46 protein-coding genes and 1 pseudogene (1 of these 47 running past the window's edge) are annotated in these 56,592 nt (G+C 68.5%); 24 read left to right on the top strand and 23 right to left on the bottom strand.

The window, feature by feature from the left end; all coding sequences use genetic code 11:
• Window positions 1–9: 9 nt before the first annotated feature.
• From MJ605_RS15400 to MJ605_RS15385, 3 genes are read left to right on the top strand one after another with little or no spacing between them, the layout of a single operon-like run.
• Complete coding sequence (locus MJ605_RS15400; RefSeq protein ID WP_243042427.1) at window positions 10–3,774, top strand: pilus assembly protein; 3,765 nt, start codon at window positions 10–12, stop codon at window positions 3,772–3,774.
• A 13-nt stretch (window positions 3,775–3,787) separates the two neighbouring features.
• The gene (locus MJ605_RS15390) at window positions 3,788–4,207 is read left to right on the top strand and encodes a type IV pilin protein (protein WP_279237599.1); all 420 of its coding nucleotides are present in this window, start codon (window positions 3,788–3,790) and stop codon (window positions 4,205–4,207) included.
• Between the two features lie 5 nt (window positions 4,208–4,212).
• Window positions 4,213–4,800 (top strand): GspH/FimT family pseudopilin, encoded by a 588-nt coding sequence (locus MJ605_RS15385; RefSeq protein ID WP_243042426.1) that lies wholly within the window; start codon window positions 4,213–4,215, stop codon window positions 4,798–4,800.
• Window positions 4,801–5,062: 262 nt separating this feature from the next.
• Here MJ605_RS15385 and recD read toward each other — a convergent pair whose 3' ends face one another.
• The 4 genes from recD to MJ605_RS15365 form a co-directional block, all read right to left on the bottom strand.
• Window positions 5,063–7,054 (bottom strand): exodeoxyribonuclease V subunit alpha, encoded by a 1,992-nt coding sequence (recD, locus tag MJ605_RS15380; RefSeq protein WP_243042425.1) that lies wholly within the window; start codon window positions 7,052–7,054, stop codon window positions 5,063–5,065.
• Window positions 7,044–10,709: an exodeoxyribonuclease V subunit beta gene (gene recB, locus MJ605_RS15375; RefSeq protein ID WP_243042424.1), complete on the bottom strand. Its 3,666-nt coding sequence runs from the start codon at window positions 10,707–10,709 to the stop codon at window positions 7,044–7,046. Before recB ends, recD begins: the two co-directional genes overlap by 11 nt.
• Entirely contained in the window at window positions 10,706–14,182 is a 3,477-nt protein-coding gene (gene recC / locus MJ605_RS15370; RefSeq protein WP_243042423.1) for an exodeoxyribonuclease V subunit gamma, read from the bottom strand. Before recC ends, recB begins: the two co-directional genes overlap by 4 nt.
• Before the next feature lie 167 nt (window positions 14,183–14,349).
• Window positions 14,350–16,803, bottom strand: coding sequence for a TonB-dependent receptor plug domain-containing protein (locus MJ605_RS15365; RefSeq protein WP_425601024.1), 2,454 nt, complete (start codon window positions 16,801–16,803; stop codon window positions 14,350–14,352).
• Between the two features lie 337 nt (window positions 16,804–17,140).
• Between MJ605_RS15365 and MJ605_RS15360 the strand changes: the two genes are divergently transcribed.
• The 3 genes from MJ605_RS15360 to MJ605_RS15350 all read left to right on the top strand — a co-directional run bounded on the left by MJ605_RS15360 (window position 17,141) and on the right by MJ605_RS15350 (window position 20,341).
• Window positions 17,141–17,590: a DUF3574 domain-containing protein gene (locus MJ605_RS15360; RefSeq protein WP_243042422.1), complete on the top strand. Its 450-nt coding sequence runs from the start codon at window positions 17,141–17,143 to the stop codon at window positions 17,588–17,590.
• A 2-nt stretch (window positions 17,591–17,592) separates the two neighbouring features.
• A complete protein-coding gene (locus MJ605_RS15355; protein WP_243042421.1) occupies window positions 17,593–19,182 on the top strand; it encodes a SulP family inorganic anion transporter in 1,590 nt (529 codons plus the stop codon).
• A 400-nt stretch (window positions 19,183–19,582) separates the two neighbouring features.
• Entirely contained in the window at window positions 19,583–20,341 is a 759-nt protein-coding gene (locus tag MJ605_RS15350) for a hypothetical protein (protein WP_243042420.1), read from the top strand.
• A gap of 128 nt (window positions 20,342–20,469) precedes the next feature.
• On the opposite strand, the gene MJ605_RS15345 is transcribed toward MJ605_RS15350, so the two are convergent.
• Entirely contained in the window at window positions 20,470–20,925 is a 456-nt protein-coding gene (locus MJ605_RS15345) for a hypothetical protein (RefSeq protein WP_243042419.1), read from the bottom strand.
• 104 nt (window positions 20,926–21,029) lie between these two features.
• Window positions 21,030–21,236 (bottom strand): hypothetical protein, encoded by a 207-nt coding sequence (locus MJ605_RS15340; RefSeq protein WP_243042418.1) that lies wholly within the window; start codon window positions 21,234–21,236, stop codon window positions 21,030–21,032.
• Between the two features lie 349 nt (window positions 21,237–21,585).
• Here MJ605_RS15340 and MJ605_RS15335 point away from each other — a divergent pair, with 349 nt between their 5' ends.
• Entirely contained in the window at window positions 21,586–21,738 is a 153-nt protein-coding gene (locus MJ605_RS15335) for a DUF3309 family protein (protein WP_243042417.1), read from the top strand.
• A gap of 15 nt (window positions 21,739–21,753) precedes the next feature.
• On the opposite strand, the gene MJ605_RS15330 is transcribed toward MJ605_RS15335, so the two are convergent.
• Window positions 21,754–22,200 (bottom strand): hypothetical protein, encoded by a 447-nt coding sequence (locus MJ605_RS15330; protein WP_243042416.1) that lies wholly within the window; start codon window positions 22,198–22,200, stop codon window positions 21,754–21,756.
• A gap of 184 nt (window positions 22,201–22,384) precedes the next feature.
• Between MJ605_RS15330 and ku the strand changes: the two genes are divergently transcribed.
• The 7 genes from ku (at window position 22,385) to MJ605_RS15295 (ending at window position 30,122) form a co-directional block, all read left to right on the top strand.
• On the top strand, window positions 22,385–23,296 hold the full coding sequence (gene ku, locus MJ605_RS15325; RefSeq protein ID WP_243042415.1) for a non-homologous end joining protein Ku: 912 nt from the start codon (window positions 22,385–22,387) through the stop codon (window positions 23,294–23,296).
• A 36-nt stretch (window positions 23,297–23,332) separates the two neighbouring features.
• On the top strand, window positions 23,333–25,861 hold the full coding sequence (ligD, locus tag MJ605_RS15320; protein ID WP_243042414.1) for a DNA ligase D: 2,529 nt from the start codon (window positions 23,333–23,335) through the stop codon (window positions 25,859–25,861).
• Between the two features lie 133 nt (window positions 25,862–25,994).
• Window positions 25,995–26,540: a type 1 glutamine amidotransferase domain-containing protein gene (locus tag MJ605_RS15315; RefSeq protein ID WP_243042413.1), complete on the top strand. Its 546-nt coding sequence runs from the start codon at window positions 25,995–25,997 to the stop codon at window positions 26,538–26,540.
• A 446-nt stretch (window positions 26,541–26,986) separates the two neighbouring features.
• Window positions 26,987–27,280, top strand: coding sequence for a hypothetical protein (locus MJ605_RS15310; protein ID WP_243042412.1), 294 nt, complete (start codon window positions 26,987–26,989; stop codon window positions 27,278–27,280).
• Complete coding sequence (locus MJ605_RS15305; RefSeq protein WP_243042411.1) at window positions 27,277–28,257, top strand: SDR family oxidoreductase; 981 nt, start codon at window positions 27,277–27,279, stop codon at window positions 28,255–28,257. The genes MJ605_RS15310 and MJ605_RS15305 overlap by 4 nt, the downstream gene beginning before the upstream one ends.
• A 57-nt stretch (window positions 28,258–28,314) precedes the next feature.
• Window positions 28,315–29,376, top strand: coding sequence for a DUF3182 family protein (locus MJ605_RS15300; protein ID WP_243042410.1), 1,062 nt, complete (start codon window positions 28,315–28,317; stop codon window positions 29,374–29,376).
• A complete protein-coding gene (locus tag MJ605_RS15295) occupies window positions 29,373–30,122 on the top strand; it encodes an alpha/beta hydrolase family protein (RefSeq protein WP_243042409.1) in 750 nt (249 codons plus the stop codon). Before MJ605_RS15300 ends, MJ605_RS15295 begins: the two co-directional genes overlap by 4 nt.
• Before the next feature lie 170 nt (window positions 30,123–30,292).
• Here the strand turns inward: MJ605_RS15295 and MJ605_RS19375 are convergent, their stop codons facing one another.
• Window positions 30,293–30,496 (bottom strand): KGG domain-containing protein, encoded by a 204-nt coding sequence (locus MJ605_RS19375; RefSeq protein ID WP_345779541.1) that lies wholly within the window; start codon window positions 30,494–30,496, stop codon window positions 30,293–30,295.
• A 216-nt stretch (window positions 30,497–30,712) separates the two neighbouring features.
• Here MJ605_RS19375 and MJ605_RS15285 point away from each other — a divergent pair.
• Together MJ605_RS15285 and MJ605_RS15280 are read left to right on the top strand one after the other, a co-directional pair.
• Window positions 30,713–31,684, top strand: a pseudogene (locus tag MJ605_RS15285) (SDR family oxidoreductase); the annotation flags it as partial.
• A 138-nt stretch (window positions 31,685–31,822) separates the two neighbouring features.
• Window positions 31,823–32,473: a UdgX family uracil-DNA binding protein gene (locus MJ605_RS15280; RefSeq protein ID WP_243042407.1), complete on the top strand. Its 651-nt coding sequence runs from the start codon at window positions 31,823–31,825 to the stop codon at window positions 32,471–32,473.
• Here the strand turns inward: MJ605_RS15280 and MJ605_RS15275 are convergent.
• Window positions 32,466–34,385, bottom strand: coding sequence for a hybrid sensor histidine kinase/response regulator (locus MJ605_RS15275; protein ID WP_243042406.1), 1,920 nt, complete (start codon window positions 34,383–34,385; stop codon window positions 32,466–32,468). The two genes, MJ605_RS15280 and MJ605_RS15275, sit on opposite strands and share 8 nt — an antisense overlap.
• 45 nt (window positions 34,386–34,430) lie before the next feature.
• On the bottom strand, window positions 34,431–34,814 hold the full coding sequence (locus MJ605_RS15270) for a response regulator (protein WP_243042405.1): 384 nt from the start codon (window positions 34,812–34,814) through the stop codon (window positions 34,431–34,433).
• 318 nt (window positions 34,815–35,132) lie between these two features.
• Between MJ605_RS15270 and MJ605_RS15265 the strand changes: the two genes are divergently transcribed.
• The 4 genes from MJ605_RS15265 (at window position 35,133) to MJ605_RS15250 (ending at window position 37,939) form a co-directional block, all read left to right on the top strand.
• Window positions 35,133–35,501: a response regulator gene (locus MJ605_RS15265; RefSeq protein WP_243042404.1), complete on the top strand. Its 369-nt coding sequence runs from the start codon at window positions 35,133–35,135 to the stop codon at window positions 35,499–35,501.
• 11 nt (window positions 35,502–35,512) lie between these two features.
• The gene (locus MJ605_RS15260) at window positions 35,513–37,075 is read left to right on the top strand and encodes a PAS domain S-box protein (protein ID WP_243042403.1); all 1,563 of its coding nucleotides are present in this window, start codon (window positions 35,513–35,515) and stop codon (window positions 37,073–37,075) included.
• A 190-nt stretch (window positions 37,076–37,265) separates the two neighbouring features.
• The gene (locus MJ605_RS15255) at window positions 37,266–37,457 is read left to right on the top strand and encodes a KGG domain-containing protein (protein WP_425601023.1); all 192 of its coding nucleotides are present in this window, start codon (window positions 37,266–37,268) and stop codon (window positions 37,455–37,457) included.
• A 290-nt stretch (window positions 37,458–37,747) separates the two neighbouring features.
• A complete protein-coding gene (locus MJ605_RS15250; protein ID WP_243042401.1) occupies window positions 37,748–37,939 on the top strand; it encodes a hypothetical protein in 192 nt (63 codons plus the stop codon).
• Between the two features lie 93 nt (window positions 37,940–38,032).
• Here the strand turns inward: MJ605_RS15250 and MJ605_RS15245 are convergent, their stop codons facing one another.
• The 5 genes from MJ605_RS15245 to MJ605_RS15225 form a co-directional block, all read right to left on the bottom strand.
• A complete protein-coding gene (locus tag MJ605_RS15245; RefSeq protein ID WP_243042400.1) occupies window positions 38,033–39,388 on the bottom strand; it encodes a sigma-54-dependent transcriptional regulator in 1,356 nt (451 codons plus the stop codon).
• Between the two features lie 148 nt (window positions 39,389–39,536).
• Entirely contained in the window at window positions 39,537–40,115 is a 579-nt protein-coding gene (locus tag MJ605_RS15240) for a DUF4142 domain-containing protein (protein WP_243042399.1), read from the bottom strand.
• 5 nt (window positions 40,116–40,120) lie between these two features.
• Window positions 40,121–40,387, bottom strand: coding sequence for a stress-induced protein (locus MJ605_RS15235; RefSeq protein WP_243042398.1), 267 nt, complete (start codon window positions 40,385–40,387; stop codon window positions 40,121–40,123).
• A 232-nt stretch (window positions 40,388–40,619) separates the two neighbouring features.
• Complete coding sequence (locus MJ605_RS15230; RefSeq protein WP_243042397.1) at window positions 40,620–40,955, bottom strand: hypothetical protein; 336 nt, start codon at window positions 40,953–40,955, stop codon at window positions 40,620–40,622.
• 305 nt (window positions 40,956–41,260) lie between these two features.
• Window positions 41,261–42,613: a cation:proton antiporter domain-containing protein gene (locus MJ605_RS15225; protein WP_243042396.1), complete on the bottom strand. Its 1,353-nt coding sequence runs from the start codon at window positions 42,611–42,613 to the stop codon at window positions 41,261–41,263.
• Window positions 42,614–42,822: 209 nt separating this feature from the next.
• Between MJ605_RS15225 and MJ605_RS15220 the strand changes: the two genes are divergently transcribed.
• Both MJ605_RS15220 and MJ605_RS15215 read left to right on the top strand, forming a co-directional pair.
• Window positions 42,823–43,320 (top strand): hypothetical protein, encoded by a 498-nt coding sequence (locus tag MJ605_RS15220; protein WP_243042395.1) that lies wholly within the window; start codon window positions 42,823–42,825, stop codon window positions 43,318–43,320.
• Window positions 43,321–43,388: 68 nt separating this feature from the next.
• Complete coding sequence (locus tag MJ605_RS15215) at window positions 43,389–43,856, top strand: hypothetical protein (RefSeq protein WP_243042394.1); 468 nt, start codon at window positions 43,389–43,391, stop codon at window positions 43,854–43,856.
• 7 nt (window positions 43,857–43,863) lie between these two features.
• Here MJ605_RS15215 and MJ605_RS15210 read toward each other — a convergent pair whose 3' ends face one another.
• Both MJ605_RS15210 and MJ605_RS15205 read right to left on the bottom strand, forming a co-directional pair.
• Window positions 43,864–44,721 carry a DUF72 domain-containing protein gene (locus tag MJ605_RS15210; RefSeq protein WP_243042393.1) on the bottom strand — a complete coding sequence of 286 codons (858 nt, stop codon included), beginning with the start codon at window positions 44,719–44,721 and terminating at the stop codon, window positions 43,864–43,866.
• Between the two features lie 449 nt (window positions 44,722–45,170).
• Window positions 45,171–45,689, bottom strand: coding sequence for a YciE/YciF ferroxidase family protein (locus MJ605_RS15205; protein ID WP_243042392.1), 519 nt, complete (start codon window positions 45,687–45,689; stop codon window positions 45,171–45,173).
• 628 nt (window positions 45,690–46,317) lie between these two features.
• Between MJ605_RS15205 and MJ605_RS15200 the strand changes: the two genes are divergently transcribed.
• A complete protein-coding gene (locus MJ605_RS15200; protein ID WP_243042391.1) occupies window positions 46,318–48,084 on the top strand; it encodes a thiamine pyrophosphate-requiring protein in 1,767 nt (588 codons plus the stop codon).
• A 53-nt stretch (window positions 48,085–48,137) separates the two neighbouring features.
• Here the strand turns inward: MJ605_RS15200 and MJ605_RS15195 are convergent, their stop codons facing one another.
• Window positions 48,138–48,332 (bottom strand): hypothetical protein, encoded by a 195-nt coding sequence (locus tag MJ605_RS15195; protein ID WP_243042390.1) that lies wholly within the window; start codon window positions 48,330–48,332, stop codon window positions 48,138–48,140.
• 272 nt (window positions 48,333–48,604) lie between these two features.
• Between MJ605_RS15195 and MJ605_RS15190 the strand changes: the two genes are divergently transcribed.
• Window positions 48,605–49,060, top strand: coding sequence for a PA2169 family four-helix-bundle protein (locus MJ605_RS15190; protein ID WP_243042389.1), 456 nt, complete (start codon window positions 48,605–48,607; stop codon window positions 49,058–49,060).
• Between the two features lie 347 nt (window positions 49,061–49,407).
• Here MJ605_RS15190 and glgX read toward each other — a convergent pair whose 3' ends face one another.
• The 5 genes in view from glgX to treZ are tightly spaced (at most 3 nt apart) and all read right to left on the bottom strand, a layout consistent with a single transcriptional unit that may run on beyond the window.
• The gene (gene glgX / locus MJ605_RS15185) at window positions 49,408–51,567 is read right to left on the bottom strand and encodes a glycogen debranching protein GlgX (RefSeq protein ID WP_243042388.1); all 2,160 of its coding nucleotides are present in this window, start codon (window positions 51,565–51,567) and stop codon (window positions 49,408–49,410) included.
• 3 nt (window positions 51,568–51,570) lie between these two features.
• Complete coding sequence (locus tag MJ605_RS15180) at window positions 51,571–51,750, bottom strand: DUF2934 domain-containing protein (protein ID WP_243042387.1); 180 nt, start codon at window positions 51,748–51,750, stop codon at window positions 51,571–51,573.
• Complete coding sequence (gene treY, locus MJ605_RS15175; RefSeq protein WP_243042386.1) at window positions 51,747–54,308, bottom strand: malto-oligosyltrehalose synthase; 2,562 nt, start codon at window positions 54,306–54,308, stop codon at window positions 51,747–51,749. The genes MJ605_RS15180 and treY overlap by 4 nt, the downstream gene beginning before the upstream one ends.
• On the bottom strand, window positions 54,301–56,256 hold the full coding sequence (malQ, locus tag MJ605_RS15170) for a 4-alpha-glucanotransferase (RefSeq protein ID WP_243042385.1): 1,956 nt from the start codon (window positions 56,254–56,256) through the stop codon (window positions 54,301–54,303). Before malQ ends, treY begins: the two co-directional genes overlap by 8 nt.
• Window positions 56,253–56,592, bottom strand: the 3' end of a protein-coding gene (gene treZ / locus MJ605_RS15165; protein WP_243042384.1) for a malto-oligosyltrehalose trehalohydrolase. 1,403 nt of this gene lie beyond the right edge of the window; 340 of the gene's 1,743 nt are visible here — the last part of the coding sequence; the start codon falls outside the window, past its right edge; the stop codon is at window positions 56,253–56,255. The genes malQ and treZ overlap by 4 nt, the downstream gene beginning before the upstream one ends.

The following is a 56,592-nucleotide window of genomic DNA, read 5'->3' as shown; positions in this document are numbered from 1 at the left end:
GAGAACGGAATGTCCACCATATCCATGGCCACGCTTGTCGGATCTCGCCTGCGTCACACCTTGCTCGGCATTGCCATGACGGCCTCGGCCGGCGCCGCCGGCGTATCGATGGCCGGCACGGTGGAGTTGAGCCCCGGGCCGCCGTCGGCCACGACCACGGTGGCGCCGAACCTGGTGCTGACGTTCGATGATTCCGGTTCGATGACCTGGCATCACATGCCGGATGCGCGGCCCTACGATAATAGCAAGGCATGGGTAAACACCAATACTGATCAGCAACAGGGGGACAACTACAACAGGACCTACAACAGTGCCGCGCCTTATCTGTGCGCTGGCGTCATCAATCCGGGTGTCACGGATACTGCCGACCCGCTCTCATGGAGCATGAACGGGGTGTACTTCAACCCCAACAATACCTATGAGCCGCCGATCAAGGCCGACGGCAGCACCATGCCCAATGCGAGCTACGCCGCCGCATGGGAGAACGGCATTGTGGCTAATCGCCCCAATAACCCTGTGACATCCACCAAATTCAACCTGGGCAACTACACTGGCGGAAACTTCTGTGGAAAGACGAGTGGCGGCTACTACAAGTACACAGGCCCGGCCTTGCAGGTGAATGCCAGTACGGGACAGCTCGCCAGCACTACGAGTCTCTACGTCACCGGCAACTGGACCTGGGTATCCGTTACCACCGACGCACAGAAGCAGAACTTCGCCAATTGGTATTCGTACTACCGCACTCGCACCATGGCTGCCGTGTCGTCGGTGTCACGGGCCTTCAGTCCGTTCAATGAGAACGTCCGGCTGGCTTGGCAGAACATCAATGCAAATACCACGGCCAATCCGTGGCTGGCAACGTCGACCCCCGTCTACAAATTCGTCGATGGTGCGGCGACCAACAATGTGCGAACGAGGTTCTACAACTGGCTGTTCGCCATGCCGGCCACTGGAGGTACGCAAAATCGCACTGCGGCGATGCGGGTCGGTAGCTATTTCACTAACCGCACCGGCGCCGCTGACAACAATCCCTACTGGGATCGTGACGTCGGCAAGGAACTGGTCTGCCGACAGAACTTCCATATCCAGATGACGGACGGCATGTGGAATGGCGATACCCCCGCCGCGCAGACGCCGACCGACCGCACGGCCATTGGCGCCATGCCCGACGGGATCGGCAGATTCTCGCTGACGGATCGCGAAAGCCGCATCGTATGGGGTGAGGACAACAACACCGTCGTCACCATGGCCGATATCGCCTTCAAGTACTGGGCGACCGACCTGCAGGCAGGCGTCACCGGCAGCAGCCTGTTCGCCACGGTGGCCAATCGCCGCAAGGTGCCGCCCAGCTTGCCAGACCAGTCGACCAGCCTGTTCGGCACGCCGCTGCCGGCGGATGCCGACCCGCGCAGCAACCGGGAAATCTACTGGAATCCCGCCAACGATCCCGCAACGTGGCCGCATTTGGTGCAGTACATGATCGGCTTCGGCGCCTCCGGCACGCTGACCAACAACGCCACCACCTACCAAAGCCTCCGGTTGGGCACGGGAGGCTTGACCTGGCCGGTTCCCGCTGTTGCTACCGACGACGGCAAGAAGATCGACGACATGTGGCATGCCGCGCTCAACAGCCGTGGCGCCTTCTTCGCCGCCAGCAACCCCGCCGCGCTGACCGATGCGCTCAAGAGCATCATCAACAGCATCGTCTCGCGCAGCACGACGTCGGTGGCGGGCAGTATCAGTGCGGCCGTGCTGACTGATGGCTCGGTGACCTACCAGGCCGGCTATGACACCAACGACTGGAAAGGCAGCCTTACCGCCAACAAGGTGAACACGGACGGCACGATCTCCACCGCCGTGCTGTGGAACGGACGCACCCTGCTGGATACGCGCGCCGCCAAGGGCGACAGCCGCGTGATCCTTACCAGTACGAAGCCTGGCGCCGGCTTCGGCGCGGCATTTACCGGCAGCACGGTGGTCGATGCCATTCGCGCGGTGGACCCGGCTTTCGGCGCGGGTTCCGTGGGCGCCGACCAACTGGCCTGGCTGCGTGGCGACAGGTCCAAGGAGGGCACCAGCTTCCGCCAGCGCAATTCGGTGTTCGGCGCGGTCATCAATGCCCAGACGCTGTACGTGGCCGAGCCGAACAACGGCTATCGCGACGTCTGGCCCGCTGGTTCGGACGAAGCCAAGGGCGTGGCGGCGGGCAAGAGCTACGAGCAGTTCCGCGCCGACCACGCCAAGCGTGCGCCGACCCTCTACGTGGCGGCCAACGACGGCATGCTGCACGCCTTCGACGCCACCACCGAGGCGACGACGGCGGACAGCGTGGACGTCAAGCCCGACCCGGGTGCCGAGCGCTGGGCCTACGTGCCTTATTCGGTGTATGGACGGTTGGCGGGCTGGTCGGCGCTCAAGGATTTCAGCTTCATGCCCTCCGTGGACGGCACGCCGGTCAGCCGCGACGTGTATTTCGGCGAGGGAGCCGGCAAGGGCTGGCACACCCTGCTGGTAGGCGGGCTGCGGCTGGGCGGTCGCGGCGTGTATGCGCTGGATATCACCGAGCCCACGGCCAGCCAGGGTGGCACCTCCGGCAAGGTGATGGGGCCGGCCGACAAGGTGCTGTGGGAGTTCAGCAGCGCCACCGCCACCACGGGCGACGGCGACCCGGCCAACCTGGGCTATACGTATGGACGTCCGAACATCGGGCGCCTCGCCACCGGCAAATGGGTGGTGCTGGTGCCGGGCGGCTATTTCCCCAGCGGCAGCACCGAGCCGGCGGCCCGCAACACCTTCAGCTCGCTGTTCGTGCTCGATGCGCAGACCGGCAAGCTGATCCGCGAGCTGAAGACGCCCACCTCCGTTACCGGCATCAGCGGGGACATCGAGAGCTACGGCCTGACCACGCCGGTGATGGGCGACTACAACAGCGACCAGATCGACGACGTGGCCTTCGCCGGCGACCTGCTGGGCCATATGTGGCGCTTCGACTTCACCAGCAGCGATCCGGCCGGTTGGCGGGTGGACCTGCTCTATCGGCCGCAGAACCCCGGCTATCAGCCGGTGACGGTGATGCCGCGCCTGTTCCCCGACCCGACCACGGGCGGTTTCATCGTGCTGTTCGGCACCGGCAAATACCTGGGCGGCAAGGACAACGTCATCGACGACAACACCCGCGTGCAGTCGATCTACGGCCTGCGCGACACTGGCGTGGCGGGGCAGGCCACGGTGTTTGGTGGCAGTGCGGCCACGCCGCTGGTGAAGCAGACCATGGTGGAAATGCTGGGCGTGCGCGGCCTGACCATGAATCCGGTGCCGGCCAGGACCGAGGCCGGCGTGGCGATACGCGGCTGGTACATCGACCTGAACCTTGCCGGCGCCAAGGGCGAGCGCGTGGTGGTGGACGCCTCGGCCGTCTTCAGCACCAACCAGGCAGTGCTGACCACGCTGATTCCGCAGAACAACGATCCCTGCGATCCCGAGCCACGCGGCGCCCTGATGGTGCTCGACGCGGCCACGGGACAGGCCAGCCTGGGCGGCAATATCGGCGCCATCACCGGCTGGCCGGACGGCTACGCGCAGGCCGGCCTGCGCGTGAAGAACCCACCCACCGGCGGTTCCCTGCCGATCGCCTCGGCGATGGGCGGCGGCATCGCCTATATCCCGGGCATCACCTCCGACGCCAGCGTCGAGGGCGGCAACGGCGGCACGCCTTCCTTCGGCATACCGCTGTGGCGTCGTCGCTCGTGGCGATCCTTGAACGATGCGCAATAAGAGGTCCGATGACATGTCCAGGACACGAGGCTTCACCCTGGTCGAGCTGATGGTGGTGGTGGCGATCATCGCCATCCTGGCGGCGGTGGCGATTCCCGCCTACGGCCGCTATGCCTTCCGCGCGCGCCGCGCGGAGGGCCAGCAACTGCTGCTGCACATCGCCAATGCGCAGGAGCGCTACTACGCCACCTACAACCGCTATGGCGACCTGGCCGCCATCGGCTACGGCGCCGGCAATACGGCGACCTCCGAGCATCGGTACTACCAGGCGGCAGTGGACGTGGTGGACGACGGACAGGGTTATACCGCCACCGCCACGCCGCAGGGCCCGCAGCAGGGCGACACGTGCGGCAACCTTGCGTTGACCAGTACCGGCGCCAAGTCGCCCACGGCGGCGGATGCCGCCGCCAACAGCAACGGCAGTTGCTGGTGAATGCGATGAACGGACAAGGCAAGCGGGCACGCGGCGTCACCCTGCTCGAACTGATGGTGACCCTGGCGGTACTGGCGGTACTGGCGATGATCGCGGTGCCGAACCTGAGCGATGTGATGCGGCGCCACCGGGTTGGCAGCGTGACGGGACAGCTGCGAGCCGACCTGGCCTATGCCCGCGCGGAAGCGGTGACACGCGGCAGCTTCGTATCGATCTGCGCCAGCAGCACGGGCGAGGCATGCAACGGCTCGGCGGACTACGCCACCGGCTGGATCGTCTACAGCCACCCGGCGGGCGCCGCGGGCGCGGACCAGGCCTACGACGCCGGCAAGGACGGCTTCGCCCTGCTGCGCGCGATGGACGCGCCCACCGGCATCGCCATCCAGGCAACCGATGGCGACGTCATCAGCTATGGCCAGCAAGGCCAACTCAAGCGTAACCTGCCGGGCGACACCTACGACTTCCGCATCTGCTCCCGGCCGTCGGGCGGCCAGCCCGAGAACACCACCAGCGTGCCGGGCAGCGTGGTGCGCATCACCGGTGCGGGCATGGTGATGTCGCAGGCGATGGCATTGGGGGACGCTTGCCTGTGATGAGGGATGGGTGTCGGGGGGATATGTGCGGATGGCGGAAGCATTCCTCCCAGCACAGGGCGCCAATCGCCCCCCTGTAGGAGCGCACCCTGTGCGCGACTGCTTTCCGCCTCATGGCTCGTCATCCCGGCGCACCCCACAAAAGGGGGCAAGGGCCGGGATCCAGTAGCGCCGGTTTCCGGTGGCGACCGGCTCGACTGCTATCTGTCAGGCGCGCTGGTGCATGGCACCTCGCGAGGTTCGCAAGCATATCGAGCAATGGTTAGCCGACTACAACCGCGAGATTCCGCGAGCCGCCATGCAGTCGCTCCCACAAGCCCGAATGACGCCGCATGGATTGCCCGGTGGCGGCCGCCAGCGTGTCTTTCGGGCCGACCAGGCTGAACCAGCGGCGGGCGCGGGTGATGCCGGTGTAGAGCAGTTCGCGTGTGAGCACGGCGCTGGCCGTTTCGGGCAGCACCAGGGCGGCGTGGTCGAACTCCGAGCCCTGCGACTTGTGCACGGTCATGGCGTAGACCGTCTCGCGCTCGCCCAGGCGCGCGGGCTGCACGAAGCGGATGCGCGTGGTTGCGCCACCCGCGTCACCGGGCACCTCGAAGGCCACGCGCAGCCGTAGCGCGCCGTGCTCGTCGGGCACGCGCAGGGCGATGCCGACGTCGCCGTTCATCAGGCCCAGGCTGTAGTCGTTGCGCGTCACCAGCACGGGGCGGCCTTCGTACCATTCATGGCCGCCTTCGATCAGGCCGGCCTGCTGCAGGATGCCGGCGATCTGGCGGTTGAGTCCTTCCGCGCCGTAGGGGCCCTGGCGCAGCGCGCATAGCAACTGGAACCCGGCGAAGGCGTGCAGCACGCCGCGCGCCCAGGTCTCGAAGGCCTCGCTGCCCGCCAAGGGTTGCGGGCGCTCGCGCCGCAGCCATGCCAGGTAATGCCGGTAGCCTTGCGGTGTGTCGCCATCGGCGCGCGCGGCGAAGTTGCCCGCGCCGCCATGCAGTACCAGCTCGGCCAGGCGTCCGGCGCTGTCCAGCCAGGCGACGTCGGTGTGCGGCTGGCCGAGCCATGTCGTCACCGCGTCGGCATCGCCACGGTTCACCCGCTGCGCCAGCGTGCCGATGCCGCTGTCCGCACCGAAGCGGTGGCTGTGCCGCAGCATGGCCACGTGCTGGTCCAGCGGCTGTGCGTCGTCGCTCACCCAGGCGGCGAGGTCGTCGCCGGTGGTGGCGCGCAGCCAGTCGGCGGTGGCCTGGCTGTAGTGCGCCGCCTCGGCACGACGGCACAGGTCGCCGAGCACGGCGCCGGCTTCCACCGAGGAAAGCTGGTCCTTGTCGCCAAGCAGGATCAAGCGAGCGTTGCCGGGCAGGGCATCCAGCACGGCGGACATCATCTCCAGGTCGATCATCGAGGCTTCGTCGATGACCAGCACGTCCAGGTGCAGCGGGTTGCCAGCGTCATGGCGGAAGCGGCGCGTGTCCGGCCGTGCGCCGAGCAGGCGGTGCAGGGTATCGACCTGGCTGGGAATGGTGAGGCGGACGGCTTCGTCCACGTCGAGCCGGGCGACCTGGGTGCCAATGGCGGCCTGCAGGCGCGCGGCGGCCTTGCCGGTGGGCGCGGCGAGGCGGATGCGCAGCGGGCGTGGCGCGTCCTGCCGATGCAAGGTTTGCAGCAGGCCGAGCAGGCGTACCACGGTGGTGGTCTTGCCGGTGCCGGGGCCGCCGGTGATGACGGTGAAGCGGCCACGCGCGGCGAGGGCACAGGCTACGCGCTGCCAGTCCGTGCCGCTCGTGGCGTCGGGAAACAGCCGCGCCAGCGGTTGCGCGAGCGACGGCGGCACGTCCATGGGCTGCGCCAGGCGGCGGGTGATGGCCTGTGCCACGCGCCACTCGTGATTCCAGTAGCGGCGCAGGTAGAGGCGGCTGCCGTCGAGCACCAGCGGCGAGCCTTCGTTGGCCGCGTCGCCGGGCACGGCGAGCAGGGCAGTGCGGAGAAGCCGCGAATGGTCGCCGGCGGCTTCGCCGATCGCCTTGCGCCAGGCGGCGGGCCATGCGGCCTCGTCGGCGAGCGCGGACCAGTCCGACAGGTCCAGGCACAGGTGGCCGTCCGCGTGCTGGCGGCTCACCACTGCGCCGAGCAGCGGCAGCACCGCTGGCGCGGAGGCGTCCTGCTCCGCGAGAAAACGGGCGAAGGCCCGGTCGAGCGGGCGCAGCCAGCCGTGCGCCTCGGCCGCGTCGAGCAGGGGTAGCCCGGTATCATGCGGCATGGGCGTGGCCTCCCTCGGCGAACAGGCGGTCGAGCGCGTCGATCAGCGCCAGCGGAAGTCGCTCGCGGTGCACGCCGTGGCCCGCGCCGTCGATGCCGCGCAGGTACAGGTAGGCCACGCCGCCCATGTGGCGGTGGTAGTCGTAGCCGGGCAGGCGCGCGCGCAACTGGCGGTGCAGGGCCAGCGTGTAGAGCGCGTATTGCAGGTCGTAGCGCTCGCGCAGGATCGAGTCGCGCATGGCCGCCGGCGTATAGGCGCCGGCATCGTTGCCCAGCCGGTTGGACTTGTAGTCGATCACGTAATAGCGGCCCTGATGCTCGACCACCAGGTCGATGAAACCCTTGAGCAGGCCGTTGATGCGCTCGGGCTGCAGCGGCGTGCGCGCCACGCCGCCGAGCGTGTGCGCGGTGACCAGCCGGTCCAGCGCCAGCGTGTCGACGCGATGCGCCTCGAACCAGAATTCCATCTCGGCGTAATAGCCGTCCATTTGGGCGAGGCTTGCCGAGACGCCGTCGGCCAGCGGCAGCGGCGCGCGCAGCAGGGCGGGCAGCCAATCCATCAGCATGCGTATCTCGGCCTGCCAGCCACGCCGCTGGCAGCGGCGCGCGATTTCCTTCTCCATACCGGCGGTGTCGGCCAGCACGGCGGCGAAGCCCTCGTCCGCCGCCCATTCGAGCAGGTCGTGCAGGAAGGTGCCGGCCTGCGCGCCGGCATGGAAGGCATGCATGCCGCGCGCGGGCAGCGGCGTGTCGGCGAGGGGGGCGGGCTGCGCGGCGTCTTGCTCGATCAGCACGTCCTGCGCGGGCGTTTCCGGCGCGGGCAGGCGCACGTCGTCCGCCTCGGCGTACTTGAGCGAGCTGTAGCTGGCCACCCACCAGGATTCCTGCGCGGGGCCGCCATAGCGGCGAGCCTCGCCGAGCGGCGCGATGTCCTCCTCCGTGGCATGCAGGGTATGTTCGCCCGCCGGCGCCAGGGTATGGATGGCGATGCCGGGATGGCCGCCGCGCAGTGCTTCCAGCCGGTCCATCAGGTCGCCGGGCTGGATCGTCTCTCCGCCGGACAGCACGTAGCCGAACGCCGACTTGTGCAGCGCCAGGCTGCGGCTGGCGCCGGCGCGGATGGTCGCGACGCCCAGCCAGCAGGCATGGCGGGCGCGGGTAAGCGCGACGTAGAGCAGGCGCAGGTCTTCCTGCAGGCGTTCGCGCTCGGCCTGTGCCCAGGTGGCATCGTCGGCGCACAGGTCCATGCGCGCCTCGCCCTGCGCGTCGTGCCAGAGGAAGCTGCCGCGCGGATCGACCTCGCGCACGGTGCACACGAAGGGCAGCAGCACCAGCGGGTACTCCAGGCCCTTGGACTTGTGCACGGTCACCACCTTGACCAGGGCAGCCTCGCTTTCCAGGCGCACGATCGGGTCTTCCGCCGTGGCCGGCGAGGCATCGGAAGCCGCCGCCATCTGCGCGGCGAGGTGGCGGATCAGTGCGTGCTCGCCGTCGAGGCTGGTGGCGGCATGCTGCAGCAGCTCGGCCAGATGGAGCAGGTTGGTGAGCGCGCGCTCGCCATCGATGCGGCCGAGCAGGCGCGCGGGCAGATCGAAGGCATGCAGCAGGTCGTGCAGCATCGCCAGCACGCCGTGGCGGCGCCAGGTTTCGTGCAACTGGCGGAATCGCTCGCCGCAGGCTTCCCAGTAGTGCTCGTCGCCGTTGAGCCGGTCCAGCTCGGCGTCGCCCTGGCCCAGCGTGGGCGTGGCCAGCGCCGCGCGCATCGCGCGGTCCGAGCCCGGCGCCGCGCAGGCCTGCAGCCAGCGCAGCAGGTCGGCGGCCTCGGGGGAGGCATACACCGAGTCGCGGTCGGAGAGGTAGACGCTCTTCAGGCCACGGCACTGCATGGCCTGGCGTACCCTGGCGGCCTCGTTGCCGTTGCGCACCAGGATGGCGATGTCGCCGGGCGCCAGTGGCGTGAGCGTGCCATCCGCGCCCAGGAAGCCGCAGCGGCCCCGCTGTGCGGCGGCGAGCAGGCGCACCAGGTAGGCGGCGGCGTGCTCCGCCATCAGGCCGAGGTAGGCTGAGCTGGCGATGGCCTCCTGGCCCGGCTCGACGGCCAGTTCCAGGGGCGGCAGCGGTTGCCCGTCGAGTACCAGCGTCTCGTCCCGCCCGCGCGCCTCGACCGGATGGAAGGGCAGGGCGTGCCGGCCGCGCCCGAAGGCGAAGGCGCCGTCGGCATGTGCATCGGCGTGCTCGAATACGCGGTTAACCGCCTCGACCAGTGCCCCGGTGGAGCGGTAGTTGGTGTCCAGCGTCCAGGTGGGTTGGCTCGCGCTGTCGCGCGCGCGCAGGTAGGTGTGGATGTCCGCGCCGCGAAAGCCGTAGATGGCCTGCTTGGGATCGCCGATCAGCAGCAGCCCCTTGTCCGCGCGGCCGGCATAGATGCGCCGGAAGATGCGCCATTGCAGCGGATCGGTGTCCTGGAACTCGTCGATCAGCGCGACCGGGTATTGCGCGGCGATGGTGTCGGCCAGCCGCGTGCCCGATGCGCCGTGCAGCGCGCCATCCAGGCGCCGCAGCATGTCGTCGAAGCCGAGCAGGGAGCGGCGCTGCTTGGTTTGCTCCATGCGCTGCGATACCCAGCGCAGCGCGTGGGCGCGCACGGCGGCCTGCAGGGGATCGAGCTGGGCGCATGCTTCCACACAGGCCTCGATGGCTTCGAAGGCGGCATGGCCGAACGGCGCGGCGTTCCTGTTCCTGGCGCGATTCAGCTCGCCCTGCGCGTAGCGTCGCAGCGTGGCTTCGCCAGCGGACTGGCCTAGCGACCATAGGCGCAGTTCCGCCAGTTCCGCCATCACCTTGTCGCGCTTCATCTTGTTGCCGTTGAAGCCGCCGGCCTGCAACGCCTCGGCGAACATCGACTCGATGGCATCCACGTGCTCGCGCCAGCACTGCCGCGCGGCCGCCTCGGCTTGGCCGGCGGCGGCCACCGCCTCGCGGAATGCGGCCATCACCGGTTCGGGATCGGGCAACGGCCGGCCTTGCAGCCGAAGGTTTTCCAGCGGCTGGCCCAGCAGCGGGCGCAAGGCTTTCTGCAACGCGGCGGGGTCCTTCCACCAGCGCGCGACCCATGCCGCGCCGTCACGGTCGAGCGGGAAGAAGTGGCAGCGCCAGTAGTCGCGCACGGTATCGGCCAGCAGCGCACCCTCGTCGACGTCGGTGTCCTGCTCGAACGGATGGCCGCTGTCGAAGGCATGCTGGCCGAGCATGCGTTGGCACCAGGCATGGATGGTGTGGATGGCCGCCTCGTCCATCCACTGCGAGGCCAGTTCCAGCTGGCGTGCGGCGCGTGCGCGCGCTTCCTCGCCGGGATAGGCGGCGAGCAGTTCATCGAGGAAGCCGTCCGGCATGCGCCGGCCGCGGAACACATCGGCGGCCTCGCCCAGCCGTTCGCGGATGCGCTCGCGCAGCTCGGCGGTAGCCGCCTTGGTGAAGGTGAGCACCAGGATCTGCGAGGGCAGCAACGGCTTCCCGCCAGGCAGGCCGTGGCCCAGCACCAGGCGCAGGTAGAGCGCGGCGATGGTCCAGGTCTTGCCGGTGCCCGCGCTCGCCTCGATCAGCTGGGTGCCCTGCAGCGGCAGTTGCAAGGGTTGCAGTGGCGCGCTGGCGGTCATGGGGCGATCTCCAGCGAGGCCACCGCCAGCAGCGGACGGTAGAGCGAAAGCCATGCGGTGAAGCCGCCGTCCCGCAGCGCCTGGAAATTGGGCCAGGCGCGGGCGAGGTAGGCGTCGCCGCGCACCTCGCCGCTGCCCGGGGCGAAGTCGCTGCCCTCGTAGCACTGCTGCGCCTGCCTGCCGGCCTTGTCCGGATCGTCCTGCTGCAGCCAGGCGAATGCCGTCTTGCGCGCCAGCGGCAGCGGCGCCTCCATGCCCGCGCGCAGCGCTCCCAGCAGTTCATCGGACCACGCCTGCGCTTCGTGCGGTTCCAGCGGACGCAGCGCCACTTGCGCATGCGCGCCGATCACGCGCGTTTCCAGCGACAGGCCATGGACGTGCGCCAGCAGGTGGTGCACCCAGGCGGCGACCAGCTTGTCGTGGCGGATCGCGCCGTTCTTCTGGCGCAGCTCGCCGATGGCCAGTTCCAGGCGCACATGGGTCGAGGCATCGCCCTGGCGCAGGTCGGTCAGCCAGTCCTCGACGACAAGGCCATGCGCTTCGCCGCGCAGCTCGATCTTCTCCTCGCGCAGCGGCCAGCGCCGGCACGCGGCCAGCCAGGCCGAGGCCAGCTCGCGGCCATCGCGCGCCAGCGCTTCCCGCTGCAGCGCGCCGAATCCACCGGGCGGCAGCGCGCCTTGCCGGGCGAGCTGTTGCGTGGCGGCCTCTACCGCGCCGGCATCCTGGGCCAGGATGGCCGCGCGTACCACGGCAGCGGTGGCGAGGTGGTTCTCCAGCGCGTCGAGTCCGAAGGGTTCGTCGTTGGCGGCTTCCTCGTCCAGCTCGCCGAAATGCACTTTCAGCCGCTGGTTGTAGAAATAGCGCACGGGCCGCGCCAGGAACGCCTGCAATGGCGCGATGCCCAGGGGCGCGTCCGGTTGCCAGGGCGGTAGCGGACCAGCGGTTGGCGTTTCGTGTCCACGCAGGGCCTGGCGCCATTCGCGCGCATAGGTGAACAGCCGCGCGTCGCCGGCATCGAAGTAGCGGCGGCTGAAGGGCTGCAGCGGATGCTCGGTGGTCATCGCCGCGAGCAGCGTCTTGCCGTTGGCGGGGTCGCCGGCATCGTCGCCTTCGCGGTGCCAGCCGGCGGCGAGGTAGTCGCGCAGCTGGCCGACCAGCACGGATGGCGGCAGTGGGGCGTTGTCGCGCGCGTTGCGGCCCACCCAGCTGAGGTAGAGCGTGTCGCGCGCGGATACCAGCGCTTCCAGGAATAGGTAGCGGTCATCCTCGCGCCGCGAGCGGTCGCCGGGCCGGGCCTGTCCGGGCTGCGCCATCAGGTCGAAGTCGGCGGGCGCCTGGCGGCGCGGGTAGTCGCCGTCGTTCATGCCCAGCAGGCAGACCACGCGGAAGGGAATGGCGCGCATCGGCATCAGCGTGCAGAAGCTCACCGCGCCGCCCATGAATCGCTGCGACAGGCGGCTTTCGTCGATGGCTCGCAGCCAGTGCTCGCGCACGATGCCCAGCGGCAACGGCAGCGCGCATTGCGCCTCGGCGCAGGCTTCCTCCCAGGCGTCGAGCGCATCGCCCAGGCGGGCCAGGCGGTCGCCGTCGATAGGATCGCCGGCATCGAAGAAATCCAGCAGCAGGCTATGCAGCCGCTCGCGCCACGCGGTGGGCGTGGCCGGCTCGCGCAGTGCATGCCAGTAGTGTTCGAGACGGTCGAGCAGATCGACCAGCGGGCCCACGCGTTCGGCGTCGAGCCCTCCCACTTCGTCGTAGGGCACGATCCCTTGCCAGGTGGCGCCTTCGCCCACGGCATAGCCGAGCAGCATGCGGCGCAGGCCGAAGCGCCAGCTGTTCTGTTCCAGGGCGGGCAGATCCAGGCTCTGCTTCTGCGCGGCGTCCAGGCCCCAGCGGATGCCGGCGCCCTCGATCCAGCGCCGCAGCGTCGGCAGGCCGCCTTCCTCGATACGGAAGCGGGTGCGCAGCGCGGGCACGTCGAGCAGGTCCAGCAGGTCGCTGACCGCGAAGCGGGATTCGGGCAGAGACAACAGATGCTCCAGCGCCACCATCAGGGGCGCCGCGCCGCGGCTGGGCTGGTCGGCCAGGGCGTAGGGCAGGTGGCGTGGATCGTCCGGCGGGATGCGCCCGAACACGGCCTGCACATGCGGGGCATAGGTCTGGATGTCCGGCACCATCACGATCACGTCGCGCGGGGACAATGGCCGGCCTTCGCGCGCGGCGCGCTCAAACAGGGCGAGCAACTGGTCGTGCAGCACTTCCACCTCGCGCTGCGGGCCGTGCGCCACGTGGAAGCGCACGGACGGATCGTCGGCGCGCCAGGGCCTGCGCTGCGCGGGCGTGGGTGGCAGCGGTTCCAGGTCGAGGATGGCCTGCTGCACCTGCTGCAGCAGCGTGTCGCGCCCGGCGTCGTTGAACACGTCGATGCTGCGGTGGATGGCGGCCAACTGCTGGCGGTAGCCCTCCGGCTGGTCGAAGGCGTCGAGCAGGCGGATATAGTCGCGGCCCTGCCGGCCCCACGCCGCGAGCAGCGGATTGGCGTGCAGGTGCAGGTCCTCGTAGCGCGGTTCGGCGGGCAGGCCAGGCTTGCCCGCCTGGCGGCGCTGGCTGGCCTTGAGCAGCTCGCGGTCCTCGATGATGTCGGCCCAGTAGTGCCGGCACGGGTTGGCCACCAGCAGCAGCACCTGGCTGAAGCGCGAGAGCGCGGTAAGCGCCTCCAGCGTCTGCTGCGGCAGCGAGGAGATACCGAACACCACGATGCGCCGCGGCAGCGCGGCGGGGCGCGCCTGCAGCTGGCCGATGCGTTGCAGGAACGCCTGGTGCACGGCGGCACGGTGGTTGTGGCGTTGCTCGCCCACGTCGTCGAGCAGCAGCTGCCATAGCCGCGCCTGCCAACGCTGGTCGGCGGCCAAGGGGGCGTGCTGGCCGCGCAAGTCGTCGCGCAGCCGGTAATGGCCCTGTTCCCAGTCGGCCAGCCAGTCGGCGCGATAGACCTGGTACTGGTCGAACAGGTCGGCCACGCGCTCGGCCAGCTGGAAACGCTTGCGCTCGTCGGGATCGTCGTGGAGGAAGTCGCGCAGCGGCGCGAAATCCGCCTCGTGCAGATGCGCGGGCAGCAGGCGCAGCAGGCGCCAGGCCAGCCGCGACTTGTCGAAAGGCGAGGTGGTGGGCACCGCCTCGCGGCCCAGGACGCTGCGATAGGCGGACCACAGGAAGCGTCCCGGCAACTGCACGTCCACCGCCGCGCTGATGCCCAGGCCGCCCGCCTCCACTGGCCGCGCCAGCGCCCACTTCAGCCACTGCGCGATGCCGTTGCTCTGCACCAGCATCAGCTCGTCCTCCAGCGGGCGCAGCGGCGCGCGCGCCAGCCATGCGGCCAGCAGATCGCGCAGGTCTTCCATGCGATTGCCATGGACGACCATCAGGCCCGGCGTGATCGGGGCCTCCAGGGGAAGGTCCAGGGTATGGCTCACGGCTGGGACGGGGCGGGTTCGCTCATGGCGGGCATTCTCGCCGAGAGGGTGGGAGGATGTCGCGTACCTTGCCGTGGTGTGGTCGCAGGAAGTGAGACGATGGGTTTGCGTGTGTTCGCGCGGGATGCCGCCTGGCCTTCGGCGGAAGCGCCACGCTTCACCGCTCCCTAGAACGTGTAGCGCACCCGCCCATACCAGTACGCGCCGTTCAAGCCGATCGGCGAGATCACGTCATAGGGAAAGTTGCCCGCATAGCTGATCTCGCTGTTGGAGCGGGTGGGATACTGGTCGGTAAGGTTGTAGCCGCCCACGGCGAAACTCAGCCGTGGCGTCGCCTTGTATTCCACCTCGGCGTCGAGCTGCCAGCGCGCCGCGTAGGCCTGGGTGGGTTCGTCGCCGCCGCCGAAGTCGAATACGCGCACCACGGAGCCTTGCCGGGTGAGTCGGCCCAGCAGGTTCCAGTGGCTGCTGCTCCAGGTGGCGGTGAACGAGCCGCGCTGGCGCGGGGCAGCGTCGGTGAGCGTGTTGCGTTCCTCGTCGCCGAACAGCACGTTGCCGGCGCCGGTGGCCGCCAGCGCGGCCGGCGTGGGCAGCACGTGCAGGATGTCGGTGTGGTTGTGGCTGTAGGCCAGGGTCAGCACCAGGCCGCCGCCGGCCAGCGGCGTGCGGTAGTTGCCCACCAGTTCGGCGCCGCGCGTGCGGGTATCCACCGCATTGGTGAAGAACGCCACGCTCTGCACGCCGGGCACGCCGAAGCGCTGCAGGATGTAGTCCTCCAGGCCCGGGCTGTCGATGGTCTCGGACAGGGTGACGCGATGGTCGATGGTGATCTGGTAGGCATCGAGGCTGAAGTCGATGTGCTCGCCCACCTGGCCGGTGAAGCCCAGGCTGGCATTGCGGGATTTCTCCGGGCGCAATGGCTCGGCGCCCAGGCCGCGCGCGATCGGGTTGTTCACCGAGAGGATGCGGCCGGTGACCAGCTTGCCGTCCGCGCCATAGCCGGTGGTGGTGGCCTCGTAGCCGATCTGGCTTAGCGAGGGCGCGCGGAAGTTGTTGGAATAGGCCGCGCGCAGGGCGAAGCCGGGCGTGAATTCCCAGCGGCCGCTCAGCTTACCGCTCCAGTCGCCGCCGAAGTCGCTGTAGTGCTCGTAGCGGGCGGCGGCGTCAAGGAACAACTGGTCGGTGACGTCGCTGGATAGTTCCGCGTAGGCGGCCTTCACCTGGCGCGAGAGGTCGGCGGCGTCCTGCGGCTGCAGGCCGCCGCCGGCCTGCGCGCCCACCGGCGCATCGACGTAGGGGCCTGCGATGTACGAGGCGGGATCGCCCGGCAGCGTGCGGAAGGTCTCGTGGCGGTATTCGGCGCCCAGCGCCAGGGTGAGCGTGCGCGCGCCCACGCTGAAGTCGCGGCTGAAATCCGCGTTGGCGCTGCCCTGGTTGAAGCGGTAGCTGCCGATATGGAACGAGGTGGGGCTGTCCGGCCCCAGCGAGGCGTTGAGCGAATCGCGCAGGTCGTAGTCGAACGCGTTGCTGCCCCAGTTGAGGCTGCCGTCGTAGCGCCAGTCGCCGAACAGGCCGCGCACGCCGGCGGCGGTCTGCACGTCGCGGTCGCTGCCGATCGACTGCGGCAGGTAGCCGTCCGGGTAGATCGACGGCACGTTGGCGCTGCTGTCGGGATAGCGGAAGTAGTTGTCGCCGATGCTGTGGCGCTGGGTGTAGGTGCCGAACCAGTACAGCGTGGCGTTGGCGTCCAGCGGCATCTCGCTGTTGAGCCAGCCGTTGTAGCTCTCGGCGGAGGGATCGCCCGCCACATAGTTGCGGTGGCCACTCAGGGCCAGGTTGGCCGGCGTCGGATCGGCCAGCCAGTCCGGCACGGTGTCGATGCCGGCGCGATTGGTCGATCCATGGTTGTTGGCCTCGATGCCGAAGCGGAAGAAGCCATTGCCGGCCAGCCGCGTGCCCCACTTGGCCGCGGCGTAGCCACTGTCGCCATCGGTGATGTCGCGGCCGGCGGGACGGAAGTGCGTGTGGTAGGCGCCGCCGGTGGCAGTCACCTCGCCGCCCTCGGGCGCATCGTCCAGGATGATGTTGACCACGCCGGCGATGGCGTCGGAGCCGTACTGCGCGCCAGCGCCATCCCGCAGCACTTCCACCCGCTTTATCGCGCTGATGGGAATGGCGTTGAAATCCACCGGCGTGGTACCGCGGCCGATCTTGGTGTCGGTATTGACCAGGGCCGAGGTATGGAAACGCTTGCCGTTGACCAGCACCAGCACCTGGTCGGGCGATAGACCGCGCAACTGCGCGGCGCGCACGTGGTCGGAACCGCCGGAGTTGGACTGGCGCGGGAAATTGAACGAGGGCAGCAGGGTGGCCAGCGCCTGGCCCAGCTCGCCGTTCACCGCGCCGGCCGCGCGCAGGTCGTCCTGGGTCAGCACGTCCACAGGCACCGGCGATGCCAGCGCGGTGCGATGGCTGGCGCGCACGCCGGTGACCACCACCTGGTCGAGTGTCCTGGCCTGGGTGTCGTCGGGCAGGGACTGCGCGTGCGCGGCGGACGCAAGCGTGGCGGCGATCAGGAAGGGAAGCAGGCGGCGCGGCGCGGTGGCGTGAATCATCGGCATGGAGGGAACATTCCTTGGGGTACAACGATCCATCGCGCCCCGGGGACGGGGCGCTGGCGGATGGAGGTGAAAGGGGGAGGGCGGCCGGTGGCCGCGCCGGCACTCAGGCCATGCAACATCGACGCATGGCGGGGCCATGCGGCGGGTACGCGTCGATGGACGTGCTGGCGTTCATATCAGGCAAGCCTGATTCCCCCGAAGGTGCTTGGCAGTGGGCCCGTCTCGCGATGCGAGCGGAAGTTATTTGTTGCATTGCGCAAGTTCTGTTGTCAATACTTTGCGACATGAATTTGCGTTTTATCCGTCTGGACGTCCAAACGAACATAAGGAAATAGCGATGGGTTATATGCGTGGCGCTTCGGCGTTGTTGTGGATCGTCCTGCTTTGCGGCTGCGCTGCCGGCACGCCGGTGGCGCCATCCACCTTGCAGGGCGATGTGGCCCATCCCGCGCAGGCGCAGGGCTGGGTGGAAACGAAGCTCTATTTCGGACTCGGGCTGGCGGACGCGGCGTCAACAGGCGTAAGCGAGCAGGGCTGGCGTGCCTTCCTCGACGCCGAGGTGACGCCGCGCTTTCCCGACGGATTGAGCGTGCTCGACGTGTACGGCCAGTGGCAGGGCAAGGGACAGCCGGCACCGGAACGGTTGCGCTCCAAGCTGCTGGTGATCGACTACCCGGATACGCCGGCCAACCGCGCCAAGGTGGAGGCGATCCGCGCCGCCTGGAAGCAACGTAGCGGCGACCAGTCGGTGCTGCGCGTGACGCAGCCGGCCGAGGTATCGTTCTGACGATGAGCACCAACCCGCAGACACGCTGGTTTTCCCCCGGCGACCTCAATGGCTTCCTTGGGCTGGTGGTCGACAACCTGTCGATCATGGCGTTCCTGGCCGCCGCCCTGATCGGCATCTTCGGCTTTCCCGCCGACATCGTGTTCCTGCACATGTTTCCCGGCACCGCCCTCGGCGTGCTGCTGGGCAATCTCGCCTATACCGCGATGGCGCGGCGGCTGGCGCGACGGCAGGAGCGCCAGGACGTCACGGCGATGCCGCTGGGGCTGGATGCGCCCACCAGCATCGGCCTGGCCCTGCTGGTGCTGGGGCCGGCGTTCCTGCAGTTCCGGCAATCGGGGCTCGACCCGCATGCCGCGGGCATCGCCACCTGGCAGCTGGGCATGGCCTCGCTCGTCATCATGGGCGTGCTCAAGTTCGTGCTGTCGTTCTTCGGCGGCATGGTCCAGCGGCATGTGCCGCGCGCCGGACTGCTGGGTTCCATCGCGGGCATCGCGCTGGTGCTGATGGGTTTCCTGCCGCTGGTGGAAATCCTCAAGGTACCGGTGGTGGGCTTCACCGGCCTGGGCGTGGTGCTGTACGCGCTGGTGGCGCGCGCGCGCATGCCGTGGGGCTTGCCCGGCGTGCTGGTAGCCTTCGTGGTGGCGGCGCTGCTCTACTACGTGCTCGGTCCGCTCGGCTGGCTGGGCCATGGCTATCGGCCGCCCGCCGCCTGGCAGTGGCGCATCGCGTGGCCGCTGCCCACCCTGCAATGGATCGACGGGCTCGCCGCCGCCGTGCCTTACCTGCCGCTGATCCTGCCGTTCGGCCTGCTGATGGTGGTGGGAGGCGTCAACGTAACGGAAAGCGCACGGGCCGCCGGTGACGACTACCGCACGCGCGACATCCTGCTGGTAGAGGCGCTGGCCACGCTGGTGGCCGGCTTCTGCGGCGGCGTGGCGCAGACCACGCCCTACATCGGCCAGCCCGCATACAAGGCAATGGGCGCGCGCAGCGGCTATACCTTGCTCACCGGCGTGGTGATCGGCCTGGGCGGTGTGCTCGGCTACCTGTCCAACCTGGTCGAGCTGGTGCCGCTGTCGGTGCTGGCGCCGATCCTGGTGTTCGTCGCCATCGGCATCACCGTACAGGCTTTCGAGGCGACGCCGCTGCGCTACGCCCCCGCCGTGGTGTTCAGCTTCTTTCCCGCCATCGCGCGCATGGTGACCATCAAGCTGACCGATCCCACTTATGTGCCGCCGGAGCGGGTCGCGGCCCTGCTGGCCGATCACGCGCGAGGGAATGCCGAGCTGGCGGTGATCGCGGTGCTGGGCAACGGTTTCATCATCACCTCGATGGTGTGGGCGAGCTTCCTGGTGGCGCTGATCGACGGACGCCCGCTGCGGGCGGCATGGATTCTGCTGCTGGGCGGCGGGTTAAGCCTGTTCGGCATCATCCATTCGGTGGAGCTTTCGGGCGGCATCTACCTGCCATGGCGGCTGGATGCGGCGATCCGTCCGCTCGCATGGCAGTTTGCCGGTGCCTATGCGGTGCTCGCCATCGTGCTGGCGCTGCTGTCGCTGGGTGGCAGACGGCAGCGGGAGGATGGGTGAGGCTGCATTTTCAGACCAGTCTCATGGATATGCCGCTGTCGTCCTTCCACACTTCATCGGCCCGTTGCGTGGTTAGCCTTTTCCTGCAGATCCCCAGTGGACTGGCGCGCCACGCAACGCGGCACATCGCTTGACTCCATGTCTCTGAGGGGGGACAGGCGGGCACCGCAAGAGGCCCGCCAGCAGCCGCAAGGGAACGTGGCTGGCCGCAGGGTGGCTTTCCATTCAGGGACGGATGAACCACCCGACTTGGCCCTCCGAGGGTTCGGCCTTCGTTCTTCACGCCTCGCTGCCAAGGGCTCGGGGCCTGTCGTTTCCCGATCCTGTCATCCCCAGGTCCCCGCTCGCCGTTACGATCAAGGGCGTCTGATTCGCCCTGTGCGAACCATGGGAGTCGGTAATGAACGGGCAAGACAGGATGCAGGGATGGTGGCTGGGGAGCGCGATCGCGCTGGCCCTGGCGGTACTGCCAATGGCAGGCATGGCACAGACCGCGGCGACGCCGAAGGACGGCGCGGTGCCCAGCAACGAGGACCTCGCCAGCACCAACTGCGCGATCGGGGAGGAACGTTTCCTGCCAGGCGACTACTACTACTGCCTGGCCTCCCAGGAATACGGCAAGGGACACATCGCCAATGCGCAGAAATTCTTCACCACCGCCGCGAGCTGGGCGAGCAAGCCGGCCCAGTACGTGCTGGGCGTCATGGCGCTCAACGGCGACCACCAGCCGGTGAACCGGCCGCTCGCCCTGGCCTGGCTGGCCCTGGCATCCGAGCGGCCGAATTCCAATTTCCGGCAGGCCTACGATACGGCCCGCCAATCCTCGACGGCGCAGGACCGCAAGGCCGCCGAGGCCCTGCTGGCCGGCATGCGCCCGACCTATGCCGACGCCACGGCGGCGGTGCGCGCCGAGCGCCGCTACGCCGATGGCATGGCCATGCTGACCCGCGTGGCCGAAAAGGGGGGCTGGTATTGCCCGGCCGGCTTCACCGACCTGGCCAAGCCGGTCGTCAACCCCGGGGAGTGCCCGCCCGCGCAGGACATGGTCAAGGTGGTCGACATCGCCGCCGTCAACGTGTTCGACGGTTGGATCGGGCACGTGCAGGTCGGGCCGCTGCAACAGGTTGCCGCGCCCGATGCCAAGTCCCATCCGGATTGAACGCTGGCCTTTCGGCCAAGCACCCCTCCCCTGCGAGCAGGGGATGGGGCCAGAGCGTGCATGTCCTGGCTCCTCCACCTGCAAGCAGGGGGAAGCTGGGAGGGGGCATCGAGGCTTTGAGCAGGGTCTTAGTGGGGCAGTTGCAGCGCGGCGGCGGCTTGGACGGTGCCCGCGGTCCCGCCACCCATGTCCATGGCGCGCTCGGCGCGTTCCAGCGCGTGGCAAGCCGATTCGGCGGCGTAGCGCATGAGGTACGCCAGGTGCGTGCGGTACTGCGTGCCGATGCCGTGTGCACGGATCATGCCGCCCGCTTCGGCCAGGCATTCCAGGTCGGTATAGGCGCGATCGAGGTCGGTGCTGCCGGGGCTGGCCACCAGGGCATGCGCCCCGGCGGAATCATGCGCGCGCGCGCTGACCACGTCCTCCACCAGCCGGGCGGCTTGCCGCGCCGCGAACACCAATACGTCCGCCGAGGCGTGCGACAGCTCGCTGTCGGACACGGCGCGGTCGGTAAGCTCCACCAGGCTGCGCGCGACCATCAACAACTGGGCGACCGAACGCGTCGCCACGGGTTCCTGTTGCATGACACCTATCTCCCCCGAGAATGGACTCCCCATTGTCCATGCGCGGGGCTCCCGTGGGTATCGGCATGATGGAAGGATCTCGTAGGCCTTGGCGTACGCGCAGGTCAAGGCGGGGGGAGTGGACCTTCCCACGGGTCATGGGGCGGCGATGACGCCAACTGGCGGCGGGCTTGCCGGATCTGCAGCTCGCCGCTGGGATGGCGCCGAAGCTGGGCATGAAGCAGGCAGATTTCCTGTTTCAGCAACCGGTTCTCGTCGAGCGCCGTCCTGAGCGCTTCGTTCAGCACATCCCTTTCCCGCTCGGATGACATGACGAACTCCTTCCGCCAGGTCCGCGATGGACCCCTTCGTGTCAATGCAGAAGGTAGCCGCGCATTTTGACGGCCTGTGGTCAGCCGGCCACACCGTTCAGTGCCTGGGTGCGTGGGCGGCAAGTGGCTGATTATGAATGGCTGGTCGCCAGGCGCTTGCGCGGAGGAAGCCGGGTTCCACTTGCGGGGCGCCGCCGCTAGGCGCGCCACCCTGGCGGTGCTTGTGGATGAGGCCGTTGATACGGCGAGGACCGGGGCTTGAAGCCAGCGATGTCATGGTGGCGGCGTCCGGTGGCCCGTATCGCAAGGGCGGTTTTCCCGGGCACCGTTTCCTCACCCTGGCATCGACATGTCCACCATCCTACTGATTATCCTTGTGCTGCTTGTCATCGGTGCCATTCCCGCATGGCCGTACAGCCGGTCGTGGGGGTATTGGCCAAGCGGCGGCATCGGGCTCATCCTGGTGATATTGCTGATCCTCGTGCTGCTTGGGCGCATCTAGTAGGATGCGCGCCGCCTAGTGGTGGGCGATCCTGCTCGCCGTGGTGGCCCGCCCGACGTCGAGCGGCGAGCCGTAACCGATCGCCGGTTGCAGTTGCGGGTCCTCCGCATCCAGTTTCTGGTTCACCACGACGTGTACGCCGCGGGCGCCGGTCGCCTTCATGACCTGCATGACGTCTTCCAGCGGCAGGGTGCGCGCCAGCTCGACGGTCAGCGTGGCATGGCCGACGCGCGCTGGCGCGCGCATCTCGCCGGGCGCGCGGATCTCGTTGCGCGGTATGGCGTGATGGCTGATCCGCGACACGATCGTGGTCGGGGCGCTCGAACTGGCCGAGGAGCCGCCGACGCTTTCACTGGAGCAGACCACGGCGCTGTCGCGGCGGAGGCCGCGCGAGATCAGCTTGTCCAGCGCCGAGGCGGCGGCGAACTGGGTATCGAACTCTGCGATGATGAGATCGCTCATGGGATGCCTCCACGGGTGCCTGTCGCTTCATGCTAGGCACCGGGCGATACCTCCGCGTGATATTGGCGTCGGTGGCGTGCTTGCGTTCACAGGCGGGTCATGCGGTCCTGGAAGGTGGATCACAGGTGGTTCACGCCGCCGGTCGTTTTCTAGGGGCTCGTTTCCCGATCGCCTGGAGCATGCCATGGCTCGTCCGATATGGACCGGAACCCTTTCGTTCGGCCTGTTGAACGTGCCGGTATCGCTGATGCCGGCCGAGCGCAGCGTCGACCTGCATTTCCGCATGCTCGACAGCCGCAGCCACACGCCCATCCGCTACGAGCGGGTCAATGCGGAAACGGGCGAGGAAGTGCCGTGGAAGGACATCGTCAAGGCGTTCGAGTACAAGAAGGGCAGCTACGTCGTGTTGAAGCCGGAGGACATCCAGTCCGCCTCGCCGGAGGGACGCGAAGCGGTGGAGGTCGAGACCTTCGTCGATGCCAGTGCGATCGGCCCGGAATATTTCGAGCGGCCGTATTACCTGGTGCCGGGCAAGAAGGCGGAGAAGGGCTATGTGCTCCTGCGCGAGACCTTGCGGCGGACCGGCAAGATGGGCATTGCGCGCGTGGTGATACGGACACGCGAATACCTGTCCGCCGTGATGCCGAAGGACGACAGCCTGATGCTGGTGCTGCTGCGCTATCCGCAGGAACTCATCGATGCCGGCGAGTACCCGCTGCCGGAAGGCAAGCCCGCCAGCTACCGCGTCTCGGCCAGGGAGATGGAGATGGCACAGCAGCTCATCGAGTCGATGAGCGAGGAATGGCAGCCTGCCCGGTTCCGCGACGAGTTCAGGGAGCGGTTGCGCAAGGTCATCGAGAAGCGCATGAAGTCCAAGGGCGTGTTGGTCACGCCGGAAGAGGAGGCGGCGGTTCCCGGGAACGCGGCGACGAACGTGGTGGACTTCATGTCCCTGCTGCGCAAGAGCCTGGACACCAAGCGGCGGACGCCCGCCAAAGGACAGGCCGCGCCGACGACGCCGGGCAGGGCGAGGCCGGCGCGCAAGGCCGCCGGGAAAACGGCATCCAAGAAGCCATCGCGTCGCCGCTCGGGCTGAGCGCGCGTCGTCCGCCGTCACCTGGCCGGCCATGCCATGAGCCTCGCAGCCTACCGCCGCAAGCGTGATTTCGCCCGCACCCGTGAGCCGAAGGGCTCCGCCGCCAAGCGGGAGTCGCGCCCTATCTTCGTCGTGCAACTGCACCACGCCCGCCGCAGGCATTTTGATTTTCGCCTGCAGGTGGGCAACGTGCTCAAGAGCTGGGCGGTGCCGAAGGGACCCAGCTTCGATCCCGGCGTGAAGCGCCTGGCCGTCGAGGTGGAAGACCACCCGCTGGCCTATGCCGACTTCGAGGGCGATATTCCCGAAGGCAATTACGGCGCCGGGCACGTGGACTGCTTCGATCGCGGCACCTGGGTGCCGGAGGGCGATCCGCAAGCGCAGTTGCGCAAGGGTCACCTGGAATTTTCGCTGTACGGCGAGCGCCTCCATGGACGGTGGCACCTGGTGCGCAGCCACCGCAAGGAACGCCAGCCGGCGTGGTTCCTCATCAAGTCGCAGGATGCCTACGCCGGCGACATCGAGGCGGACGACTTGCTCGGCGAGCCGTCAACGCCTCCGCCCAAGGCCGGGCCGCCACGGTCCCGGGGAAAGGCGGCGATCGCGCGCGTACCCGGGAAAAGTGCGCCACGGCTGGACCTGGCCGGCGTGGAGAAGCGCAGCAGGGCCACGATCGATACCGGTTTCTTTCCGCCCGAGCTGGCCCAGTTGCGCGCGCAGGTGCCGCTCGGGGACGAATGGCTGCACGAGGTGAAGTGGGATGGCTACCGCATCCTCACCGCCGTGGCCAAGGGCGAGGTGGCGTGCTGGTCGCGCAATGCGCTGCTCTGGAACGAGCGCATCCCGGCGATCGTCGAGGCCGTCGGGGCGCTCGGACTGCGTTCCGCGCGCCTGGATGGCGAACTGGTCGCGATCCGGCATGGGCAAAGCGATTTCAACGCGCTGCAGAAGACCCTGTCCGGCGAGCAGGCCGGCGAGCTTTCCTACGTGCTGTTCGATCTCGTGCACCTGGACGGATACGACATCAGCCAGGCGCCGCTACTCCAGCGCAAGGCCATGCTGGCATCCGTGCTCGAGCAGGCGCGTGGGGTCGCGGCGGATCGCCTGCGGCTCAGCGAGCACATCGTCGGCAAGGGCGACGAGGTATGGCAGAGCGTCTTGCGTGCGGGCCTCGAAGGCGTCGTCTCCAAGCGCGTGGATTCGGCCTATCGCGCGGGACGCGGGGGCGACTGGCTGAAGACCAAGCGGCAGGACAGCGATGAATTCGCGGTGGTCGGCTACACGGCGGGCAAGGGAAGCCGCCAGGGTTTCGGCTCCCTCCTGCTCGGCCGGCCGTCCCCGCAAGGCGGCTGGGATTACGCGGGGCGTGTGGGTACGGGGTTTTCCGATGCCCAACTGCGTCGGATGGGCGATGCATTGGCCGCCAGGCGCGGCGGCGATCGACCGACCGTGCATGCTTCGGGCATCGATCCCACGCTGCGTGGTGCGCGCTGGGTGAAGCCGGAAGTGGTGGTGGAGGTCTATTACCGGGGCATCGCCGGCAACGGCCTGCTGAGGCAGCCGAGCCTGAAGGCGGTGCGCGAGGACAAGCGTGCGGGCGACCTGTCGGGTCAGGCGAAAACGCCGACGCGCCGCGCCACGGGGAAAAGATCGCCGGAATCAGCGTCGGCCACCGCGTTGCGCGGTATCGACATCAGCCATCCGGAACGCGAGGTCTATCCCGGCACGGGCATCCGCAAGCGCGACGTGGCCGCCTATTACGATGCGGTGATGGACTGGTTCCTTCCCGGCGTCATCGATCGTCCGGTCTCGATACTCCGGTGCCCGGACGGCCTGGGAAAGCCATGCTTCTTCCAGAAGCACACCATGGCCGGCCTTCGCCATGCCGGCTCCAAGGCCCTGGTCGAGAACGGCGGCAAGCGGCGCGTCTATCTCTATCTCACGGACGATCGCTCGGTCATGGAGCTGGTGCAGTTCGGCGCGGTCGAATTCCATCCCTGGGGATGCCGCGTCGATGACGATGCGCATGCCGACCGCATCGTGTTCGATCTCGATCCGGGCGAAGGCGTTTCATGGGAGCGCCTGCAGTCCGCGGCACGCCTGACCCGGCGCTGGCTCGACCAGTTGGGGCTGGCGTCCTTTCTCCGCTGCACCGGGGGCAAGGGGCTCCACGTGGTGGTGCCGTTGCGGCCGGCGGCGCCATGGGCGGAAGCCAAGGCCTTTGCCAAGGCATTCGCCACGTCCATGGCCCAGGCCAGGCCGGACGAGTTCATCGCCGTCTCGACGCTGGCCCGCCGTCGCGGGCTGATCTTCGTGGACTATCTGCGCAACAGCCGCGGCGCGACCAGCATCGCTTCCTATTCGCTGCGTGCCCGCGCCGGGGCCCCGGTGGCGGTGCCCTTGCGCTGGAGCGAACTGGGCAGGATCGCCGGGCCGGCTGCCTTCGACATCGAGTCCGCGGTGCAGCGCCTGCGGCGGTTGCGCGGCGATCCCTGGGAAGGCATCGACACCGTGCGGCAGACGCTCGCCGACGCCGTGCGTAGCCTGGCCATGCGGAGATCGTGAACAAGCGCCAAGGCTGGGCGGGCGAGCGGAATCATGGCCGCTATCGCCATCACGGATTGCCGACGCCAGCGCGACGATGGCCCCATGCATGCGGTTCCATCATGGCGCTTTCCTCGCCATGGGAGCGCAAGCCATGAACCAGTCCACGTTGAACGGCCGCAAGATCGCGGTGCTCGCCACCGACGGTTTCGAGCAATCGGAGCTGACCGAACCCAAGCGCCTGCTGGAACAGGCGGGAGCGCAGGTCACCGTGATCGCTCCCGGCGACAGCGCGCAGATCACCGGCTGGAATCTCAAGAACTGGGGCGACAAGGTCAAGGTGGACCAGCCGTTGAGCCAGGCGAACGCCGACGCATTCGATGCGCTGGTGCTTCCGGGCGGCGTGATGAATCCGGACAAGCTGCGGCAGATCCCGGAGGCTGTCGCCTTCGTGCGGGCGTTCTCGAAGTCAAGCAAGCCGATCGCCGCCATTTGCCATGGCCCATGGACGCTCATCGACGCCGGCCTGGTGAAGGGACGCAAGCTCACCTCATGGCCGTCGCTGCGCAAGGATCTGGAGAACGCCGGCGCCCAGTGGGTGGACGAGGAAGTGGTCGCCGACGGCCAGTTCATCACCAGTCGCAAGCCCGACGACATTCCGGCTTTCACCAGCGCGGTCATCGAGGCGCTGGCGGCATAGCAGGCACAAGGTTTCGCGCGGTCGAGTCTCCCCATCCCTTTCCCGCGATCATGGCGGCGCGATAGCCCTCTCCCGCTGGGAGAGGGTTCGATGCCTCCCGTCATGGGTTTCTTCGCCAGTGGGCCGCCGTCAGGAAGAAGGCTTGGGCTTTTGCCGGGGGTTGTTCTGCGGCTCATGCGGCGAGTTCGCCTCCGGCAGGTTCCTGCCGGGGCGGCTCGGCGTGGGTTGCGGTTCCGGGTAGCCGGATGTGCCTGCCGGACGTCGGGGCTTTGCCTTGCTTGCTTTGGATTTCATGGCTGTTTTCCGTGAGGCCCGCACAGCGTGCCGCCATGTGGTTCAAGGCGTCGTCGTCGTCGTGTCAAGGAACGGCGTGGCTCTCAGGCTCTAAGCGAAACAGCGATGCGCTTTTGCCAAGCCGTTGATGAGGACGTGGCTAGGCTGGCTTCATGCACAAGACGACTACCACCTTGAAACGGGACCTGACACGGCTGGAAGTGGATGCGGCCACGCTGCATCGGCACTACGCCGGAAGCGCCGATTTCGCTGCCGAATTGTCGGGACTGGCCCGCGACATCCTCCTCAACGCCAGCGAGCAGGACCAGGCGTGGGTGCGCTCGGCGATCGATCGCATTCTCGCCCGCTACGAGATCACTCTGGCACAGTTGCTGAACGAGCGCCCCGTCGATCGCACAACACTGGCCTGCGCCGAGCTGGGCTGGGCCGGCGGCACCGCGTCATGAAGGAATGCGTTTCGCAAGCGCGCCGGCGCCTGATGCAGGGCGCCTCGCTCGGACTGGCCGCCTCGCTCGCCTATCCGGCGTGGGACGGCGAGTCGGCGCCGGCCGCCAAGCCGGCGGCGGCCTATCCGCGACCGCCGTTCGACGAGCAATCCCAACCATGGCCGGGACTGGCCGGCCGCATGCGCCCACGCCCCGACCACGGCGAGGCCACGTATCGTGGCAACGGCCGGCTGGCCGGCCGCAAGGCGCTGATAACGGGTGGGGACTCGGGCATCGGGCGTGCGGCGGCCATCGCCTATGCGCGTGAAGGCGCGGATGTCGCCATCGGTTATCTGCCGCAGGAAGAGGAAGACGCGCAGGCGGTGGTGCAACTGATCCGCCAGGCTGGACGCAAGGCGGTGACGTTGCCGGGAGACATCCGCGAGGAAGCCTTTTGCCGCGACATGGTGCAGCGCGCGCGACGGGAACTTGGCGGCATCGACGTACTGGTCAGCAACGCCGCCAGGCAGCAGAGCCACGATTCCATCGAGCAGATCGCCAGCGACCAGTTCGACTGGACGCTCAAGACCAATCTCTACGCGATGTTCTGGATCACCAGGGAAGTGGTGCGCGACATGGCCCCTGGCGGCGCCATCGTGTGCACGGCCTCGGTGAACGCCTACGACCCCTCGGAGAACCTGCTCGACTACTCCATGACGAAGGCCGCCATCGTGGCTTTCGTGAAAAGCCTCGCCAAGCAGATGAGCCATCGCGGCATCCGCGCGAATGCCGTCGCCCCCGGGCCGTTCTGGACGCCCCTGCAGGTGACCGGAGGCCAAACACAGAAGAAGCTCCGCCAGTTCGGCGCGGACACGCCGCTGGGCCGCCCGGGCCAGCCCGCGGAACTGGCGCCCATCTATGTGTTCCTGGCATCGGCCGAGGCGAGCTACGTCACCGGCCAGGTATTCGGTGCCTCCGGGGGGCGCGGGCAGCCCTAGGGCCATGACGGCGACGATGGCCGGTGCTTGCGGAAGCCGGGCGGCGAAGGCGCCGGCATGACCGCGACGCGCGGACCGGTCTACGTGCCCCTCGATGGCAGGCCATTGGCCGACCACGAAACGGCCGCGCACCATTGGGTGACCCGCCGGCTGGGACGCCGCCTGGTGCCGGATGGCCGATACCTCGTACCGTCCGATACGCTCGATGCCGCGCAGGCGAGCGAGCTGGACATCCATGGGGTGGACCAGTTCTTTGGCGGCATCGTGCCGTATCCCTTCGTCGGCACGAAATTGATGAGTCATCCCCTGGTGGCCTCGCGCGCATCGGCGCCGCCGGGCTGGCGGCATCGTCATCCGGATCGGCTGTCGGGACTGGTCGTGCCCGGCTGGGGGGCCTTCAGCCTGGCCGACCTGCACGAGGCCGCCGGCAGGCTGTTCCGCGGCGGCAGCATCCGTATCAAGCTGGCGCAGGCGCGCGGAGGACGGAGCCAGTGGGTGGTGCAGGACGAAGCGGCGCTGCGCCTCCTGATCGAACGGGAAAGCGCGCTGGCCACGGGGCTGGCATCGGGCATCGTCGTCGAGCGCGACTTGCGCGAGCCGGTGACCATGAGCGTGGGATACGTGGTGCTGCCGGCCTTCAGCCTGTCGTACCTGGGCTACCAGCGCGCAGCGAGGGATCGCCACGGCATCGCGCGCTACGGCGGCAGCCGGTTGCGCTGCGCGCGTGGCGGCCTTTCCCTGTTCCTCGAGACGCTCGCCGATCCTCGCGAAAGGCTGGCGCTGGCGCAGGCGATGGCTTACCACGAGGCCATGCTGGAGGCCTTTCCGGAACTGGTCGTCTCCCGCGCGAACTACGATGTCATCCAGGGCTACGATGCGAAGGGCCACTGGCATTCGGGCGTGCTTGAACAGTCCTGGCGCATCGGCGGTGCGAGTCCCGCCGAAATCGTGGCTGCGGAACTGCTGGCGTCCGCGGGACGGCAGCCGGTGGAAGTGGCCTATGTCGAGTGCTACGAAGCGGATGCGGCGCCGCCCGCCGGCGCCGAGGCGATCTACCGCGCGCCCTCGCCCTCGGGCGGAACGCCCACGCTTACCTACGTCAAGGTGGAAAGCCGATGAGCGTGCAGGATGACGTGGTCCATCTTTCCGTGCGGGGAGGCGAACTGGCGGGCACGCTCGTCGCGCCGCGGCCGAACATGCCGGGCGTGCTGATGGTGCATGGCTGGGGCGGCAGCCAGGAGCAATACCGGGCTGGCGCCAGGGAGCTGGCCGCGCTCGGTTGCGTCTGCCTCACCTTCGACCTGTCCGGCCACGTGGCCACGCGCAACCTGAGGGAAACGGTGACGCGGGAGGACAACCTCGGCGACGTGCTGGCCGCCTACGATTTCCTGCTGTCCCATCCCGCGGTGGACGCTTCCCGGATGGCCGTGATCGGCAGCAGCTACGGCGGCTATCTCGCGGTCCTGGCGACGCGACGCCGGCCAGTCCACTGGCTGGGGCTGCGGGCCCCGGCGCTGTACCGCGACAGCGACTGGAACGTTCCGAAGAAGGACTTGGCCGCCTTGCAGCACCTGGCGGGCTATCGGCGCCACCGGCACACGCCCGAGGACAGCGACGCCTTGCTGGCCTGCAGTGAGTTCAAGGGCGATGTGCTCCTGGTGGAGTCGGAGCATGACCGCATCGTGCCCGCACCGGTGCTGGCGAGCTACCGCGCGGCCTTCACCGGAGTCTCGTCGCTGACCTACCGCGTCATCCGCGGGGCCGACCACGCGCTGAGCACGCCGCAAAACCGGCAGGCTTACGCCTCGCTGCTGATGCCATGGCTGGAGGAGATGCTGCTGGGGGCGAGGGGACATAGGCGGTAAGAGCCTGTCCGCGATCTCCCGTAGCCGCGCGGGGAGATCGCGGACAGGCTCCTGGAACACGCACGGCCGCGGCGGCGGCATGATGCCCGCCGCCGCCGCGCCCCAGTACTGAAAGGGGAAGGCATGCCGCGGGTGACCGCGGCATGCCGTTGGTTTGGCCGTCCAGCAGCCTAGCCGTTCTTGTGGCTCTGCTTCCCGGCCTTCACGTGCTGCTCGTGCGAGGCGTGGTCGCCACCGCCTTTCTTGCCGGCCTGGACGTGTTGCTCATGGGTAGCATGATCGCCGCCACCAGCCTTGCCGCCCTTGGAGGCGATGTCATGCTGCTTGTCGGGATCCATCGATGCAAAACCGCGATTGCTCGTTTCATTGGCCATAGTCTGAGTTCCAGAGGTGGGCGAAGGATCATTCATAACCATGCGTCTGCCGTCGCATCCTCCGCCAGGCAGGGGCTCGATTATTCGTGGCCGGCGTCAGCCATGCGTTCCATCCTTGTCAAGGTTCCGATGATGTCCATGAACCTGCTGGAGTCCGCTTGTGCAAGGCAGACATAAGCCGGGCGCCGATTTGACATGCCGTGAACCGGCGGGTTCGCAGCATCGGCCCCGACGCGAAAGGACAGCCGGAGAACGACGATGGCGACGAACGAAGACGAGACGAAGCAGGCGGCGCCGAAGGGCGACGGCAAGCAAGCCGTGCAGGCAGGCGCGCGCACGTATCCGGAGAATCCGCTGCCCGCCCAGCACATGGCCAAGCCGGGCGAGGAATCCCAGCTGCGCCCGGCGCCGCATTTCAGGGCGCCGGCCTACGTGGGAAGCGGCAAGCTCGACGGCATGGTCGCCCTGATTACCGGCGGCGATTCCGGCATCGGCAGGGCGGTGGCGGTGCTGTTCGCGCGCGAAGGCGCCGACGTGGCCATCGTTTTCCTGAGCGAGCAGGCGGACGCGGAGGCCACGCGCCGCGCGGTCGCGGACGAAGGTCGCGAATGCCTGCTCCTGGAAGGCGACGTGAGGGACGCCATGTTCTGCGACGAGGCCGTGGCCAAGACGGTGGAGCACTTCGGCCATCTCGATGTCCTGGTCAACAACGCGGCATTCCAGCAGCACGCCGAGTCGCTCGAGGAACTGACCGACGAACGGCTCGATCTCACCATACGCACCAACCTCTACGGCTATTTCCACATGGCGAGATCGGCGATGCCCTATCTCGGCGAAGGGGGCAGCATCATCAATACCGGCTCGGAAACCGGCTTCCTCGGTAGCGCCAAGCTGCTCGACTATGCGGCGACCAAGGGCGCCATCCATGCCTTTACGCAATCGCTCGCCAGCCAATTGGCCGATCGCGGCATCCGCGTGAATGCCGTCGCTCCCGGGCCGGTATGGACACCGCTCAACCCGGCCGACCGGGAGGCGGAGCAAGTGCCGGGCTTCGGCCAGTCCAGCGCGATGGGGCGCCCGGCCCAGCCGGAGGAAGTGGCGCCGGCCTATGTATTCCTCGCCGCGCCGAGCTGCGCCAGCTATGTCTCCGGAGCGATCCTGCCGGTGATGGGCGGCCCTGCGGGATAGGGCAGCGGACGCGGCGGACCGACTGGTCTCGCCGATGGCGATGCCGTTGCGGCGGTGCCGACGGCCCGGCAGTGCCGGTACGGCGCTCGCATGCGTGATGGCATGTCGGCGAGAGTGCCCTCATCGAGGAGTCGCGCCATGGCTGCAAGGCGAGAAACCGGTTGGACCTATCCGCTCGCGTTGCCTCCCGCGATGCCCGCGCCCGCGGGCACGCTGGCCTCGCTCCGCCGCAAGGCGGGACGATGCCGCGCGTGCCCGCTGTGGCAGCAGGCGACCCGGACGGTGTTCGGCGTAGGCGCGCCGGACGCGGACATGATGCTGGTCGGCGAACAGCCGGGCGATCGGGAGGATCTGGCGGGCAAGCCCTTCGTGGGGCCGGCAGGCGCGCTGCTCGATCGCGCCTTGGCGGCGGCGGGTCTCGATCGCGGGCAGCTGTATGTCACCAACGCGGTCAAGCATTTCAAGTTCGGGCTGCACGGCAAGCGCCGGTTGAACCAGCGCGCGAATGCGAGGGAACAGGCCATCTGCCGCCAATGGCTGGCCGCCGAGTTGCGGGAAGTGCGGCCCACGCGCGTGCTCGCCCTGGGCGCCATGGCGGCCAAGGCGGCATTCGGGCCGGCATTCCGCCTGACGGCGCAGCATGGCCAGTGGCTCCCCTTGCCTGGCGGCGTGTGGGGCATGGCGACCTGGCACCCCTCGGCCATCCTGCGCAGCCCCGGCGAGCGCGAGCGACGCCTGGCCGAACTGACCGGCGACCTCCAGCGATTCGCCGCCGGTCCCGCTAGGTGACGCCCATCAGCAGCCGGAGCTTGGTAAGCAGGGCGCCCATGTCGAAAGGTTTGAGCAGGCTTTCGGTATAGCGGTCGGTGAATTCATGGCGGAGCAATTCGCTGTCGACGTAGCCGGTCATCAGGATCACGCGCAGGCGGGGGAACTGGCGGCGGGCTTCGCGGCAGAGTTCGTAGCCGTCGAGTTCGGGCAGGTCGATGTCCGACAGCAGCAGATCCCAGGAAGGGCAGGCGGCGAAGGTAAGCAGCGCTTCGCGCCCCGTCGTCGCCTCGAAGACCTGGCAGCCCAGCTGGTTGAGGCGCGCACTGATCGAGGCACGCACGGCATGGTCGTTTTCCACGACCAGCACGCGGAAGCCCGCGAGGTCGGGCTCCGGCAGGTTGGGTTCTTCGGTGGGCGCGCTCGCCCCGGCCCCGCTGCAGGGCAGGACGAGGGACACCACCGTGCCGCATCCCGGCTTGCTCTGCATGGCCACCTTGCCCCCATGCTGCGCCACGAAGCCGGACACCATGGCCAAGCCCAGGCCCGTGCCCTGGTTTTTCGCCTTGGTGGTGAAGAACGGTTCGCAGGCGCGCCGCAGGGTTTCCTCGTCCATCCCCTGGCCGTTGTCGGCCACGCTGATTTCCACGTACTGCCGGTTCGGTGGATCGTCCTGTGCCGCGTCCTCGCGCGGGTCAAGGCATCCGCACAGGAGCAGGTAGCCATTGCCGCCCATGGCGTCGCGCGCGTTGATCGCCAGGTTGAGTATGGCGCTTTCCAACTGGCCGCCGTCGCAGGCGAGCGGCGGCAGGTCGTCCTCCACCTGGACCTCCAGCGTGATGCCGTCGCTCAAGAGGCGGGCCAGCACGTCGCGCATCGACCAGAGCAGCGGGCCGACGTCGGTGCGATGGTTGGTCGGCGCCTGCCGCCGCGCGAGCCCGAGCAGTCGCTGGGTCAGGCCGCCCGCGCGCATGGCCGCCTCCTGGGAGACCTGGACGTAGTGCCTGGCCTGTTCGTTCGGCGAGTCCTCCAGGAAAACCATGGCCATCTCGAGCGAGCTGATGATGCCCTGGAGACTGTTGTTGAAATCATGCGCGATGCCGCCCGTGAGCTGGCCGATGGCCTCCACTTTCTGGCTATGAGCGATCTGCTCGCGCGCCTCGCGAAGCCGCTGTTCCGCCAGGCGCTGTTCGGTGATGTCGCGGATGATGCAGGCGAAGCCCAGCAGGCTGCCGTCGTTGTTCTGCACGGATTCCAGCGTGAGGCAGGCGGGAAACTGCTGACCGTCGACGCGTGCGAGATCGCATTCGTACTCGACCTGACCGTTTTGCGCCGCCCGTCGCAGCAGCCGCTCGGGCTGCTCGCGGGCGCGGTCGTGCGGATGGAAGAAAATGCGGTAGTGCTGGCCGGTGATGTGGCTGGCGCCGAATCCGGTCATGCGCTGGGCGCCGAGGTTCCAGTCGAGGATGGTGCCGTCCTGGCCCAGCATGCAGATGGCGTGGTCGGCGACGCTCTTGACCAGCAGGCGGAAGCGCCGTTCGCTTTCGCGCAGCCGGTCCTCCGCACCCTTGCGGTCGCTCCTGTCGCAGATGATGACGACGAAGCCCTTCACTCCCTCATCGGTCGAGCGCAGGGCATCCACCGAAACAAGCGCATGGAAGCGCTGGCCGCCCCGTCGTCGCAGCGGCATCTCCTTCTGGATATGCCTGGCTCCCGACGACACGCGGCGCAAGGCATCCCGGATGGCCTGGCCGCTCTCGGCATCGGTGGCGTACAGCGCAAGGAATTCGCGCCCCAGCAGGTCTTCGGCGCGATGCGGATGGGTGATGACGCCCTCGTAGTTGCACGCCACGATGCGGCCGCGGCGATTGAGGAGATAGATCGCACAGTCTCCTACGCCGCGCCATGGAGCAGGAGACTCGCCGTTTGTCATGGACTTCTTCCCAGGAATCCGGGCCGTGCTTCCCGTTTGGGAAAGTCATACATGGAGTGTCGTCCGGTTCATCTGCGACGCCGATTCCAGCGCCTTGAGGAGATCCTTGCGGCCATAGGGCTTGCTGAGCAGCAGCGAGCGCCGGGGGCGGTCCGTTGCCTGCGCTATCGCGTCGGGGTCCCCGGAAACGAGGATGAAGGTGCCGGGCCAGGCGGAATGGGCCAGGCGCCGGGCGAGCAGGACGCCGCTGTCGCCGTGGGCAAGCGCGATGTCGGAGAGGATGATGTCGATGTCGGGGCGCAGCGTGAGGATCCTGATGGCGTCCTCGCTGGTGCGGGCTGGGAACGTCTCGTAGCCGCAGGCTCCGAGCAAGGCAGTCGTGGCATCGAGAATGGTTGCTTCATCATCAACCACCAGTACTGCACCCATGGAATTCTCCTTCTAGCCCCCGACCTTCGTCCTCGTGTCGTGTTCAAGCGGTCACAGCGGCGTGTGCGGCGCGTGAATGCCATGCGTTGCATCGCAGAATGAATGCAAGCCGCACAGCCCACGTAAAACGCGTTGGCCTCGTTCATGCCCGGTAACGCCTTGCCGTGGTGGCATGGGGATGAATCGACCTTGGGCCACGCCGCCATGTCTAGCTCGTCGAATCGGCTGCCGTCTGTCTCAGCCCATCGTGATCACGGTGCGCATACCTGGCATGCGGTTCACTGGATACGGTTGCCATAGGCTCTTGGGGGAGTCCGAGTGAACGTGGTGCTGGTGGTCGAGGACGATACGAACGTGATGGAAGTCACCTGCCTCCTTCTCGAGGATGCAGGCTATGAAGTGATTGCCGCGCACAGCGCGGAGCAGGCATTGCAGATCGCCGACGGCAGGAGCGATATCGACGTCGTGTTCACCGACGTCAACCTGCATGAGGCGCCCAACGGCATCGAGCTGGCCCACCAATTGAAGGCCCGCGGCACCCGGGCCTCCATCGTCGTGGTTTCCGGCGACCTCGGGTGGGCCGATACGCCGCTCGACGAGGACATGCGTTTCCTGGCAAAGCCCTACGGCCGCCATACCCTGCTGTCGGTCGTGGGAGAGGCCTGCCATCGGGCATGCTCCCACTGAGTCATCGAGACATGACGAACGAGACCTCGCCCCTCCGGCTCGAAGCGATCGGCGAAGGCTTGACGCGGGCCTCGCCGGAAACGGTCGAGCATCGTTTCCGCCTGCTGGTGCAGTCCGTGGTGGACTACGCCATCTACATGCTCGACCCTGACGGATATATCAACCTGTGGAGCAGCGGGGCGCAGCAGATCAAGGGCTATGCCTCCGAAGAAGTGCTTGGGCGGCATTTTTCCATGTTCTACACGGAAGAGGACCGCCGGCGGGGGATGCCCGAGCGCGCCCTGTCCATCGCGCGCAGCGAGGGACGCTACAACGACGAAGCCTGGCGCGTGCGGCGCGACGGCACCCGTTTTCGCGCGCTGGTCGCCATCGACGCGATCCGCGACGACGATGGCCGCCTGATCGGCTTCGCCAAGGTTACCCGCGACATCACCAAGCGCTGGGAGGCGCTTTCCAGGCTCGAGGCCAGCGAGCGGCGCTTCAGGCTTTTCGCCGAGGGCGCCCTGGAATATGCGATCTGCATGCTCGATGCGGAAGGCGGCATCCTGGACTGGAACGACGGTGCGCAGCGCATGCTGGGCTACGCCGGCGACGACGTGTTGGGCAAGCCCGTGGCATGCCTGTTCCATGAGGGAGACCAGGCGGCCGGCATCCCGGCCGGCATGCTGCGCAAGGCCAGCGAGCAGGGGAGTTGCGAGGACGAGCGCCATCTGCCGCGCAAGCACGGGGAGCGCTTCCTGGCCCGGATCACCATGCGCGCGCTCAGGGACAAGAACGGCATGCTGCATGGCTTTGCCTATCTCATCCGCGACGTCAGCGAACAGCGCGCCACCGAGGATGCGCTGGAAGCGACACGCGAGCAGTTGTTGCAGGCGCAGAAGCTCGATGCGCTGGGCCGGCTCACCGGCGGCGTGGCGCACGATTTCAACAATATCCTGCAGGCGATCTATGGCAGCCTCGACGTGGCCACGCTGCAGCTGCAGCGTGGCGACACGGCGAAGGCGGAACATCATGTGGAAAGCGCCATGCGCTCGGTGGACCGGGCCCGGCACCTGACCCAGCGCCTGCTCGCCTTCGCGCGGCGCCAGCCGCTGATCCCCCAGCCGCTCGACCTTAACCGCCATGTGGCCGCGATGGCCGACTTGCTGGAGCGCACGGTCGGTTCGCGGGTCAGCGTGCGGATAGACCTTGCTCCCATGCCCTTGTGGATACTGTGCGATGTCACCCAGCTGGAAACCGCTCTGTTGAACCTGGCCATCAATGGCCGCGATGCCATGCCCAACGGGGGATGCCTGCGCATTTCCACCAGCGGGGGCGTGGGGCGCGGCACGGAGGCGCAGGAGATCCGCCTGACCGTCGAGGACGATGGCATCGGCATGTCCCACGACATGGTCGCCAGGGCATTCGAGCCGTTCTTCACCACCAAGCCGCAAGGGCAGGGCACGGGGCTTGGGCTATCGATGATCCAGGGCTTCATGCAGCAGCTGCGCGGCAAGGTGACGCTGCATTCCGTTCCGGGGGAAGGCACGAGGGTCGTGCTTCATTTCCAGGCATGCCGGCCGCCGGCCGCATAGGGCGGCAAATCCGTCTTCGCATTCTTTCCCGTGCCATGGCCTTTCGCCGCGTCCGTGCGCGAGATTTGCGCTGAACGGCGGCAACCTGTGGAAGAGACCGTTGATGGCCACTACGCATCCCTTTGCGCGCGGCCTGTGCAATCTGGCCCCGGGTCGGGACATTGCGCCCGGCATGCCTGAGCTACGGAGAATGAAGATGCCCAACGAACACAGCAGACGTGGATTCGGCGCCATGAGCGAAGAGAAGCAGCGGGAGATCGCCAGCAAGGGCGGCAAGGCCAGCCATGGCGGCCAAGGCAAGGAAGGCAAGAGCGCGGGCAGCCGTGGCGGCAGCCACGAGCAACACGTGCGTGCGGGCGAGCAGAGCCACAAGCATCGTTGACGAGCCCGGCGGCTCCGCGCGATGCGTCGGGAGTCGGCCGATTTGGAGGACATTATGAGTCGTTATCTGGTCGTCATCTCACTTGGTCTGCTCGTTGCCGGGGTCCTCGCGGGATGTCAGGGGCGCGACCGGGACCAGGCGGAGCCCGGCACGCACGCGGCCCCTTCGGGTACCGCACCGAGTCCCTATGCGCCCGCCAACAACCCGCCACCGGCATCGACCACCACCAGCCCGGCGCCGGCGACGACGGCCAACACGCCGCCATCCAGCCATACCAGCGGAAGCTGACCATGCATGCCAAACCCCGCGATGCCGGGAAAGATCCGGTGCGCTACCCGCCGCCGGCCACCGGAAAGAGGCGCGAGCCTATCCAGCGCCTGCCGCTGCCGGGCAACGAGCCCTGCATCGAACCGGAATACCTGGACCTTCCCGAGGCCGTCCGCGATCCCGGCACCGAGCGCCGCGTGGCGATGTGGTGCTAGCGATCTTCGAGCCTCTCCCTGCGCGCAGGAGGAGGAGCCAAGGAAGTCCGTGCACACTTGCTCATCGCCGGCAGGGAGACTTTGAACAGGCTCTTAGGAGTCCAGGCCCTGGTCTTGCTGCTGGCGATAGCGCACCAGCTTGTTGTAGACAGTCTTGACGCTGACCCCAAGCATGCGGGCGGCGCGGGTCTTGTCGTTGCCGCAGCGCATCAGCGCCCCTTCGATCGCTTCCCGCTCCAGTTCCTCCAAGGTTTGCCCCGACCAGCCGATGCCCTGCGTGCGCGGGCCATGGAGGGAAAATGCGTCGGGCATCGAGGTCAGCCGGACCTCGCTGTCCTCGGCCAGGAGGTAGGCGTGGCGAACGGCATGCAGCAATTCGCGCACATTGCCCGGCCAGGCGTAATGCAGCATGAAGTCGATGGATGCGGGTGAGAAGCTGCGTTCCGTGCCGTGTTCGTCGTTGAGCGCCTTGAGGAAACGCCTGGCGAGCACGATCACGTCGTCGCCGCGCGAGCGCAAGGGAGGAACCATGATGGGGAAATCCGCCAGGCGGTAGTAAAGGTCCTCGCGCAGGAGTCCCTCCTGCACCGCGGCGGCGGGCGGGCGGTTGCATGCGGCCACCACGCGCACGTCCACGTGCCGCTCTCCCTTGGCGCCGAGCCGGGTGATGTCGCGCGTTTCCAGCACGCGAAGCAGGTAGGTCTGCATCGCGGTCGGCATCTCGGTGAACTCGTCGAGAAACAGCGTGCCCCCCTGCGCCTGCTCGAAATAGCCCGAATGGTCGCGTATGGCGCCGGTGAAGCTTCCGCGCTCGTGGCCGAACAGCTGGCTGCCGATCAGGTCCGCCGGTATGGCGCCGCAGTTCACGGCGACGAATGCGCCGGTGCGGCCGCTGTAGTGATGGATCGCACGCGCGACGAGCTCCTTGCCCGTGCCGCTCTCGCCGTGCACGAGGATGGTGTTGTCCATCGGGGCCACGCGCTCGATGAGCTTGAACAGGCGCCTCATCGCCAGGGAGTTGCCGATCAGGTCGCCGCAGCGCGCGCTGCGGTGCAGGCCATCCGGGGCGCGGGAACGCGCGCGCTGGTCGGCGCGCTGCAGCAGGGCGTCGAAATAGCCGCTGCCCATCGGCTTGACGATGTAGTCGTCCACGCGCAGGCGCATGGCACGCACGGCGGTATCCACGTCGGGCTGGCCGGTCAGCACGATCACCTCGCCGCAATCCTTGGCATCCAGGTGATCGAGCACGTCGAGGCCGCTACCGTCCGGCAGAGAGAGATCCAGCAGCATGAGGTCGGGTGGCGCGTGCTGCCTGACCGTGCGCATGGCCTCCTCGACGGTGGAGGCGGTGTAGACCTCGCAGCCCTTTCGCCTGGCGTAATCGCGCGTGGAATGGAGAAAAACATGATCATCGTCGACCAGAAGGATCGACGGGGCGGTTTCTTGCATATTCGAACGTTCCTGACGGCGCTTTGCTGGCGCGTTTTTCCAGGTTGCGCCATTGACCTAGGCCCGGAGCATGCCCCGAGCCCGGTCGAGGCCGCGTGCAAGCTTCGTTCGAATGATGGGTAATGTTTGCCGCGCCGGTACTTCCGGTTTACCGGCCGTCCATGCCCTGGCCAGGCGTCGCGCCGCCGCCGGAGGGCGTCTCATCGCCCTTGTTCAGGGCCATGGCCATGGAAAGATGCTGCTTGAGCACCGGCAGGGTCGCCTGCGCGAACTGGCGGATCTGGGGATCCTCGCTGCGCGTCGCCTCGGTGAACAGGGCGATCGCCTTGCGATGGTCCTCGACCATGGCGCTGGTATAGGCATGGTCGTAGGCGGCGCCTTGCAGCGAGGTCCACGCCTTGGCGCCGGCCAGGGCCTCGGGGTCGGGCTGCGTGGGCACGTCGACGTGCTTGCGCATGGCCAGGTCGGCCAATTCGCGGTTCGCCCTGGTATGGTCATTGACCAGGTGCTGGGCCAGTTCCCGGGTAGGGGCCGCCTGCGCCCGCTGCGCGGCCTGCTGTCCCAGCGCCACTTCGGTGGCGCCATCGGTGGCGGCCTTGCGCAGGAAGGTCTGGTCGGCCGGGCCTGGGCCGGCCTGGCCGGCGGGTGCGCCGGTCTGCGCGGACAGCGGGCCACTGGCGGCCAAGGCTAGTCCAGCGATGAAGGAAAGCAGCTGTTCTTTTCTCATGGGGATCACTCCGTGCCGGCCTTGGGGCTGCCGGCTTTCCGGTTAAGCGGGCTGCGGCCGCCGCGCCGGCCTATGGCCGCCATGTGCTCGCGATCGCGGCTGACCGCGGTGCCGCCCTTGCGGCCGGCGATGCGCGCTTCCTCCGGGGTGAAGCGATGCGCGCGCCCTCCGGCATGCGCGGTGTGCCCGCCGATGCTGGATACTTCTCGTTGCCGCTGGGCATCCATGGCGGCAAAGCCTCGCGGCCTGGGGGACGTAGGATCGATATGCATGGCTGAAATCCCTGTGGACGCGCTCCCATCGGCGCCTGTTGATGAGGGCAACATCCATGCCAGAGCCTGGATGCCGCATCGGCGGGCGCTTGCTGCGGTCGCGGGCGGCGGTCGGGATGAAAGTTTTACCGTCGCCGGCAGAATGTGCGTTCAACGCTTGCCTATGTCGCGGCTGTCCACGCGCTTGCGGCGCGCCCGCCTTCATTGGATCCTTCTGGCCCCGTCCCTTCCGCTAGTGGGCATGGCGGTCCTCCTTCAAGGTGTTTTCGCGCGCTTCCCGGAACAGGACCCATTCCTCGAAGCGCTGCTGCACGAGCTGTCGCTGCATGCGTTGCGCGGCGTACAGGGGCTCGATCAGCGCCGTGAGCGTGGAAAGCTCCGCATCCTTCACCAGCGCGAGCAGAAGCCCCCAGGCGGATTCGTCGATTTGCTCCACGCTCAGCAACAAGCGCAAGGACGCCAGCACGCCCGATCCGGAGGTGTTCATGACGCCGGCCAATGCCTCCAGTTGCGGCAGCGTGCCCGCCATGCCGTCGCTGCGGCCGCTGGGCGGCAAGGCGGCGGACACCTGGCGCAAGCCAGCGATGGGTGGCCCGTCGTGCAGGCGAAAGGTCTGCAGGCGCAGCGCTTCCAGGTGTGCCAGTGCCGGCGTCGCAAACCTTGCCGATGGCGCGGGGAGAAATTTCCGCGGCTCGTTCGCATGGGGCCGATCACAAGAGTGAAGCGGTCGATGGCGCCCGCTTCACGCCGGCTCGCGAGGCGCGGGGGAAAAGTGCGCATGCGTCCCCGGCATACACCGGCTTGACCTGTGCCGACTGCTTGCCGTTTCTGCGGCACTTGTCCGTTCCCCCAAGGCCGGGGCCGGGGACGCCTTCACGCCCTGGCATCGCGGCGGCCGGAACGCATGGCGATCCGCGCCGCGCGCCAGGCCATCAGGGGTTGCGTGCTCATGCCGTGGACGATGACGCTCGACACCACCAGCGTGACGATCCATTCGCTCAACAGCGCCGACGCCTGGGGCGACGCCCCATGCACCATCGCATAGGCGAGATAGTTGAGGCTGCCGATGCCGCGTATGCCAAGCCAGCCGAGCAGCAGTCGCCTCGGCCAGCGCAAGCCGCATCCCCAGGTGACCAGCAGCACGGCCAGCGGCCGGACGACCAGGAACAGCAGCGCCGAGAGCGCCACGCCCGCGGCGCTGGCATAGCTGGCCAGGGCGATGCCTAGCAATACCAGAAGTCCCGCCGCAATCAGGCGTTCGAGCGTGTCGCCGAAGGACAGCGCGTCGGAAACCACCAGGCCGATGGATGCCCATGGTTGCCTCGTCACGTCGGCATCGCGGCGGTTGGGGTTGATGAGCGCTTCCGCGGGCGGGTGCACCTCGGGCGCATGCTTGAGTTCAGGGTTCGGGTGCCGGCTCACCACGAGCCACTCGGCATGCCGCAGGCCCAGGCCGGCGGCGAACGCGGCAAGAAATACCGAGGCGTGCAGGTATTGCGCAAAGGCATAGGTGAGCACCAGCAGGGCCAGGGCGAGCAGGTCGTTGGGCGCGGTGTCCTGGTTGCTGGACTTGATCCGCGTCGCCAGGGCGCCTATCAGCCGCGCCAGGACAAAGCCGAGCGCGATGCCGGCGGGCAATGACCATGCCACGTCGCGGGCGAGCCAGGTCCACAGTTCCCCGGTCCCGCCGCCGTGGTGGAACAGCAGGGCGAGCAGGAGCAGCGGCAGCGCGGCGCCGTCGTTGAGGCCGGCCTCGGTGGAAAGCGCGACGCGCAGATCGTCGTCGTCGCCGGCATCGTCGACCGAGACTAGGCTGGCGAGCACTGGATCGGTGGGAGCCGCCGCGGCGGCGAACATCAACGCCACGGACCATGGCGCATCGAACAGGCCGTGCGCCGCGCCTGCCATGCCGGCGACGGTCAGCAGCATGGCCGGCACCGCGAGACGCACGCCCATGTGCCATGGCGAACCGTGCCATAGCACGCGCAGCTTGAGTCCGCCGATGAACAGCGATACCACCAGGGCCGCCTCGGTGGTGCGCCCGAGCAGCAAGGAGTGCGCGGCCAGGTCGATCAACGCCACGCCGGCCACCCATGGGCCGAGCAGCATGCCGGCCAGCACGTACAGCGCGAAGGGCGTCACCGGTGTGCGGCGGATCCATCCATTGAGCAGGGAAGACATCAACAGCAGCGCGCCGATCAACATCAGCCAGGCATGGACGCTCACCTCGTACGCTCCCGATGGATGCCTGAAGAGTAGGGGAGCCTGATGCGGCGGTTGTCTTGCCCGCGTCAGCGGGCGGGCAAGGTCGCATGAAGGCGCCATGATGGAAAAATTTTCACGCGGCCGGCGTGCCGCGGCGACGACGCGGGCTTGCCGGCGCGTTCACCCGTGCACGGCTAGCGTGCCATGCACGATATGACGCATGCGAACCCATGAAAACGCGACATGTATTCAGCGTGCCGGATCTCGCCACCGCACGCGCCGCCATCGACGCGGCGAGGAAAGCAGGGATGGCGGACGACGGCATTTCACTGATCGCCCGCCCGGATATCGAGCTGGAGAAGATTCCCGACGATCGCAAGGTCGTGGAAGGCGATTTCTATCCCGCCGCCATCCGCGGCGTGGCCGGCGGCGCCGCCGCGGGTCTCCTGGCCGGGCTGGTCGCCGTCGCGATTCCTCCCCTGGGCGTGACGCTCGCCGGCGCGGCGGCGATGACGCTCGGTGGCGCGGCGGTCGGTGGATGGGCCACTGCGCTGGCCGGCTCGGCCGTTCCCGATCCGGTGCGGCGCCGCTTCCAGGAAGAGATCACGCTGGGCCGCATCCTGGTGGTGCTCGATGCGCCGCGCGACGCATTGGAGCGGATCGAGCCGGCGCTCGCCGCGGTGGGAGCGAAGCCGCTTCCGTTCGACAAGCCTACCGCGATGACGTGAAGCGCGTTTCCGTGGCATGTAACTTGCCTCATGGGAGATGACCCCGATGAACGAGCGATGCATGTCCCATGATGCCCGAATGGCCTGCCGTGGTCCTGGTGATGAAGGAAGCCGATCGTGCGGCTTCGGTCAAGCGCGAGCTGCGCGCGGCGGGGCTGCGCAACCTGGTGCTCAAGGTCCGTTGCGTGAATGAACTGTCGCGTCTGCTGCGCACGCGGGAAGGCAGGGATATCCCGCATCCCATCGGCTTCGCCATCATCGAGAGCCAGCTGTGGCGCGCCAACTTCTCGCGGCTCAACCGCGTGCGCAAGGAGGGGCGCGCCCCGCTGTTGCCATTGATGGTGCTGTTCGAGTCGGTGGCGGCCTACGAGCATTTCGAGCAGGCCCAGCCCTACCTCACGTGCGGCCTGTTGGCGCCGTTCACGCCGAAGGACCTGATACAGGCCCTGGAGCGCCTGCACCGCCTGTGGATGCTGACCGGCGAGCCCGAGCGCTGCTTTCCGTGGGGACGGCACATGGTGGCGACGCCGGGGTGAGCGCGGACTAGCTCAGCCTCTCCGCCAGGCGCCGCGCGTCAAACGGCGCATCCACCTTGGTGTCGTTGTCGAAATAGACGTAGACATCGCGCGACTTCCGGCGCGGCGCGCCGGAAGGGAGCAGCAGGTGCGCATCGTCCGGCTGGCCGCCGACGAGCCAGGCGTCGATGCACGCGGCCCAGCGGTCGAGCGTGGCATCGCCATAACGGCTGCCGTAGAGTTTTTCCCGTCCGTGCAGGCGCAGGTACATGAATCCCGCGGTCACGTCGTGGATCATCGGCCAGCGCCGCGCGCCATCGGATACCACCACGGCGATGCCATGGACGCGCGCCAGCCGGATGAAACGCTCGTCGAGGAAGCTCGGATGGCGCACTTCCAGCGCATGCCGCAGCCGCCGCCTGCGCATCTCCTCCGGCATGCGAAGGCCGCGTTCGTGCCGGCGGGCCAGGGATAGCGCCTCGCCGCCATGGCGGGGCAGCATGGCGAAGAACGCTTCCAGCCGTGCGTGGTCGTAGCCGAGGCTGGGCGGCAGTTGCCACAGCAGCGGGCCGAGCTTGTCGCCGAGTTCCAGAGGGCCGGAGGCGAAGAACGCCGACAAGGCGTCCTCGACGTGGTTCAAGCGCCTGACGTGCGTGATGAAGCGAGAGCCCTTGACCGCGAACACGAAGCCGGCCGGCGTCTGTTCGCGCCACCCGCGGTAGACCGGCGGCCTGTGCAGGCGATAGAAGGAGGAATTGAGCTCGATGGTGGGAAAACGCCGCGACGCGTAGTGCAGTTCGTCGGCCTGGCGCAGGTCCTTGGGATAGAACACGCCACGCCACGGCGGATAAAGCCAACCTGAGATGCCGATGCGCGGTCGAGCCATGGGTGTCTCCGTGTGCACGTCGCCGTGGATCAGCATGCGCCATCGGCGGCGACGGGTTTGTGGATGGGCTCCTTGACGTTGCCGTGGCGATGCATGCAAGGCATCGGTTGCAAGCTTGCCGGACCATTCGATGCCCAGCCAGGCAGGAGTTCTTCATGCATTCGCAGCCACCGCCTCATCGCCTCGCCCTTGCGCGGGCCCCAGGGAACATGTCGGCGCCGGGTCCGGATCCGGCGCCCGCGCCGCCGCCGGAGCCGCCGAAACCGCCGTCGCCACCGCAGCCGCCGTCGCCCGACATTCCCACGCCGGAACCGCCGGTACCGCAGCCCGCGCGTCCGCCGCTTACCGATCCGGAGCCGCCCATGCCGCCCATGGGCGATCCCATTCCGCCGCCGGAGCACCGGCCCGTGGCGGCATGGCCGTGAGCGCCAGCGGTTTCCCGGGTTGCCTCATGCGGTCTCGCTTTCGGCGCGCTGCCCGGCGGCGGCCTCGTTCTTGCCGCCCTCGGCCATGGCGGTGAGCTTCTTGTCGGTGTTCTTCTCCTCCTTCAGGGTGTCCTCCAACAGGGGCACCACATCCTTGTAGCCAAGCTGCCTGGCCAGCGCGCACAGCGTGCCGTAGGCGGCGATCTCGTAGTGCTCGACCTTCTGCGCGCCGCCGATCAGCGCCGCATCGCGCAGCGGACTGGAAGCGATGCTTTCGATGATGTCGCGCCCTTCGTCGACCAGCCCTTCCATCGCCGCGCACTTGATGCGCTTGAGGCGGATGTCCAGCAGATCCACGATGCGGTCGATGCGCTCCACCTGTCCCTGCGTCTCTTCCGCATGGGCCTGGAAGGCTTGCGACAGCTCGCTCGACGAGGCCGCGCGCGACAGGCGCGGCAGCGCGCGGGTGAGCTGCTTCTCGGCGCTGTAGATATCCGAAAGCGCGTGGATGAAAAGGTCTTCGATGGACTTGATGGCGGTCATGTCATGGCTCCTGCGGAACATTGCATACGGGGGTTCCGACGGCGTCGCCGTCGCACAGGCATGCTGCGCCATGCGTGGTGAGCGCCGCGGCTTGGATGCATCGGGCTTGTGTCGATGAGTCCGAACGCCATGGCCGTATGAAACCCGGCATGAGCCTCCCTAGCCACCGCGATGACCAGCGCTGGGGTGATATGGCGCGCGCCATCCCGCCCTTGAAGGGGATACGACCTTGGATGCACGCACCGCCAGCGCCATCCGGGGCATGCGCGAAGCGCTGCGCGGGCATCGGCGCGGCATGGCGGCGTTCGTGCGTTCGTGGGGCCGGCGCTGCTGGCCCCGGCGGCGTATCTCGATCCCGGCAACTACGCCACGAACAATGCCTGGCTGGTGGCTATCGTGCTGCGCTGAGCGCGTCGCCCGGGCGACGCGATGCGTTCAGCGGCGCCCGGTCCCGGCCCTGGAGCTGCCAGGCGGCCTCGCGTCGTTCCGACCGTGCACGGCGGAACTGGAAATCCATGCCGGTAAAGCTTGCCGGACGTCGCGGCGACGTTTCCTGGCTCTTCGGTTGATCGCCCGCTAACGGGAAAGCCGGTATCCCTGGCGCCTTCCGGATTGCGGGATATGCCCCATGAAATACACCGTCGCCGATTTCGTGCTGGAACGCCTCACCGCCTGGAACGTCGAACGTGTTTTCGGCTATCCCGGCGATGGCATCAATGGCCTGATGGGCGCGATGGGGCGCGCCACGGACAGGTTCGACTACGTGCGCGTGCGCCATGAGGAAATGGCGGCCTTCATGGCCTGCGGCCATGCCAAGTTCACCGGCGAGTTGGGCGTGTGCCTGGCCACCTCGGGGCCGGGCGCCATCCATCTGCTGAACGGCCTCTACGACGCGCGCATGGACCATGTGCCGGTGCTGGCGGTGGTCGGCCAGCAGCCGCGCTCGGTGCTGGGCAGCGACTACCAGCAGGAGGTGGACCTGCCTTCGCTGTTCAAGGACGTGGCGCGCTATGTCCAGACCATCACCACGCCCGCGCAGGCGCGCCATGTCGTCGACCGGGCCATCCGCATCGCGCTGGCCGAGCGCACGGTGTGCTGCGTGATCGTTCCCAACGATGTGCAGGAACTGCCGGCGATGCCGCATCCGCCGCGCAAGCATGGCGACGTGCTGTCGGGCGTGAGGCCCGCCTACGCGCGCCCGGTGCCCACGGACGAGGATATCCAGCGCGCGGCCGAGGTGCTCAACCAGGGCCGGCGTGTGGCCATGCTGGTCGGCGCGGGCGCCCTGCACGCTGGCAAGCAAGTGCGCGAGGTGGCCGAATGCCTGGGCGCCGGCGTGGCCAAGGCCCTGCTGGGCAAGGCGGCGCTGCCGGACGAGCTGCCCTGGGTCACCGGCGCCATCGGCCTGCTGGGCACGCGTCCCAGCTGGAAGCTGATGGACGAGTGCGACACGCTGCTGCTGGTCGGCACCACCATGCCCTATGTGGAATTCCTGCCGGAAGAAGGGAAGGCGCGCGCCGTGCAGATCGACATCGATCCCGCCAACGTTTCCATGCGCTACCCCACCGAGGTCAACCTGATCGGCGATAGCGCGCAGGTGCTGGGCCGGCTGCTGCCACTGCTGCGCAAGAAGGACAACGCCGACTGGCGCGAGCGCATCGAGCTGGACGTGCGCAAGTGGTGGCGCTCGCTGGAAGCCGCGGCGATGGAGCCGGCCGAGCCGATCAACCCCCAGCGGATATTCTGGGAGCTTTCCGCCTGCCTGCCGGACGACGTGATCATCTGCGGCGACTGCGGTTCGCACACCAACTGGTACGCGCGCCACGTCAGGCTGCGCGAGGGCATGATGGCCTCGCTGTCCGGCAAGCTGGCCTCCATGGGCGGCGGCATGCCGTATGGCATCGCCGCCAAGATGGCCCATCCCGACCGTCCGGTGCTGGTGATCGTGGGCGACGGCGCCATGCAGATGAATGGCAATGCCGAGCTGGTCACCGTCAAGCAGTACTGGCGCCGCTGGAAGCACCCGGGCTTTGTGGTGATGGTGCTGGCCAATCGCGACCTCAACCTGGTGACCTGGGAGCAGCGCGGGCAGGGCGGCGATCCGAAGTTCGCGCCGGCCCAGGACGTGGAAGAGTTTCCCTATGCGCGCTACGCCGAACTGCTGGGCTTTCGCGGCATCCGCGTCGACAGGCCGGAGAACGTGGCGGGCGCCTGGCGCGAGGCGTTCGCGGCCCAGGCGCCCACGCTGATCGAATTCGCCGCCGATCCGAACGTGCCGCCGGTACCGCCCCGTGTCGGCTTCGAATTGCTGGGCAACTACTTGGCTGCCTTGGGCAAGGACGACCCGGATGCTTCCGCCGTGCTCCGGCAGACGCTGCGCGAGGTGTTTTCCTGAGTGTTCACGATCTCCCCGTAGCCCGCGTTGAGCCGGTGTGGCAGAGGCATCCCTCAAACAGGCCCTTCCATCGGGTCCTCGGTACCGTCCTCGAGGGACTGCATGCAGGCGGAATGGCCGCACTTGCATACCGGGTCGTCGAGGTTGTCGTCCCAGGCTTCCTTGCAATAGTCGCTGCAGAACATCCCGGGATCGGAAACTTCACACAGGCAAGCCTTGTGCGTGCATGTCACGTTGGTGTGCGCCATGCGGCGATCCTCCATCGTGGAATGGGTAGATGGAAACGGGACGGAAGGGATGGAAGGGGAGGCATCCCTTCGCGCTCCCGGCGCGCATGCAGCGTGCAGCCGCAAGTGGGCGCCGGGTGGCGCCGAGGAAATGTCGAAGGAGGCGAAAGGGCACGTGCACGGCGGCGGCGTGCGCCGCGCGACGGCTGGCCTTGACCAGGTCGCCATCCCAAATTCACCAAGTCGTGCCGGCATGCCGGCCAAGGTGGATTCCCCTTTGCGAGGAGCACGCCATGACCAGCAACGATCACGATGTCCGCATGTTGAACCGCCTTGTCGAAGTGACCATCGACAGCATGCTTGGTTATGCCGAGGCGGCCAAGGAAACGCAGAATGCGCAGTTCAAGGAGCTGTTCGACCAGCGCTCCACCGAACGCCAGCGCGTCGCGTCGCGATTGCAGGAACAGGTGCGCCAACTGGGCGGCACGCCGGCCGACGAAGGCTCGCTGGCGGCGTCGGTGCACCGGGTGTTCGTCGACCTGCGCGCGGCGTTGAGCAAGGGCGACCAAGCGGTGGTCGACGAGGTCGAGCGCGGCGAGGACCATATCAAGTCCAAGTATGAAGAAGCCCTCAAGGACGAAAGCCTGTCCACGCCGACCCGGCAGGTGATCCAGGACACCTACCAACTGGTGCTGCGGGACCACGACCAGATGCGCGACATCAAGCATGGGCTGCAGCGCAGCGCCTGAGTTTCGTGCCCTCATCCACCTGCCGGCACCTTCTCCCGAAGGGAGAAGGATTCCTCCGTAGGTTAGCCCTTCGCTCGGAGTCTCAGCTCGGCATCTCCATGGCGCCATGCTGTAGGAGCGCACCCTGTGCGCGACCGCCTTTTGCCTCGGCCTCTATGTCCGTCATCCTGGCCCTTGCCTCCTTTGGCGGGATGCGCCGGGACGACCAGCCATGAGGCGAAAGGCGTCGCGCACAGGGTGCGTTCCCACAGGGAGACGATTGGCGTCGAGTCTTAGTCGAGATACGTAAGGCGCTAAGGAAAAGGGAAATACGGCCCTTCGGCAGAACAAACAATGAAATCACCCGCCTAGCGAGGCACTCGCCCCACGCGCGCGCGCAGCAGGCACAGCGTGCGGGCGGGCAGGACGAGTTCCGCGTCGCCCGCGTGGCGCGAGCCGTTGGCCAGTTCCGGTTCGCTGGAAACCAGCAGTTGCCAGTCGTCCGCTCCCGGCGCGGGTGGCAGCTTGAACGCCATCGGGCCGGTGCCGGCATGGACCAGCAGCAACAGGCTGTATTCGCCGCCGGGCCGCCGGTTCGCGCTCTCGGCGGCGCGCCCGTCGAGCAGCATGGCGATGCTGCCGTTCGCCGGATCGTCCCAGTCCGCCTGTTCCATCGCCTCGCCCCGGGGCGTGAGCCAGGTGACGTCGCGCACGTCGCCGTGCCCGCCGGGGACGCCGGTCAGGAAGTGCTTGCGCCGGAGCAGCGGGTAGCGCTGCCTGAGCTTGAGCAGGTGCCGCACGTAGGCGGCAAGCTCGCTGCCCTGGGCGGCGGCCAGCCAGTCCAGCCAGGCCAGCTCGTTGTCCTGGCAGTAGGCGTTGTTGTTGCCGCCCTGCGTATGGCCGAACTCGTCGCCGGACAGCAGCATGGGCGTGCCTTGCGAAAGCAGCAGCGTGCCGAGCAGGTTGCGCTGCTGGCGGGCGCGCAGGGCCAGTATCGCGGGATCGTCGGTGGGGCCTTCGTGGCCGTGGTTGCAGCTGTAGTTGTAGTCGGGGCCGTCGTTGTTGTGTTCGCCGTTGGCTTCGTTGTGCTTCTCGTCGTAGCTCACCAGGTCGCTGAGCGTGAAGCCGTCGTGCGCGGTGATGAAGTTCACCGAGGCATGGGGACGCCGGCCGCGCCGGTCGAACAGGTCGGCCGAGCCGGTCAGCCGCGTGGCCAGCTCGGCGAGGCGGCCCTCGTCGCCGCGCCAGAAGGCGCGCACGGTATCGCGGAAGCGGTCGTTCCACTCGGCCCAGCCGGGCGGGAAGCCGCCAGCCTGGTAGCCGCCCGGCCCGAGGTCCCAGGGCTCGGCGATCAGCTTGAGGCGGGCGAGCGTCGGGTCCTGCCCGCAGACGTCGAGGAAGCCGCCGCCCTGGTCGAAGCCATGCCACTCGCGCGCGAGGATGGTGGCCAGGTCGAAGCGGAAGCCGTCCACGTGCATGTCGTTGGCCCAGTAGCGGAGCGAGTCGGTCACCAGCTGCAGCACGCGCGGATGGCTGAGGTTGAGCGTGTTGCCGGTGCCGGTGTCGTTGATGTACCGGCGCGGGTCCTCGGCCAGCCGGTAGTAGCTGCGGTTGTCGATGCCGCGCAGCGAAAGCGTCGGCCCCATCTCGTTGCCTTCGGCCGTGTGGTTGTAGACCACGTCGAGCAGCACCTCCAGCCCAGCGTCGTGGAAGTGCGCGATCATCTCCTTGAATTCGGACACCAGGCTGGTGGACATGTAGCGCGGCTGCGGCGCGAAGAAGGCCAGCGTGTTGTAGCCCCAGTAATTGCGCAGTCCCATGTCGAGCAGGTACTTGTCGTCGACGAACATGTGCACGGGCATCAGCTCGACGGAGGTGACGCCCAGGCCCTTGATGTAGTCCATCACCTCCTGCACGGCCAGGCCTGCGAAGGTGCCGCGCAGCTCCGGCGGCACGCGCGGGTGGCGCTTGGTGTAGCCGCGCACATGGGTCTCGTAGATGATCGTGTGGTCCCAGGGAATGCGCGGGCGGCTTTCCAGCCCCCAGGTGAAGGCCGGGTCGATCACGCGCGCCTTTGGCACGTACGGGGCGCTGTCGCGCTTGTCGAAGCTGAGGTCGCCGTCCGCGTGCCCGATCACGTAGCCGAACAGGGCCTCATGCCAGCGCAGCGCGCCGACGATCTGCTTGGCATAGGGGTCGAGCAGCAGCTTGTTCGGGTTGAAGCGGTGCCCGGCCCCGGGCTCGTACGGGCCATGCACGCGATAGCCGTAGACCTGCCCCGGCCGCGCGTCGGGCAGGTAGCCGTGCCAGACCTCGTCGGTGTGCTCGGGCAGGGTGATGCGCTCGGTCTCGCGGCCTTCGGCGTCGAACAGGCATAGCTCCACGCGCGTGGCATGGGCGGAGAACAGGGCGAAGTTGACGCCCAGGCCGTCCCAGGTGGCGCCCAGCGGAAAAGGCAGCCCCTCGCGGATGCGCGAGGGGCGGCGCGCGGGCTGGGGCGCGGCGTCATGCACATCGATGCCCTTCATGGATCACTCCTTCGGCGGCTCGTCCGGTGAGCGCTCGCCGTCTTCTGGCTCGCGGTCGCTGGCCTCGATCAGCCGCTCGGCGATGTGCCAGTGCCGCGTCTCCTGGCCTTGCGGGCGGCCTTCCGATTCCCAGATGCGATGGGCCATCTGGCGGATGCGTTCTTCACGATCGTCAGGGTTCATGGTTCCTCCGTCGAGGCGTGGCATACGGCGACCGGCCATTCGCCCAGCAGTTCGGACAATGGCCAGCCCTCGGCATCGGGAGCGCGCAGCGCGCGTTCGCCGAGCAGGTCGCGGTAATGCGCGGCGGCGGGCGGCAACAGCCGCGTATCGCGCCACGCATGCAGCGGCACGCGCGGCAGCGGCTGGCCGTCCATCCAGCGCATGCACAGGCGCGGCACCGCCACCAGCAGGGTGTCGCGGCCGTGATGGCGCAGGAAGGCCAGCACGTGGTCCGCCGCGGGACCATGCGCCGGCCAGGCCTGGTAGTCGCCGTGCAGGAAGGCGCCGGGCAGCGCGTGGCGCGCGGCGAGCAGGCGCGCCAGCAGGGCCTGCTTGATGGCACCGTCGCGGAATTGCCGCAGCAATTCCGGCAGCGGCGTCGATGACGCCAGGCGGCGGTGCCGCGCCGGGTAGTCCACCGGCCGGCGGTTGTCCGGATCCACCAGCGAGAGGTCCCAGTCCTCGTCGCCCTGGTAGAGATCGGGTATGCCAGGCAGGGTGTGGCGCAACGCCAGGCTCACCAGGCCGTTGAGTGCGCCGGGCGCGTCCAGCCCGTGTGCCGCGTCTGCGATGCGCTGGAGCGTGGGGGCCAGCCCGGCATCGCCTTCCAGCCGCTGCAGCAGGGTCATCGCGGCCTCTTCGTAGGCCTCGTCCGGGCGGGTCCAGCGCGTATGCAGCCGGGCTTCGCGCAAGGCCTTGATCCACCACGCGCGCATCCGCTCCAGGTAGCGGTGCAAACCTGTCGCGTCGTCGGCGTCGAGCGCCAGCGGCCAGGCGGCGACCAGCGTCTGCAGCAGCATGGCGATGTCGCCGGCGGCTACGCGTTCCCCGCAGGCATCGCGCAGCACCGGTAGCGATGTGGACAGCAGTTCCTGCCAGCGCTCCGGCCGTTCGCTCCACGCTGCCATGCGCGCGCGGACGTCCTCGCCGCGCTTGTGGTCGTGCGTGGCGGTGGCTACCAGGCTGCGTGGCGCGTGCGCGGCGCGCCATTGCATGTCGCGGTGGAAGGCTTCCGCATCGAGCGCGAACACCGAGGGATCGCTGCCCACCTCGTTGCGCGACAGCCACGCGCCATGGCGGTAGAACGCGGTGTCCTCCACCGCCTTGGCGGCCAGCGGCGCGGACAGCTGCTCGAACCGCTGCCGTGCCTGCCGCCAAGGGCAATGCGCATCCCGCTCGGGTGGCTCCATGCTCATCGCGTGGTGCAACCACTGCCGCAGTTCGCGGTCGTCCGGATGCCCGTCGCGCTCCGCCCGCGCGAAGGCGTGCGAGAGCACGCGGCGATCCTCCTTGCCGGGCGCCTGTGCACCGAGGTACGTGCGATAGACCGGCATGTGGACCAGCACGTCGGCACAGGCGCGGGCGAGCGCGGCATCGGTGTAATCGCCGCAGGTGGGCACCTCGCGCAGGCAGCCCTGCCAGGCACGCACGGTGCGTTCGAAGTCGCTGCGCAGGCCGCGGCGCAGCCATTGCCGCCGGGCAAGGCGTTCCTCGCGCGCGAACGAGGCGCGGCGGCCGCCAAGTTCGCGCCAGGTGCGCGCCAGCGGCGCCTGCGCCTGGCCGTCGTGCAGGATCGCGCTGAGCCGGTCCATCATGTCGTAGCCGGTGCTGCCGTCGACGGGCCACGCGTCGGGCAGCCGCTCGTCGCCACGCAGGATCTTCTCCACGTGCAGGCTGACCGGCGCGCTGCGCCGGCGGGCGATCGGCGCGATCGCGTTGCGCAGGTGGACGAGGTAGCGCGTGGGATCGGCCAGTCCGTCGATGTGGTCGATGCGCAGGCCGTCGACCATGCCGGTGGCCAGCAGCCGCAGCGGCAGCGCATGCACGGCGTCGAAGGCTTCCTCGCAGGCCATGTCCAGCGCCGCCAGGCCGTCGATGTCGAAGAAGCGCCGGTAGTTCACCACGTCGCTGCTGCTGCGCCACCAGGCCAGGCGGTAGTGCTGGCGCTCCAGCAGTGCGCGCATGCCGTCCGCGGTGGCGGCATTGAGTGCGTCGAGGCTGCCCTCGGCCAGCGGCAGGCGCCAGTCGGCATGGCACAGCACTGGCGCCCGCGCGTCGTCGCATTCCACGCGGAGCCCGCCGTGCGCGATCACTTCATCCAGCGGCGCCGGCAGCCAGGGCAGCCAGAGGCGGCCCGGCGAGGCGGGCGAGGCCCAGTCGATGTCGAAGTAACGTGCGTAGCGACTGTCCGGGCCGCGCAGCAGCACGTCGCGCCACCAGGGATTCGCCGGATCGGCCGCCATGTGGTTGGGCACGATGTCCAGGATCGCGCCCATGCCGTGCTCGTGCAGCGCCTCGGCCAGGGCACGCAGGCCGGTCTCGCCGCCGAGTTCCTTGCGCACCATGGTCGGATCGGTGACGTCGTAGCCGTGCGTGGAGCCCACGCGCGCCTCGGCGATAGGCGACAGGTACAGGTGGCTGATGCCGAGGCGGCGGTAATAGGGCACCTGCCGCAGCGCCGCCCAGAAATCGAAGCCGGGGTGGAGCTGGATGCGGACGGTGGCCAGCAGCTCAGGCATCGGCGTGCGTCCGGCGATGGCGGGCGATCCAGCGCAGGGTGGCGTCCAGCCTGGGCAGCCGCCAGCTCAGGCGGCGCCGCCAGTTCGGGTACTGGCTGGGCACGGTGCCGGGCAAGTTGGGTTGCAGGCGTTCGGCCAATACGTCCTCCAGCGGAAACAGCGCCAGCGCCGAGGCGCTCTCGGCCACCGCGCGCAGGGCGGCCTGGCGCGGCGAGCGCGCGGGAAATGACTGGAGCAGGCGGTCGAGCTTGGCCATGTCGTGCTGGCGCTGCTTGCGCGCGTCGGCGAGCGTGCCCCCATTCCAGCCATGCACGCGGGCCAGCGCATCCAGGTCGGTGCCCGCGCGCCAGCCGGCCAGCGGCGGCAGGTCGTGGGTGCTGCTCATCGCCACGGCGTGGCGGCGCCATTGCGCGGGCGGAACGAAGCCGCCCTGCGCATCGCGCGTGAACGGCAGCACGTCCATGCCATACACGCCGTGCCCGGCCAGCACCTGGCGAAGATCCGCCGGAACGGTGCCGAGATCCTCTCCGATCACCAGGCAGCGATGCCGCCAGGAAGCCAACGCAAGCAGGCCCAGCAGGTCGTGCTGCGGATAGCGCACGTAGCCGCCCTCGCGCGGCGACATGCCGCCGGGAATGAGCCACAGCCGCGACCAGCCGAGGATGTGGTCGATGCGCAGCCCGCCGCCGCGCGGCATCATGCGCCCCAGCCATTCGCGCACGGGGGCGTAGCCGCTGCGCCGCAGGGCGGCGGGCGAATACGCGGCCAGTCCCCAGTCCTGGCCGTCGGGGTTGAATGCGTCGGGCGGCGCGCCGATGTGCGCGCCTTCCACCACCAGTTCACGATACCGCCATGCCTCGCTGCCGCCCGGCTCGAAGCCGGCGGCGAGATCCCACACCAGGCCGATGCGCTGTCCCGCCGCGCGCAGTTGCGCCTGCGTGTCGTCCCAGCAGCGCGCGGCCAGCCATTGCAGGAACAGTTCGCGTTCGACCGCGGTGGCATGCCGCCCGGCGAAGGCTGCCATCTCGGCGTGCCGCCCGTCGCGCCAGGCATGGCCCCAGTGGCGCCAGTCGGGACTTTCGCCGCGGGTGCGGGCCAGCCGCTGGTGCGCGGCGAAGATCGCATGGAGGCGCAGGGAGTCGCCGCCGTCCGCGATGAAGTCGGCCAGGGCGCGTTGCAGCGCGCCCTGGCCTGCGTAGCGCTGCACGAGGTGGTCCCAGGCTTGCTGGCGCATGGCGTCCTGCGCGGGCCAGTCGATCAGCGGCCGGCGTTCGGCGCGCGCCCAGGCCGGCGTCTGCCCGCCGTGTTCCAGGGCCTCGTGCAGCGCCTCGGTGCCCAGCACCTGCGCGGGCGCGATCTGCAGCGTATCCAGCCAAGCGCGATGCGAGGGGGCATAGGGGCTGAAGTCCGCCGTCGGCGGGCTCATGGCGTGCAGCGGGCTCAGGCCCACCGCATCGCCGCCCGCTGCGGCGATGTGGCGGCCCAGCGCGGCCACGGCCTGGCTGTCGCCCAGGCCGCCGTCGCCGGGGCGCCGCAGGCCGTACACCTGGGCGGTGACGCCCCAGGCGCGATCGGCCGGTCCGGGCAGGTCGGCCGCCGTGAAGCATCGCGGCGGTGCCACCGCGAGCATGCCGTCCCCTGGCAAGCCTCCCAACTGGTAATGGCCGGGCTGTCCGGGCGCGCGCACGCGGCCTTGCGCATCGCGCGCCAGCGGCACGTGGCGCCGGGTGTCCAGGCAATACGCCTCGCGGGCCGAGCATGCGGGCGGCAGCGCCGCGCCGGCGGTCGCCACGCGCAGCCCAGGCTGTGCGGACGGGGCGTGGCTTTCCAGCACCTGCAGCAAGGCGTCGATGGTCTCCGGCGACAGCTCGCGTGGCTGGCCCTGGGCATCGGTCCACGACACCTCGATGCCGGCATCGCGGGCGCGTTGCTGCAAGGGCCTGTTCATGGCGGCTCATGCCAGGCGGCCAGGCTGGCGGGGGGCAGTTCGTCGTCGAGCAGGTCCTCCCGCGCGGCTTCCAGGTGGATGCGCACGGCATAGCGGCCCGGACGGTAGCGCAGCGCCGTGTCGCCCGCATTGAAGGCGAGCGACCAGGTCGCACCGTCGCCCAGGCGCCAGCGGGCGGCCAGCGCCCGTTCGCCCAGCGGCATGCAACCCATCGCGCGGCAGCCCGGCAGGCCCGGCACCAGGTGCTGCATGCGCAGGTCGATGAGGTGGCGGAACCACTGGCGCGTGCGCGCGGCCTCCTCGGCGTCGCCGCCGCGGAGACGGGAGGCATCGAAG

The sequence above is a fragment of the Dyella sedimenti genome (assembly GCF_022760995.1).
GTDB lineage: Bacteria > Pseudomonadota > Gammaproteobacteria > Xanthomonadales > Rhodanobacteraceae > Dyella > Dyella sedimenti.
The sequence above is the reverse complement of the archived record's forward strand: the minus strand, read 5'-3'. Positions and strand labels throughout refer to the sequence as shown.

Excerpts from the sequence above, each read along its gene's own strand:
- MJ605_RS15305 (WP_243042411.1), top strand. The coding sequence starts at position 27,277 with ATGAAGGAATGCGTTTCGCAAGCGCGCCGGCGCCTGATGCAGGGCGCC.
- glgX (WP_243042388.1), bottom strand. The coding sequence starts at position 51,567 with ATGAAGGGCATCGATGTGCATGACGCCGCGCCCCAGCCCGCGCGCCGC.
- treY (WP_243042386.1), bottom strand. The coding sequence starts at position 54,308 with ATGCCTGAGCTGCTGGCCACCGTCCGCATCCAGCTCCACCCCGGCTTC.
- MJ605_RS15205 (WP_243042392.1), bottom strand. The coding sequence starts at position 45,689 with ATGACCGCCATCAAGTCCATCGAAGACCTTTTCATCCACGCGCTTTCG.
- MJ605_RS15280 (WP_243042407.1), top strand. The coding sequence starts at position 31,823 with ATGGCTGCAAGGCGAGAAACCGGTTGGACCTATCCGCTCGCGTTGCCT.
- MJ605_RS15390 (WP_279237599.1), top strand. The coding sequence starts at position 3,788 with ATGTCCAGGACACGAGGCTTCACCCTGGTCGAGCTGATGGTGGTGGTG.
- MJ605_RS15315 (WP_243042413.1), top strand. The coding sequence starts at position 25,995 with ATGAACCAGTCCACGTTGAACGGCCGCAAGATCGCGGTGCTCGCCACC.
- MJ605_RS15195 (WP_243042390.1), bottom strand. The coding sequence starts at position 48,332 with ATGGCGCACACCAACGTGACATGCACGCACAAGGCTTGCCTGTGTGAA.
- MJ605_RS15310 (WP_243042412.1), top strand. The coding sequence starts at position 26,987 with ATGCACAAGACGACTACCACCTTGAAACGGGACCTGACACGGCTGGAA.
- MJ605_RS15190 (WP_243042389.1), top strand. The coding sequence starts at position 48,605 with ATGACCAGCAACGATCACGATGTCCGCATGTTGAACCGCCTTGTCGAA.
- MJ605_RS15335 (WP_243042417.1), top strand. The coding sequence starts at position 21,586 with ATGTCCACCATCCTACTGATTATCCTTGTGCTGCTTGTCATCGGTGCC.
- MJ605_RS15245 (WP_243042400.1), bottom strand. The coding sequence starts at position 39,388 with ATGCAAGAAACCGCCCCGTCGATCCTTCTGGTCGACGATGATCATGTT.
- ku (WP_243042415.1), top strand. The coding sequence starts at position 22,385 with ATGGCTCGTCCGATATGGACCGGAACCCTTTCGTTCGGCCTGTTGAAC.
- MJ605_RS15180 (WP_243042387.1), bottom strand. The coding sequence starts at position 51,750 with ATGAACCCTGACGATCGTGAAGAACGCATCCGCCAGATGGCCCATCGC.
- MJ605_RS15330 (WP_243042416.1), bottom strand. The coding sequence starts at position 22,200 with ATGAGCGATCTCATCATCGCAGAGTTCGATACCCAGTTCGCCGCCGCC.
- recB (WP_243042424.1), bottom strand. The coding sequence starts at position 10,709 with ATGACCGCCAGCGCGCCACTGCAACCCTTGCAACTGCCGCTGCAGGGC.
- MJ605_RS15255 (WP_425601023.1), top strand. The coding sequence starts at position 37,266 with ATGAAGATGCCCAACGAACACAGCAGACGTGGATTCGGCGCCATGAGC.
- MJ605_RS15275 (WP_243042406.1), bottom strand. The coding sequence starts at position 34,385 with ATGACAAACGGCGAGTCTCCTGCTCCATGGCGCGGCGTAGGAGACTGT.
- MJ605_RS15385 (WP_243042426.1), top strand. The coding sequence starts at position 4,213 with ATGAACGGACAAGGCAAGCGGGCACGCGGCGTCACCCTGCTCGAACTG.
- MJ605_RS15300 (WP_243042410.1), top strand. The coding sequence starts at position 28,315 with ATGACCGCGACGCGCGGACCGGTCTACGTGCCCCTCGATGGCAGGCCA.
- MJ605_RS15345 (WP_243042419.1), bottom strand. The coding sequence starts at position 20,925 with ATGCAACAGGAACCCGTGGCGACGCGTTCGGTCGCCCAGTTGTTGATG.
- MJ605_RS15360 (WP_243042422.1), top strand. The coding sequence starts at position 17,141 with ATGGGTTATATGCGTGGCGCTTCGGCGTTGTTGTGGATCGTCCTGCTT.
- MJ605_RS15350 (WP_243042420.1), top strand. The coding sequence starts at position 19,583 with ATGAACGGGCAAGACAGGATGCAGGGATGGTGGCTGGGGAGCGCGATC.
- MJ605_RS15220 (WP_243042395.1), top strand. The coding sequence starts at position 42,823 with ATGAAAACGCGACATGTATTCAGCGTGCCGGATCTCGCCACCGCACGC.
- MJ605_RS15400 (WP_243042427.1), top strand. The coding sequence starts at position 10 with ATGTCCACCATATCCATGGCCACGCTTGTCGGATCTCGCCTGCGTCAC.
- MJ605_RS15200 (WP_243042391.1), top strand. The coding sequence starts at position 46,318 with ATGAAATACACCGTCGCCGATTTCGTGCTGGAACGCCTCACCGCCTGG.
- MJ605_RS15235 (WP_243042398.1), bottom strand. The coding sequence starts at position 40,387 with ATGCATATCGATCCTACGTCCCCCAGGCCGCGAGGCTTTGCCGCCATG.
- MJ605_RS15215 (WP_243042394.1), top strand. The coding sequence starts at position 43,389 with ATGATGCCCGAATGGCCTGCCGTGGTCCTGGTGATGAAGGAAGCCGAT.
- MJ605_RS15210 (WP_243042393.1), bottom strand. The coding sequence starts at position 44,721 with ATGGCTCGACCGCGCATCGGCATCTCAGGTTGGCTTTATCCGCCGTGG.
- malQ (WP_243042385.1), bottom strand. The coding sequence starts at position 56,256 with ATGAACAGGCCCTTGCAGCAACGCGCCCGCGATGCCGGCATCGAGGTG.
- MJ605_RS15250 (WP_243042401.1), top strand. The coding sequence starts at position 37,748 with ATGCATGCCAAACCCCGCGATGCCGGGAAAGATCCGGTGCGCTACCCG.
- MJ605_RS15340 (WP_243042418.1), bottom strand. The coding sequence starts at position 21,236 with ATGTCATCCGAGCGGGAAAGGGATGTGCTGAACGAAGCGCTCAGGACG.
- MJ605_RS15240 (WP_243042399.1), bottom strand. The coding sequence starts at position 40,115 with ATGAGAAAAGAACAGCTGCTTTCCTTCATCGCTGGACTAGCCTTGGCC.
- MJ605_RS15295 (WP_243042409.1), top strand. The coding sequence starts at position 29,373 with ATGAGCGTGCAGGATGACGTGGTCCATCTTTCCGTGCGGGGAGGCGAA.
- MJ605_RS15260 (WP_243042403.1), top strand. The coding sequence starts at position 35,513 with ATGACGAACGAGACCTCGCCCCTCCGGCTCGAAGCGATCGGCGAAGGC.
- ligD (WP_243042414.1), top strand. The coding sequence starts at position 23,333 with ATGAGCCTCGCAGCCTACCGCCGCAAGCGTGATTTCGCCCGCACCCGT.
- MJ605_RS15355 (WP_243042421.1), top strand. The coding sequence starts at position 17,593 with ATGAGCACCAACCCGCAGACACGCTGGTTTTCCCCCGGCGACCTCAAT.
- MJ605_RS15365 (WP_425601024.1), bottom strand. The coding sequence starts at position 16,803 with ATGCCGATGATTCACGCCACCGCGCCGCGCCGCCTGCTTCCCTTCCTG.
- MJ605_RS15270 (WP_243042405.1), bottom strand. The coding sequence starts at position 34,814 with ATGGGTGCAGTACTGGTGGTTGATGATGAAGCAACCATTCTCGATGCC.
- recD (WP_243042425.1), bottom strand. The coding sequence starts at position 7,054 with ATGCCGCATGATACCGGGCTACCCCTGCTCGACGCGGCCGAGGCGCAC.
- MJ605_RS19375 (WP_345779541.1), bottom strand. The coding sequence starts at position 30,496 with ATGGCCAATGAAACGAGCAATCGCGGTTTTGCATCGATGGATCCCGAC.